This is a genomic window from Corynebacterium sp. HMSC059E07, assembly GCF_001814395.1.
GTDB lineage: Bacteria > Actinomycetota > Actinomycetes > Mycobacteriales > Mycobacteriaceae > Corynebacterium > Corynebacterium hesseae.
On the sequence record NZ_KV816328.1, the window covers coordinates 57,672 to 115,342 of the forward strand.

Consider the following 57,671-nt stretch of genomic DNA (forward strand, 5'->3'; position numbering starts at 1 on the left):
GCCCGGCGGTTGTGTCCGTGCGCGACGGCAAGGCCCAGCTCATGCTGCGCCGGGAGACGGTGGAGGACTTGCTGGCGTTGGACGTCGATTAGCGCGGCGTTGTCACAGCTCACCGTATTTTATTCACTATGACATGGCCGGTCGCGCCCAGTGCCGGCCATTTTGTATAGAAATAGACAGCTCGTTCTGTATAGTGATGGGCTAGCACGTAAGAATCAAACGCAACTTCAACAAAGGGACACCATGACGACGAACCGTAGCAAGAAGCCCGAAGGCGAGCCAGTAGGTATTGCGCTGCTTGGGTTTGGCACCGTAGGCGCCGAGGTTTTCCGCCTCGTGCAGGAGAATGCGGACGCTTTTGCGCACCGCATCGGCGGCCCGGTGGAGATCCGCGGCGTAGCCGTGCACAACAAGAACAAGCTTCGTCCGGGTGTGCCGAAGGAGCTGCTCACGGACGACGCCAAGGCGCTCGTCCTGCGCGATGATATCGACCTCGTCGTCGAGGTTATCGGCGGCATTGATTTCCCGCGCGAGCTCGTCCTCGCCGCCCTTAATGCCGGTAAATCCGTGGTCACCGCCAATAAGGCCCTCGTGGCCGCGCACGCGGATGAGCTGGCGGAGGCCGCTGAGCGAGCTGATGTCGACCTCTTCTTCGAGGCTGCGGTGGCCGCGGCCATCCCGGTCGTCGGCATGCTGCGCCGTTCCCTGGCCGGTGACAAGATCCAGCGCATCTCCGGAATCGTTAACGGAACCACCAACTTTATCTTGGACGCCATGGAGACCACCGGCGCCTCCTACGAGGACGCGCTGGCTGAGGCTACCCGTCTGGGCTACGCCGAAGCCGATCCCACCGCGGACGTAGAGGGCCACGACGCCGCCTCCAAGGCCGCCATCCTGGCATCCCTTGGCTTCTACACCCGCCTGACCTTCAACGACGTCTATTGCGAGGGCATTTCCAAGATCACCGCCGATGACATCAAGGCTGCCAACCAAGCTGGCTATTCCATCAAGCTGCTCGCTATTTGTGAGCGCTTGGTTGATGAAGAGACCGGCGCGGAATCCGTCAATGCCCGCGTGCACCCGACTCTGGTCCCGAAGGATCACCCGTTGGCGTCGGTCAGCCAGTCCTACAACGCCATCTTCGTCGAGGCGGAGGCCGCCGGTTCCCTGATGTTCTACGGCAACGGCGCCGGCGGCAACCCGACGGCTTCGGCTGTGCTGGGTGACGTCATCGGCGCCGCACGCAACATTGTCCACGGCGGCCAAGCGCCGGGGGAGAACACCTACGCCAACCTACCTATTGCGGAGTTCGGAGAAGTGGAAACTCGTTATCACGTCGACATGGAAGTTGAAGACCGCACCGGCGTGCTTTCTGCCATCTCCGGTGTCTTTGCCCGCCACGGGGTCTCCCTGCGTACCGTGCGCCAGGAGGACGGCGATGCCACCGCTCGCCTCATCGTGGTGACCCACGCGGCGAAGGAAGCGGTGCTCGAAGATATCGTCGCCGCCCTCGGCGAGCTCGATGAGGTCAAGGCCGTTCACTCCGTCATCCGCCTGGGTGTATAGGGACTCAGAGAGAACAATGAGTATCGATATCGAAGTAGGCACCAAGGTCACCGTCCAGGTTCCGGCATCCTCGGCCAACCTGGGCCCGGGCTACGACACCCTGGGTATTGCGCTGAGTCTCTACGACACCGTGGAGGTGGAAGTCACCTGCTCCGGCCTGGAGGTGGAGATCTTCGGCGAGGGCGCTGACGAGCTGCCGCGCGACGGCTCCCACCTCGTTGTCAAGGCCATCCGCTCAGCGCTGAAGGCTGCCGACGTAGAAGTCTCCGGCCTGCGCGTGGTGTGCACGAACAACATCCCGCAGTCCCGTGGCCTGGGCTCCTCGGCGTCTGCCGCGGTGGCCGGCGTGGCCGCGGGCAATGGCCTAGCGGGATTCCCGCTTTCGGAACAGCAGGTTGTGCAGCTGTCCTCGGCGTTCGAAGGGCATCCGGATAACGCAGCTGCCTCTGTGTTGGGCAACGCCGTGGTCTCTTGGACGACCGTGCCTGTCGACGGCCGCTCGCTGCCGGAGTACCGTGCCGCGACCTTGGACGTGCACCCGAGCATTAAGGCCACGGCCTTGGTACCGGACTTTCATGCGTCGACGCAAGCCGTGCGCCGCGTGCTGCCCTCGCACGTCACGCATGCCGATGCCGCCTTCAACGTCTCCCGCACTGCAGTAAACGTGGCGGCGCTGACCACCTACCCGGACCTGCTGTGGGAGGGTACCCGCGACCGCCTGCACCAGCCCTATCGCGCTGATGTCCTGCCGGTCACCGCGGAGTGGGTGAACCGCTTGCGCAACCGCGGCTACGCCGCCTATCTCTCCGGCGCTGGCCCCACCGTCATGGTCCTGCACACCGAGCCCATCGAGGAGGAGATCCTCGATGATGCCCGCGGGCAGAACCTGCGCGTGCTGGAGCTGGAGGTCGCCGGGCCGGTCTCCGTCGAGCGCGGTTAGCCTAGCTCGCTGCTCTCTTCCACGTCGATTCGGCACACGCCGTTTCCGGCTTTGGGTATGAGCTTCAGGCTCAGCCGCCCGCCGGAATCGGCAGCCGCTTGATCTAGGTATCCATCATGGATGGCGCAGACGAAGGGGGAGGGCTGAATTCCGGCCGTGACGAACGGGCAGGCGTGTAGTTGCACGGTGGTGCGGCCTTCCTCGGCGAATTGCTCCACCGAAGTTACCGGGTCAAAGCCCATATCGCGCATCGTCTGGTAGAGAGGTGCCAGCGCCTCAGCACCGTGGCTCGTGGCCGCAGCTTGAGCCCACGCGCGGCCGATCTCTCGTGCTTGCTCGGAAGAAAAGTCATTGAGCTGCTCTTTATCCGCCAGCGCTGTGACCAAGACGCTAATCAGCGTGACGTATTCCTCCGCCACCGAACGGTTGTCGGGTACACGTACTTGGAAGATCAGGGAGGGGCGCCCGCGCCCGTGCGCTGGGGCGGTAACTACCCGCACCGCGCCGGCGTTAACGAGCTCATCTAGGTGGCCGCGCGCGGTGTTAACGTGCATCCCCAGTTCCTGTGCAATCTCGGCGGCGCGTGCTCCTTGCGGGAATGTCTGCAGGGTTGAGAGTACCTCGCTCTGCTTGGGGGAGAGCTTCATCGTGTCGGGAAAAAGCTCAGTAGACGAGCGCGGGCTATGCGCAGATGACGTAGACATAAACGGCCTCTCCTTGGACAACGCTACGAGGATCTTACATCCGCTCGCAGCTCTTCCCCTATTTCAGTGCATAAAGCCTTAAAGCAGCGGAATCGAGGAACACAGGCACAACCTCACCGGGGGCCTTGCTGCGTGCCGGTTGGTCTAGAGTCACCCGTTGGCCATCGATCTCCACCAGGGTTGAGCTGCCTAAGTCAGCAAGAATTGTGGCGCTCAGCACCCCGGTGCTGTCGAAGTTCAGTGCGCTCTGGGGGAAGGCCGCCCAGTGGTCACCGCTGCGAGCAGGAGTGAACACCCCATCGCGGAGGCTACCCCGTAGCAGATTAACGCCTGATAGCTCTGCCATGAAATGAGTGGTGGGCTGCTCCAGTAGCTGATCCACGGGTCCTTGCGAGATGACCTCGCCGGCTTCCATTACAGCGATGTCGTCTGCCAGCGTGGTGAGGTCCACGCGGTTGTGGGTGACAATGATGGTGGTGCGGTCTGCCGCCGAGAGGCGCAACAGGTGGCGCCACCGGGCGGCTGATTCGACGTCCATGGCGGCAAAAGGCTCGTCCACGACCAGGACCTCCGGGCGCGCCGCAAGTGCGCGCAGGAGGGCAACCTGTGCGGCCTGTCCGCCGGAAAGCTCGGAAACATGGCCCAGCTCCTGCAATCCAGCTGCGTTCATCAACTCCTGGGTCCTTTGTGCATCCTTGGTCACCATGGTCAAAGCTTGTTCCACGGTGGCGGTGGGAGGCAGCCCGGGGTCTTGGGAGAGCATGACCACACGCTCGGCATTTGTCTGGGCTCCCTGTAAGCGCCCGCTAATGAAACGCATCAACGTGGTCTTTCCCGCGCCGTTGGGGCCAACCACCGCGGTCACGCGCCCGCCACGGAACGTCGTGGTGGTGTCGCCGACCGTGGCTAAGAGATCGCGGGGAGAGTCCTGCGGGGAGGTCATCGTGCGAAGCGCAGCCGTGTCCATCGGTTGCAAAGCGCGCACAGCTTGCTCGTGGCGGCGGCGCAGCAGCAGAGGCATTCCGGCCGCGGTGAGCGTGAGGATGGCTATCCCGATCAATACGGCCGACAGCGTATAGGCATTGTCCGCGCTGACCTCGCGCTCAAGGTAGATGCCGCTGGGCATGGTTTGGGTAGAACCGGGCAGGGATCCGGCGAAGGTGATCGTCGTTCCGAATTCACCCAGCGAACGGGCGAACGCCAGAGCACCGCCGGTGAACACGGCAGGGAGGATTGCGGGCAGGATGATGCGCCGAAGGATGGTTCGTGTGCTCAGGCCGATGCCCCGCGCGCTGGCCACGACTTCGGGGTCGAGCTGCCGCAGCGCAGAATCTACCGCCACCACCACGAAGGGCAGGGTGACGAATAAGTGAGCTGCCACAACACCGGGAAAGGCGAAAGACACGTGCAGCCCAGCCTGCTCCAAAACCGGACCAAGCAGTCCGCGGCGCCCGAGCAGCGCGGTGAGTGCCAACCCGCCCACCACGGGAGGCATGGCCAAAGGGAGATAGACCACCAGACGCACAAGGTGAGACACGCGGCGCAGCTGCTGGAGCCACAGAGTCAGACAGGTGCCCAGGATCGTGGATAGCAAGGTAGACAACGCCGCCGCGGAAAGGCTGACGCGGAGGAGGTCATGGGTCGCCGGAGCGCTCAGCGTGTCGGCGAGCTTCGGCCAGGGCACTCGCACCCCGAGGGCGAGCACTGGGGCAAGGATGTAGACCGCAGCAAGCACGCCGGCGGCGATGACCGGCCACGTTGTCCGCGGGCGCTGTTCGTGCAATATCACGCGTGACACTTAGTCCACCGGGCTAAAACCGAATTTTTCCCAGGTGCTGTCAAAATCCGAGTCGAGGAGGTTGAGGACATCCTGAGCTTCGTCGTGTCGGGGTGAATCAGTTACCACCGCGCCCATGATCTCGTTACGGAAGTCTTCCGCGTGGTCCAGCGGAATGGCCTCGACGTCCTCGCTAGCGGCGGCATCGGTGGAATAGACCCACCCGGCGTCCGCCTCACCGGAGGCGACCTTACCCAGGACGTCAGCTACCTGTCCCTCCAAGGAGGAAGCGTGCAGGTCCCAGTTGTTGGCCTCCATGATGCGCGTAGAGATGGCGCCGCAGGGCACGCTTGGGTCGCAGAGCACGAGGTGTGCTGAGGGATCCAGGTCGGCCGCGGAGCGCAGTCCCAAGGGATTGCCCTTCGGCACGACCATGACCATGACGTTGCTGGCTAGGGTCACGGGGGTGTCGACGGTGCCCTGAGCGGTCGCATCATCCATGGTCTCCCGGGAAGCCGTGAGGAGCAGATCTGCGGGAGCGCCTTCATTGATTTGCTGTACCAGGGCAGAAGAGCCGCCGTTGTTGAACGCCAGCGGGGTTTCAGACGCACTGGAGAGTTCGTCGTTGAGCACACGGGTGGAGGACGCGGCAAATACCTGCAACGGCTCGTCGGAGCTGGAGGAGCAGCCGCCGACAGTCAGCGCGGCGGCGAGAACAGAGACAGCAATTTTCAAGCGGCGCATGGTGAGTTACGTTACGGCATCTTTACGCGGTCCGCGTGAATTTAATATGGACTTCCTTTGGTTCCTTCTTGAGGTATTCACGGTCGAAGGATTCTTCGCGCTGGTCCACTTCTTTGAGCAGCGGAAGCGGGTCGTGTGGAGCAATGAGAATCATGGATTCGCCCACGTTGAGGGTGCCGAGTGCCCCATGGATAGCGCCGTGGCGCACTGCATGAGGGATTTCGGACGCGTTAAGGGTGGGAATGTCGCGGCCCTTGGAAGTGTCGACAAGCGGCAAGTTCATTGATGGATTCCTTTCGAGTTCTAGGGCGGCGGGCGTTGCTGCCCGTGCAACTAATTTACTACGATTATATCCGTGCAAATAGGAATGTCGGATATGTCTCTGCGTGATGTCTCCCTGGCTTCGCGCCGGCGCTGGCACACCCTTGCCTTTAGCCTCGTCGCGTTCTGGATCGCGGTCGGCGTGGGAATCACCGTGGCAAGTTTTGGGGGAGCACCCGTCGTGTGGTGGGACCTCATCCACCCATTCACCCTCGGCGCGCTGACCACCGCGATCCTCGTGTTCAGTACCCATTTCACGGAGGCGCTCACCCGCACTCCGGCGGTCGGCTTCCGAGGGGTGGGCGCGCGGGTAGGCCTGGTTCAGGTGGGGCTGGTTCTTCTCCTTGTTGATCGCGCGGGCTATGACTGGGGCGTGCTCTCGGATAGTGGCTCGGCACTGGTCATCGCTGCCGTTGCATGGCACCTGTGGGCGCTGTGGACCACGCTCCGGGGCTCTCTGTCTGGTTCTTTCGCCGTGACCGTTCCTTTTTATCTGGCGGCGGCCTGCTTCATGGTGTTCTCGGTGCTACTGGTCATTCTGGCTGCGCACGGGGTAGGGAATTACTCGCTGTTGGTGGCCGCGCACTCACGCGGGATGATGTGGGGCTTCGGCCTTCTTACCATCCTGGGCACGGTCATCACGCTGTTGCCCACGTTGACCCGAACCCCAATCTCAGCGGTTGCGCGGGTGCGGTGCAGCCGGGCTTTGACCGTGCATTGCGTGGGGCTGGGGGTGGCCATGCTTGCCGACGCCTCCGGGCTCACCCGCGCCGCCGGCATGGCGCAGCTGCTCACCGTGCTTGCTGCCGTACTCATCATCCAGCCAGTGCTGGCCGGTGCGCTTGGTGGTGAGAAGACCACGGCTAGTGTGTCCGCGTTGGCGGGGCTGGTATGGATGGTGGCGCTCTGCGCCGGTGACGCCGCGGCCACCATCGCAGGGGCCTACCCACGCGCGGTCACGCTACTGCTCATGCCGGCGTTTCTGGGCGCCGGCCTGCTGCAGCTGGTCACCGGGGTGCTCCATCACATGCTGCCCATCCTGGCCGGGGCGGCCCGTCCCGCGCACGGGCATATTGCCGGGTTCCTGCGAGTAGGGCTCATTAACGTGGGCGGTGTGCTCAGCCTCCTCGGCATTGCAGGTGTGTCTGTAGCCGGGCTTATCATGATGGGGCTTGGACTCATCGCCAATATTGTGGCCCTGGCATGGGCCGTCGCATCATCTCAAGGAGAAGTTCATGTCAAGCGTGCCCGTTAAGAAGGAGCATTCCGAAAAGAAGTGGGCGTCCTGGCTCATCATCATCGTCGCGCTCCTCGCTGTCATTGGGCTGGCTGTGTTCAACTCGACCACAGGCAAGCAGGACCCAGCTACGGTGGCATCCGCCGACGCCGTGACTGTTGACGTCTCCGTGGAGGGCATGGCTTTTGTCCCGTCCTCCATTGACGTGGCAGCGGGCAGTCACCTCGTAGTGAATTTCACCAACACCGGTGACCAGGTTCATGACCTCAAGATTGGGCGCGAGGAGACGGGCCGGGTGGAACCGGGCGAGACCGTGCAGCTCGACGCCGGAATCATCGAGGAGTCTGTGGAAGGCTATTGCACGATCGCCGGGCACAAGATGCAAGGTATGACGTTCATGGTCAACGTCGACGAGTCAGCATCCGGTGAGCATGATCATGCGGGGGCGTCGGAAAGCACCGGCTCCGCCGGCGCACCGGCGACGGTGCCCTCGGCTGCCGAGCGCATGGCAGCCCGCGAGAACTTTAAGGCTTTTGATGCCTCCCTTGCCCCCGCCGAAGGCGAGCTCCATGAGGAAACGTGGGTGATGGCTGAGGAAGAAGTCGAGGTTGCCCCAGGCGTGCGCCAAACCCGGTGGCTTTTCAACGGGCAAGCACCCGGGCCTACCTTGCGCGGCAAGGTAGGGGATAAGTTCCGCATCACCATCAAAAACGAGGGCTCGATGGGGCACTCGGTGGACTTTCACGCGGGTGAGGTCAACCCGGATGAGAACATGAAGTCGATCCAGCCGGGTGAATCGCTGACCTATGAATTCGTGGCACACAGGGCGGGTATCTGGATGTATCATTGCTCGACCATGCCGATGAGCTTGCACATTGCCAATGGCATGGCGGGAGCGGTCATCATTGATCCGCGTGGCGAGGATGCCCTGGCAGACGTTGATGCGGAGTATGTCATGACGGCGAACGAGGTCTTCCTAGCCTCTGCGGGTAAGGAAGCTGAGGGCGCTAACGCGCAGCGCGTCAGCGACGGCGACTATGACCTCACGGCCTTCAATTACTATCCCAACCAGTATGATGTTGCCCCGCTGCGCGCCAAGGTGGGCGATACCGTGCGCATCTGGGTGGTCAACCTCGGCCCGGATCTGCCATTGAGCTTCCACGTCGTGGGCGAGCAATTCGACACCGTGTACAAGGAAGGCGCCTACCTGATTAAGGGCGCGAAGGATTCCGGCTCCCAAGCGCTCGACCTTCTACCTGCCCAGGGCGGATTCGTGGAGATGACCTTCAACGAGCCGGGGACCTACTCCTTTGTCAACCACCTCATGACGAACGCGGAGAAAGGGCAGCACGGCCAGATTATCGTTGAGTAGCAAGGCGCTCGCGCCGTAGACGTAATTCGTCCAAGGTGTCGATATCGCGCACCGCGGGCGTTGCCTCGACCTCGGTGATGGTGCCCGCGAGCCTCAGTAAGTGCATGGCCGGCTTGTTGCGTGGATCTCCGAGCTCCTCCAGCGCGCGGGTGAGGGCCTTAGTACGCCACAGCGCACACAGCGGTTGTAGGCTCCCGTCGAGGGCAGCCACAGCGACATCCGCGCCCGAGCTACCCAGAGCCTTGTGGAGGGCAGGCAGTACTTGCGGGGAATCCGGGGCATCGGCGGCAAAGACTGCTGTGGTAGCCCTCGCGTCACCAGCCAGTGCGGCGTGGCCCGCGGCGATACCTGCAGCTGGCCCGCCGAAGAGGGGGCTTTCGCACACCTGGGGCATGCCCAAACGATAGGGCGAGACGACCGCTACCGGCGCGCCATAAGGAAGCTGGCGCAACAGTCGGTCGATGAGGCGTTCACCGGCGAGCCTTACGCTAGCCTTGTCCACGCCTCCCATGCGTTGGCCGCGCCCGCCGGCTAAAACAATGACACCTGGCACTTCGCTTAACCTTTCGTTCCGGGCAGCTCGCGGGACCAATCACCGGAGCGGCCCCCGGACTTCGCGGTGATGCCGCAGCGCCGGATATAGGCGGAGCGGTCAACGCCTTTGACCATGTCAATGAGCGCCAAGGCGGCGATGCTCACCGCGGTGAGCGCCTCCATTTCCACGCCGGTGCGGTCGGCGGTGCGCACTGTGGCTTCGATGAAGACGTGGTCTTCACGCAGCTCAATGTCCACCGCACAGCCATGCACCCCAATGGTGTGGGCCAGCGGAAGGAGATCTGGAACCTTCTTGGCAGCCGCGATGCCAGCCACACGCGCAACCGCAAGCACGTCCCCCTTAGGCACGGTTCCCTCCCGCAGCGCGGTGAGAACTTCTGGTGAGCACGCGACCTCGCCTTGGGCGGTAGCGGTGCGTACCGTGGGCTGCTTTTCGGTGACGTCCACCATATAGGCGGAGCCGGCGTCGTTGAGGTGAGTGAACTTCATGTCTAAACAGCGATCCTTTCCTAGCGTGGACCTAGCCTAGCTGACGAAGAGTGGGCCGATCCGGGTGTTCAGATGCGCGATCTTTGGTAGCAATGGAGGGGTGGGGGATGTGGAGGCGGATTGTGAAGCTAGTAAGGGTAGACGGTAAGTTGCTCGCCGGCGGCGACCGGACTCGTCAGCAGCGCAAAGCCGTGTGTGCCCGGAAGGGCGGCAACGTGGTGGCTGCGCATACGCGGACCCGGCGGTGGGCTTGCGGTAATGGAGTCCGTCATGGTGATGGAGCACGGCTGAATGAGCGGGTGGTGAGGTTCGGGGAAGTCCGCACCGGCGACGGCCGTGAGGCACGGCCGGTCCTTGACACCCGCGGGGCGGGGCAGTCCGCGCAGAGAGCGCAGCAGTTGGGTGAGGTAGAGGTGTGCGGAGACAAACGCCGCCACCGGGTTGCCCGGCAAACACACCACGGGGATACCGTCCCAGAGCGCATGGCCCTGAGGCGCGCCGGGCCGTTGGTTGACGTGGCCGAACCAGTAATCATCGCGTTCCACGGCATCCTCAATCACGGCGCGAACCACGTCGAAGGCGCCGGCCGAGACGCCGCCGGTGGTGACAATGAGATCGGAATCCGCAGCGGCCGCGTTGAAGCGCCGGTGCAGCTCAATGGGGGAATCTCCACAGACCGTGCGGGTGATCTCGCAGAGACCGGTGGAAGAAATGAGGGCTTCGAGCATGGGCCCATTCGAATCGGAAAGCTGGCCGTTGATCAGCTCCTCACCCGTGGCAATGATGGTTACTCGTGGGATGCGGTGAACCACGGCGCTGTCAACGCCGGAGGAGAGGCTGGCGGCGATAAGGGGGGCGTCGACAAGCGTGGCAGATCCAGCGAGTTGGTGGCCGGCGTCGATGTGGGAACCGCGTCGCCGGATATGGTTACGGTCGGGCAGGTGGTGCACCGTAACGGTTTCAGGCACAGGTCCGGGCCCTAGGGGAACATCGGTGTTTTCTACTGGTATGACCAGGCCATCAAAACCCTCCGGAACCTCCCCGCCAGTCATGATTCGCACCGCGGTCCCAGGCTGCGGGACCTGAGTGGGTGAGCCTGCTGGGACATCACCTATAACAGGCAGCGTGAATGGGGTGGTTAAGTCATCAGGTGACGCCGGAGCTGGGATGAGGAAGCCGTCCATCGCCGAATTATCCCGCGGCGGGAGGGGAAGACGGGCGAAGAGTGGCTCGGCCAGAACGCGGCCTTGTACAAGGGGAGCGCGCTCCGCAGGCAGGACGTGAACCAATGCGTGGAGGCGGTCGAAATACTCCTCGATGCTTAAGTCAGTCCCAGTGCTTGTCATTGCACCCAATCTAGCCGCCGATGGCGGACATCGGGCGATCGGGCTGGAGGAATCCTTCATCATCCACACCATGGCCCGGCAGCTTCTTCCACATTTCGCCCGCCCACGCGGCGGCGAGTTCCGCGTCGCTAGCGCCGCTGCGCAACAAGTCCCGCAAGGACGTCTCCGAGTTGCCGAACAAGCAATTACGCACAGCGCCGTCCGCAGTGAGTCGCGTGCGGTCGCAATTGCCGCAGAAAGGCCTTGTCACGGATGCGATGACGCCGATTCGACCTACCTGTATTAAGCCATCGCGCGCTTGCGCGGTCCACAGTGCGGCGGGGGCGGAGCCTCGGGGCTTCTGCACAGGTGTGAGCTCGAATTCTTCTCCCAAACGAGCCAAAATATCTGCCGCGGTGACCATCCGGGAGCGTTCCCATTCTTCGCGCGGGCCTAATGGCATCTGCTCGATGAAGCGCAGCTGCGCGCCTCGCTCGAGGCAGTAGCGCGCCAAGGGGACGATGTCCTCTTCATTTACTCCGGGCATAACCACGGCATTAACTTTGACCGTGCCCAGACGCCCTTCGCGGTGGGCGGCTGTGGTGGCTTCGATGGCGGCGAAGACATCGCCCAGCCTGTCGCGCCGGGTGAGGCGGGCATAAAGCTCAGGATCAATGGTGTCTAGGGAGATGTTGACGCGGTCCAGCCCCGCCTCAATGAGACCGTCCAGGCGGCGGGGGAGTCCCAAGCCATTGGTGGTCAGTGCGGTGGCGGGGGCCAACTTTTCGTCTGTGCGTAGCTGCGTCGTGGCGGCGATAATCTTCTCTAGCGACTTGCGCAGCAAAGGTTCGCCGCCGGTAAAGCGCACCTGGCGGATGCCCAAGTGGGTTACGGCAATCCTGATGAGGCGGATGGTCTCGTCGTCGCTGAGTGTCTGGGCAGTGGGCATCCACTCGAGGCCCTCGGCGGGCATGCAATACGTACAGCGGAGGTTGCAGCGATCGGTCAGCGAGACTCGAAGGTCGCGCGCTTGGCGTCCATAACGGTCGAGCAAGTCGCGGCGACCATCGCTTAATGCAGGCGGCAGGTCCGGAGGCGTTGCGTCGGCACCGCCGCGGGTGGAACCGCGCGGGGAGGGCGTAGGCAGAAAGACGCGATCAGACATTAACCACACTTTAGCCGGAGTAATAGCAGATCTATAGTCGCTCGGCCCCTTTATTGCGTGGCGCCCTCTTCGGTATCGAGGCGCTGCGCCTCGCCCGGGCCCTTCAGCCGGATGATGTTATAGGCACCCTCGGCAAGATGGGCACGGAGATCCTTCTTGTCGAATTTGCCCACCGAGGTCTTGTCGATGGACTTCACGAAGGTCCAGTACTCCGGCAGCATCCAGGAGGGCAGTTCGGAGCGCATCCCGTCACGCAGGCGCTCGGCGGTCTCAATCGTGGGGCTGATATCCGCGGCGAGCACGGTGACGGCCAGCGGGCGCTCGACCCACTGCTTGTCGGGGTAGCCAATGACGGCGCATTCGAGCACCACCGGGTTGGCCATGATGAGGTTTTCCAACTGGACGGAGTAGATCCACTCGCCGCCGGACCGGATGACATCGCGCGCGCGATCCTCCACGGTGAGGAAGCCATCCTCGTTGACGTATCCGACGTCACCAGTGCGCAGCCAGCCGTCGGCCGTGAACTTGGAGGCCGCATCTTCGACGTCCTTCCCACGGAATTCGTGGGCGGCGCCGCCGTCCTCTGAGGTGGGTGAGTGATAGTAGGAGCCGGTCACCAGGTTGCCGCGCACCTGGATCTCGCCGGCATTACGGTCCGTGGTGTTGACCACGTGGCCGTCATTGACCACCCGGTATTCCAGGGAGGAAGGAAAGCGCCCCTGGGAAATGCGGTAGGCCCACCGGGCCTCACCCGAAGCACCTGAGGGCGGGCGCGCCACGGTACCCACCGTGGTGGTTTCCGCCATGCCCCACACGTGAACCACGTCCACGCCATAGCGCTCCTCCCAGCTCTTGATGAGCTGCGGCGGGACGGGCGATCCGCCGGCGAATATCTCCGTCAGCGTCATGCGTTCCGGCGGGTTCTTGAGGTAGTGCACGAAGAGCTGAATCCAGATGGTGGGCACGCCATGCGCCACGCGCGGGGAGGTGGCGGCGATGATCTTGGCCAGGGTGGCGGGGGAGACGTCGGCGTCGGGAAGCACCAGCGGCGTGCCCGTCATCCACGCCGCAAAGGGAACGCCCCAGCTTAAAACGTGATAGATGGGGATGCAGCACAAGAAGGTCTCACCATGGGTCACGCACAGGGAGTCGGAAGAACGCAACTGCATCCCCTCCAAAAACAGGGCGCGGTGCGAGTAGAGCACACCTTTCGGCGCGCCGGTGGTGCCAGTGGAGTAGCACAGCGCGGCGGCAGTGTGCTCATCCAAAACCGGCCAGTTGTACACGGTGGAGCGCCCATCCAGTAGCTGCTCGTAGCTATACACGTCAACGTTGCCCGGCAGTGGGGTGCTGGGCTTGCCGACGCCCGTGAACACCACCGCGCGCACGCAGTCCACGCCTTCCAGAACCTGGGCAAGCTGGTCGGCGAGGCGGGAATCCGCGACGATGACGCGAACCTCGGCGTGGTTGATGATGTGCCGGATCTGATCATTCATGAGCTGCTTGTTGAGCGGCGTAAACACCGCTCCCTTGCAGGCCGTTCCGAAAAGCACCTCGAGGTGTTCGGCGCAATTCCACATCAGGGAGCCCACGCGTTCATCACCAGTGATGCCGAGCGTGTCATGCAGGGCGTGGGCGAAAGCGGCGGCGCGTGCACCGATATCGGCGAAGGTCGTCTCTTCGCGTTCGTTGCCGGGATTGGCGCTGTGCCACGTGACTACCTGGGTTTGGCCGTGGACGGAGGAACCGTACTCCAGGATGCGGGTGAGGGACAGCGGGATATCCTGCATAGTGGAGAGCATGCGCACTACTTTAGCCGTGTCAGTGTGAGCGCGGTGGATGGATGCGGTATAGTTGTTCGCGACTGGCGGGGAAAGCCTTCCTCGCACCTCCGAGCTCCCTCCACGGCGTGCACACCTGCGGTGAAAAACTCATGGCAGTCCAACGGTGCGCGCGGCAATGAGAGGGTAGAGATACGCTCGCAGTCGCCTTCTTAAAATATCTCCCCGCGATTGACCCGCGGCCGCTTCCTTGAGTTCTTTTCGGAGTGCAGCAAGGAGTTCTTCACGTTCTGCTCCGCAGGGCCGGAGAGGGGGGAGAGCCAAAGAAAACCACCGCCCACGGGGATCGCGGTCGCGTGAACTCGCTGGTGGCGGCGGACCATCTCAATTACACACTGGCTTCCAACGCCCACGTGGAGCGGCACCACGCACAGTGCGGGTGCGGCTGAACAGACGGCGCGCGTTGGTGAAGCGACGAAAGGATATCCGTGAGCGATACGGACAAGACCGCAGCACAGGATCTCGCGTCCCTGAAGCTGCCGGAATTGCGCAAGCTGGCTGCGGAGCGCGGACTTCGCGGCGTCTCCGGACTGCGCAAGGGGGATCTCATCACCGCACTGACCACCGGCCAGGTGCCGGCGCGCGGCGCGAAGGCCGCAGCCCAAGCGGAGACCAAGAAGGACGAACAGCCGCGCCGCGCTACCCGCAAGGCTTCTCGCCCTGCCGGCGCCGCAGACCAGGAGTCCGAGCAGCCGGAGCAGGATAAGAAGCGCAAGCAGGACCAGCCGAAGCAGCAGACTGATGAAGCTGCCAAATCTGACAAGGCTGATAAGTCCGAGCACAACGACGGTAACGACGAGCACCGCTACGAGTCCCGCTCCCAGGCTCGCCGCGCCCGCCGCAACCGCGCCCGCCGCCAGGAGCGCGAGGCCCGCGAAGAGGCCAAGGGCAACGGAAATAACAACGGTGCTGAGGACAATAATGGAAAGTCCGAGGACAACCAGTCCCGCGGTGGAAACAACTCCGATAACGGCGATCGCGGCAATGGCGGCAATGGCAATAATGGTGGCAATAACGGTGGCGGCCACAACAATAACCGCCGCGACAACCACCGCAACGACGATGACAACAATGGCGGCGGTCGCCGTAACCGCCGCAACCGCCGTAACCGCCGCGGGCGTGACCGCGATGGTGGCGGCAATGGTGGCAACGATCTGCAGATCCGCGAGGGCGATGAAGTACAGGTAGTCGGCGGCATCCTGGAGGTCGTGGACAACAACGTGGCCTTCCTGCGCACCACCGGCTACCGCGCGGCCAGCTCCGATGTCTTTGTTAACAACAACCTCGTGCGCCGCTTGGGCCTGCGCTCCGGCGACGCGCTGACCGGCAAGGTCAAGGTTTCTGGCCCGACCCACACCCACGGCAACGGCCGCAACCGCCGCAAGTACAACCAGCTGGTGGAGGTCGACACCGTCAACGGACTGGATCCGTCGACTGCGAAGGACCGCCCGGACTTCTCCAAGCTCACCCCGCTTTACCCGAACCAGCGCCTGCGCTTGGAGACGGACCCGAAGATCCTCACCACCCGCGTCATCGACCTCATCATGCCGATTGGTAAGGGCCAGCGCGCGCTGATCGTCTCCCCGCCGAAGGCCGGTAAGACGACGATCCTGCAAAACATCGCCAACGCCATCGCCACGAACAACCCGGAGTGCTACCTCATGGTGGTCCTCGTGGACGAGCGCCCCGAAGAGGTCACGGACATGCAGCGCAGCGTCAACGGTGAGGTCATCGCCTCCACCTTTGACCGCCCGCCGTCAGAGCACACCTCCGTGGCGGAGCTGGCCATCGAGCGCGCCAAGCGCCTGGTGGAGCAGGGCAAGGACGTCGTCGTCCTCCTCGATTCCATCACCCGCCTGGGCCGCGCCTACAACAACTCCTCCCCGGCGTCGGGCCGCATCCTGTCCGGTGGTGTGGACTCCAACGCCCTGTACCCGCCGAAGCGCTTCTTGGGTGCTGCCCGCAACATCGAAAATGGTGGTTCGCTGACCATCATCGCCACCGCGATGGTGGAAACCGGCTCCACCGGTGACACGGTCATCTTCGAGGAATTCAAGGGCACCGGCAACGCCGAGCTCAAGCTCGACCGCGCCATCTCCGAGCGCCGCATCTTCCCGGCCGTGGACGTCAACCCGTCCGGCACCCGCAAGGACGAACTCCTCCTGGTTCCGGAGGAGGCGCGCATCATGACCAAGCTGCGCCGCATCCTTTCCGGCCTGGATTCCTTTGCTGCCATCGATTTGCTGATCAAGCAGCTCAAGAAGACCCGCTCCAACGGCGAATTCCTCATGCAGGTGGCCTCGTCTGCGCCCATGGCGGCAGATATGGATGAGGAGGACTACAAATAATGTCGAACCAGGTTTCCCTCGTTGATGACATCGTCTCCGAGTACCAGGGCATCGAGATGCAGATGGCTGACCCGGACGTAGCCGGAGATCAGAAGCAGTTCCGCAAGCTGTCCAAGCGCTACGCTGAACTGCGCCCCATCGTTGCTGTCAACGATGAACTCGTCCAGGCCCGCCAAGACCTGGCCGACGCCAAAGAGATGGCCTATGAGGACCACGAGTTCCAGCCCGAGGTTGAGCGCCTCGAACCGCTCGTCGTGGAACTGGAGGAGAAGCTCGCGGATCTGCTCGCTCCGCGCGATGAGCAGGATTCCGAGGACATCATCATGGAGATCAAGGCCGGCGCCGGCGGCGAAGAGGCAGCACTTTTCGCTGGCGACCTAGCCCGCATGTACGAGCGTTTCGCCGACAAGGCCGGCTTCCAGTGGGAGGTCCTGGGCCTCAACGAGTCCGACCTCGGTGGCGTCAAAGACATGTCCATCTCCTTCAAATCCAAAACCCCGTCCCGTGATGGCGCGTGGAGCGTGTTCAAGTTTGAGGGCGGCGTGCACCGCGTGCAGCGCGTCCCGGTGACCGAGTCCCAGGGCCGCATCCAGACCTCCGCAGCCGGTGTGCTGGTCTACCCGGAGCCGGAAGAAGTCGAAGCAGTCAACATCGATGACAAGGACATCCGCGTCGACGTCTACCGTTCCTCCGGTAAGGGTGGCCAGGGTGTGAACACCACCGACTCCGCCGTGCGCATTACCCACCTGCCCACCGGCCTGGTGGTGACGTGTCAGAAGGAGCGCTCGCAGATTCAGAACAAGGCGCGTGCACTGCAGGTGCTGCAAGCCCGCCTGGATCAGATGGAGCGCGAGGCACGCGAGGCCGAGGCCGGCGAGCAGCGCGCATCCCAGGTGCGCACCATGGACCGCTCCGAGCGCATCCGCACCTATAACTGGCCGGAGAACCGCATTACCGATCACCGCATCGGCTACAAGGCAAATAACCTCGACTCCGTTCTCAACGGCGACATGCACGACCTCATCGAGGCCCTGCAGGCCCAGGAGCGCGCCGAGCGCCTCGAGGCCGAGGGCTAGAAGGCTAAGGCACGGTTATTAACGGTGACTTTTCACACCTATAGGGAGGCGCTTCGTGATGCCACGGAGCGCCTTCGCGCTGCCGGGGTGCCTTCACCCGAATGGGACGCGCGCCTGTTGGCCGCCCACCTCATCCACTGCGGGCACATGGACATCCCCCTCGACGAGCAACCGATCCCTGGGTTTGACGTGGCCTATGGAGCGTTGGTGGGGCGTCGTGAAGCGCGCGAACCACTCCAGCACATCTTGGGCGTGGCGTGGTTCGGTCCGCTCGAGCTTGAGGTCGGCCCGGGCGTGTTCATTCCACGCCCGGAAACGGAGGTGCTCGCCGACTGGGGAGTTAAATCTCTGAAGAGATCTAACTCGTCGGGGTCAAAGGAACTTAACTCGTACGGGACAAAGGAATTTAACTCGCAGTCTCCCCGCGTCGTGGACTTGTGCGCTGGGTCCGGTGCGCTCGCGCTCTACGTTGCGCACTACGTGCCACAGGCCGAGGTGTGGGCGGTGGAGCTTGCCGACGCCTCCCTGGCCTACACCCGCCGCAACGCCGCAACCGCAGTGCACGGCGGGGCGGGAACCGTACACGTGGTCCAAGGGGATGTCACCGAGGCGGACCTCTTGTCGGAGCTGCACGGCACCGTTGACCTCGTGCTGACGAATCCGCCATACGTACCGGAGACCCCGGACCTGGAACCGGAGGTCTACCAGGATCCTCACGAGGCAGTGTTCGGGGGAGTAGATGGCATGGAAACCATCAACGCGATGATCCCGACCATCGCTGCGCTGCTGCGCCCCGGTGGCCGCGTGGGCATCGAGCACGACGACGACACCTCCCAACAGGTGCAGGTAGCCCTGCGCGCGCATGGAGGATTTAGCCACATCGAGGTGCTCAAGGATCTCACTGGCACCGCCCGCTTTGTCACGGCACAGCGGGGAGTACAGTAGATTGGTCGAAGATTGGTCGACAAGCCGACAGGAACGGGATTAAAGGAGAGACCAATGCAGGGACAGATTTATAACTGTGCGGACGCCGCCGAGCGCGAAGAAGGAATGGCCTTTGCCGTCAAGGCGGCCAAGTCGGGGCGGCTCGTGGTCATGCCCACTGATACGCTCTACGGGCTGGGCTGCGATGCCTTTGATAACGATGCCGTGGCTAGCCTGCTGGCCACCAAGCACCGCGGCCCAGACATGCCGGTACCGGTGCTCGTGGGCTCCTGGGATACCGTCAAAGGTCTTGTCGCGTCGTTGGATGATACCGCCCAAACGCTGATCGAGGCCTTCTGGCCGGGCGGACTATCCATCGTCGTCCCGCAGGCGCCGTCGCTTCCGTGGAACTTGGGAGATACCCGCGGCACGGTGATGCTGCGCATGCCGCTGCACCCCATCGCCATCGAGCTTTTGCGTGAGGTCGGCCCCATGGCGGTGTCCTCCGCGAATATCTCCGGACAAACCCCACCCACCACGGCGATTGCCGCCAAGCAGCAGCTGGGTAAGGCCGTCACTGTCTATCTGGACGGGGGAGAGGCCGAGGTAGGCAAGCCATCCACCATTATCGATCTGTCTGGCTCCCGTCCCTATCTTTTGCGCGAAGGCGCATTGAGCGCTGAGCAGATCGGTGAGGTCATCGGAGCATCCGCAGAGTCCTTGCGCACCCGCCCGGGCGCCCAATCCTCTTAAGGAGACATCAGTGGCTGGAACCGGAGTGCCGCTGCGCGAGCTAGCGTTGGTGATCTTTGTCGCGGCGGCGTTTACCTACCTCACCACCGGACTGGTGCGCACCTTCTTAGTACGCAGCGGCCAGGTGGCGGAGATTCGTCTGCGCGATAGCCACTCTCAGCCAACGCCGCAGCTGGGCGGGGTGGCGATGTTCACGGGTTTTGCGGCCGCCGTCTATCTCGCGGGCCAGCTTCCAGCCTTGACTCGCGGCTTTATGCCCGTCACGCCTGAGATGAATGCTGTGCTGTGGTCAGCCGCAGCCATCGTCCTCGTGGGCGTGGTGGATGACTTGGTGGAGCTGAGCGCTCTGGTCAAGCTCATCGGTCAGCTCGTGGCCGCGGCCATCATGAGCGGATTGGGGCTGACGTGGACGCTTCTCTTCCTGCCTTTTGGTGATGGAACTACGGTCATCTTGGACCAGGTCCAGGGGACACTCTTGACTACGTTCTTTACGGTCCTGCTTATCAATGCCATCAACTTCGTCGACGGGCTCGACGGTTTGGCGGCCGGGCTGGGCATGATCGCCGGCGGCGCCATCTTGGTTTTCTCGCTGACAGTGCTGCACGACCAGGGCGGTGCGGTGTCCGCGTATCCGCCGGCGATTATCGCTGCCGCTCTTGTTGGCGTGTGTGCCGGGTTCCTCCCTCACAACTTTGAGCCCTCCCGCATCTTCATGGGGGATAGCGGTGCGATGCTGATTGGTTTGCTCCTTGCGGCTGCGTCGACTTCCGCCTCCGGCAAGATCAACATGTCTTTGTACGGCACCGTGGATATTGTGGCGTTGATGTCACCCGTCATCGTCGTGGTCGCCGCGGTCTTTATTCCAGTCCTGGACCTTGTCTGGGCTGTTATTCGCCGCGTATCGCAGGGGCGCTCACCTTTCGCTGCCGATAAGGCACACATTCACCACCGGCTGCTGTCGCTGGGGCATACACACCGCCGCACCGTGCTGGTGCTCTACCTGTGGGTCTCCGCGGTGGCTTTCGGTGCGGTTTCCTTCTCCATCGTTCCGGCCCCTGCGGCCGTGGCGTTGGCGGTTCTCGCGCTTGGCGTGGCCTTCGGCGTGACCCTGATTCCGCTGCGCCAGGGCAAGATTGGGCGTCGGCCGCGGGCTACCAGTGTGGTGCTGGAAACTGATCCTTCCTGAGGTAGGGTATGGGGCTGTGACTGATTCAACGACCTCCGAAGAGCTTTCGCCCTACGACGATCATCGTCGCCCCCTCAAGCGCGCCCTGCGTCTCGGGGTCATCGGCCTTATCGTCGTAACCATCGCGTCCCTGTCCATCTGGGGTGGCGTTCGCGGAGTGCCCGGAATTTGGGGAGTACTCGTTGGCGCGGCCATCGGCGGCGGCTTCGTGCTCTTTACCGCGGCCTCGGTGCTTGTTACCGCACGCACGACACCCTCGACGACGATGGCTGTGGTCCTAGGTGGCTGGTTGCTTAAGGTCGTCATCCTCATCATGGTGTTGTTGCTGATCAAGGACCTAGAGTTCTACGACACGATGGCCCTCTTCGTCACCGTCCTACTGGCGCTGGCGGTGACGTTGGGAACTGAGGTATGGGGTGTGGTCACCTCCAACGTGACCTACGTGTCTTAGCCTTTCTCGACCTTTTTCAGTGAGCCACTGCTCCCGGTGACCCCGGGAGGGTGGCTTTTTGTGTAGCGAAATGACGCCGCTTCGGGCGCTCATTACCCCCGTCAAGGTGGGAAAACGCGGGTGTGTGACCAAATACACTTAGTAGGGTTTTGGCAGAATGTGGGCGTTTTATGCGGCCGCACGGCGCTGGGCTGTGCCTTTAGGTTCACAACGCTGCCCCCACGTGCGAAAACTTGAGGGCGAACTGATAGCATTCTCTTCGGGTTACCGCGGGTTAGCGTCATGCTATCCCGAAAAAGTACGGTTTATCCTTGCCCTGTTTACGCTGATGTGCGACGGAGTCCGTGAGCAGGGCAAAGAGCTTGAGACGTCCATCGCACCACATAGCCTTCGACAAGCTGTGTGGCCCGAACACGGGAGAGAACGCTGAGCGTTACGACATTGGCCATGAAGGGTGAGTTTCACGCACCCGAACTGGATCCAGAATTTTTCCCGGGGCACGTAACCGAAGATGGTGGAGTCGTCGATCTTCTTTTCGCCGATTTCGCCAACGGTTGGTTCGCTTTGGATCGCATCATGCTGGTCCGCCTGTTTATGGCGGCTATCTTGGTGCTCCTTTTTGTTGTCGCCTTCAGGAACCCGAAGCTGGTTCCTAAAGGATTGCAGAACGTAGCGGAGCATGCGATTGACTTCGTACGAATTCACATCGCAGAAGACATCTTGGGCCGTAAGGAAGGACGTCGTTTCCTTCCGATCCTGGCCACGATCTTCTTCGGTGTTTTGTTCTGGAACGTAGCAACTATTGTTCCAGCCCTAAACATCTCTCCGAATGCTCGTATTGGTATGCCAATCGTGCTGGCAGTCGTTGCGTACATCGCCATGATTTACGCCGGCGCAAAGCGCTTTGGCTTCGGCAAGTTCGTCAAGTCCTCGGTGGTTATTCCTAACCTCCCGCCGTTGCTGCACGTGCTTGTTGTACCGATTGAGGCTTTCTCTACGTTTGTCATGCGTCCAGTCACGCTGGCTCTTCGTCTTATGGCGAACTTCCTGGCTGGCCACCTCATTTTGGTCCTGTTGTACTCGGCAACGAACTTCTTCTTCTTCCAGTTCAACGGTTGGACCGCACTGAGTGGCCTCACTCTGGTCGCAGCGGTTCTGTTCACGCTGTACGAAATTATCGTCATCTTCCTGCAGGCATACATTTTCGCCCTGCTGACGGCGGTATACATCGAACTGTCGCTGCATGCAGATTCGCACTAACAACAACGCGAACCTCGCGGTTAACTAAATACCCCAGAAATCACCACTTCCCCCGCGGAACAATTCGCGGGAAAACATTGAAAGGGAACGACTTTCATCATGAACGAAATCATTCTTGCTCAGGCTGCTGACGAGTCCACCCTCAAGGGCCTCGGCGCTATCGGCTACGGCATCGCAACCATCGGCCCGGGTCTGGGCATCGGTATCCTCGTCGGCAAGACCGTCGAGGGCATGGCTCGCCAGCCGGAGATGGCTGGCCAGCTGCGTACCACCATGTTCCTGGGTATCGCCTTCGTTGAGGCCCTCGCCCTGATTGGCCTCGTTGCAGGCTTCCTGTTCTAAAGAGCGCTTTACACAAAGTAAATCGAACTTTAAGAACGGAGCCCCATGAACAACGTCATTTACTACCTTGCAGCAGAGGGAAGTGAGCACCTGCCGCTGGAGAGCGGCAACTCTATCCTTCTGCCCAAGATGTACGACTTGGTCTGGTCTATCATTCCGTTCGCCATCATCCTGATTGTGTTCTGGAAGCTTGTTCTTCCGGCATACAACAAGATGCTGCAGGAGCGTGAAGACCGGATCGAAGGTGGCCTTAAGCGTGCGGAGGCTCAGCAGGCCGAAGCAAAGGCCGCTCTGGAAAAGTACAATGCTCAGCTCGCTGATGCTCGAGCAGAGGCTGCGGAGATCCGCGAGCAGGCGCGCGAGCGCGGCAAGCTGATCGAGGCAGAGGCTAAGGAAGCTGCAGAGGAAGAGTCTCGTCGCATCCTGACCGCCGGCGAGAAGCAGCTTGAAGCTTCCCGTGCACAGGTCGTGTCTGAGCTGCGTTCCGACATCGGACAGAACTCCATCAACCTGGCAGAGAAGCTGCTCGGCGGCGAACTTTCGGACGCCACCAAGCAGTCCTCCACGATTGATAACTTCCTGTCCGAGCTCGACACTGTGGCACCGGCCGGAAAGTAGGCAACGATGAAGGCAGCTAGCCGCGAAGCACTCGCTACCGTTGAGTCCAAGCTGGATGAGTTCCTCTCCGGCGACCGCTCGGTGGCGACTGCTACCCAGGCAGGCCAGGACCTCTTCGAGGTGGTCCGCGTCCTCGACGGTGACCGCGAACTGCGTGTCGCGCTGACCGACGACGCCGCTACCTCCGAGGAGCGCAAGTCCCTGGCCCAGACCCTTTTCGGCGGAAAGGTCACCCCGGTTGCACTCCAGGTGCTGCAGGAGGCCGCCGCCGCACAGTGGTCGACGCCGCGTGATATCGCCCGTGGCCTCATCATCCTCGGCCGCCGTGCACTGCTGCGTGGCGCTGAGTTTGAGGGCAAGCTGGGCCAGGTGGAAGACGAGCTCTTCTCCCTGTCGCGCGTGCTTGACCGCGAAGGCGAACTGACCCAGCTGCTTTCAGACCGTACTGCTACGTCCGATCGCAAGGTCGGGCTGCTGGCAAGCGTGCTCTACGGCAAGGTCACGATGGTTACTGAGGCGCTTGCGCTGCAGGCCATTGGCCGCCCGGAGCAGAACCCGATTGATGATCTCGCCGGTTTGGCGGACACCGCAGCCAAGCTGCAGGGCCGTACCATCGCGCGAGTGACCACCGCGGGTGAGCTGAACGATAGCCAGCGGGCAGCACTCGCTGAAAAGCTGGGCAAAATTTATGGTCGTGCGATGTCCATCCACTCTGAGGTTGACACCAGCCTCCTCGGTGGTATGACCATCCGCGTCGGCGACGAAGTCATCGATGGCTCGACGGCAGGCAAGATTGCTCGCCTTCGTGCGCAGATGGCATAAGCCGAAACGACAGAAACGATTAAGTAATTGCTGGAAGATACTACCGAGAGCAGGAAGAACATGGCGGAGCTGACGATCTCCTCCGACGAGATCCGTAGCGCGATTGCGAACTACACCTCGAGCTACTCCGCGGAGGCCTCCCGTGAGGAGGTCGGCGTGGTCATTTCGGCAGCTGACGGTATTGCGCAGGTTTCGGGCCTGCCGTCCGTCATGGCGAATGAGCTGCTCGAGTTCCCCGGCGGCGTGATTGGCGTCGCACAGAACCTTGACACCAACTCCATCGGTGTCGTGGTCTTGGGCAACTTCGAGTCGCTTAAAGAAGGCGATGAGGTCAAGAGGACCGGCGAGGTTCTCTCCATCCCTGTGGGCGAGGAATTCCTCGGCCGCGTAATTAACCCCCTGGGCCAGCCGATCGACGGCATGGGCCCGATCACCGCTGAAGAGGACCGCGTCCTCGAGCTGCAGGCACCGTCCGTGCTGCAGCGTCAGCCGGTGGAAGAGCCGATGCAGACCGGCATCAAGGCTATTGACGCGATGACCCCGATTGGTCGCGGTCAGCGTCAGTTGATCATTGGTGACCGTAAGACGGGTAAGACCGCTGTCTGTATCGACACCATCCTGAACCAGAAGGCTAACTGGGAATCTGGCGACAAGAACAAGCAGGTCCGCTGCATCTACGTCGCCATCGGCCAGAAGGGCTCCACCATTGCTGGTGTGCGCCACACCCTGGAGCAGCACGGCGCACTGGAGTACACCACCATCGTGGCGGCTCCGGCATCCGACGCCGCCGGCTTCAAGTGGCTGGCACCGTTCTCCGGTGCAGCTCTGGGTCAGCACTGGATGTACCAGGGCAATCACGTCCTGATCATTTACGATGATCTGACCAAGCAGGCTGAGGCCTACCGTGCGATTTCCCTTCTTCTGCGCCGTCCGCCGGGCCGCGAGGCTTACCCGGGCGACGTCTTCTACCTCCACTCCCGTCTGCTGGAGCGCGCTGCGAAGCTCTCCGACGACATGGGTGCAGGTTCCATGACCGCATTGCCGATCATTGAGACCAAGGCGAACGACGTCTCCGCCTTCATTCCGACCAACGTTATTTCTATTACCGACGGCCAGGTCTTCCTGGAGTCCGACCTGTTCAACCAGGGCGTCCGTCCGGCAATTAACGTCGGTGTGTCGGTCTCCCGTGTTGGTGGTGCCGCACAGACCAAGGGTATGAAGAAGGTCGCCGGTAACCTGCGTCTTGAGCTGGCTGCCTACCGCGATCTGCAGGCCTTCGCGGCCTTCGCATCCGACCTGGATCCGGCCTCCAAGGCTCAGCTGGAGCGCGGTGAGCGTCTCGTCGAGCTGCTCAAGCAGTCCGAGTCCTCCCCGCAGCCTGTCGAGTACCAGATGGTGTCCATCTTCCTCGCAGACCAGGGCATCTTCGACGTCGTTCCCGTCGAGGACGTACGCCGCTTCGAGAAGGAGCTGCACGATCACCTCAACTCTGCAACCCCGCAGGTGTTCGAGCAGATCCAGGGCGGCACCGCTCTGACCGACGAGTCCAAGGATGCACTTGTTGCAGCAGCTAAGGACTTCACTCCGTCCTTCCGCACGACCGAGGGCCACAACCTCGGCACCGAGGCGCCGGTTGACCCGCTCGCCGCGGATGACGTGAACAAGACCGAGCTCAACGTCTCCCGCAAGACGGCCAAATAGAGTTTCGCACGCTCTAAGAATTAACCGTCTAGAAAAAGAAGGGAGGAGCGAACACCATGGCTAATCTTCGTGAACTGCGTGACCGTATCCGGTCCGTCAATTCCACCAAGAAGATCACCAAGGCACAGGAGCTCATTGCTACCTCGCGCATTACCAAGGCTCAGGCCAGGGTAGAGGCGTCCCAGCCTTATGCACGTGAACTGTCCAACGTGCTCAACAAGCTGGCGGCGCACACGTCCCTGGATCACCCGATGCTCCGGGAACGCGAAGATGCAAAGGTGGCCGCCATTCTCGTGGTCTCTTCGGACCGCGGTATGTGCGGTGGCTACAACAACAACATCTTCAAGAAGGCGGCCGAGCTGGAAGCCCTGCTCAAGAGTGAGGGTTTCGAGACCGTCCGCTACGTGACCGGCAACAAGGGCGTTGGCTTCTACAAGTTCCGTGAGGCCGAGGTCGCAGGCAGCTGGACTGGATTCTCGCAGGATCCGACCTGGGAGAAGACGCACGACGTGCGTCGCCACATCATCGACGGCTTCGTTGCCGGTTCGAATGGCCAGGCCAAGACCCGCGAGGGTATTCACGTGGAGGGCGAGACCGTTCGCGGTTTCGACCAGGTCCACGTTGTGTACACCGAGTTCGAGTCCATGCTGACCCAGACCGCGCGTGTGCAGCAGCTGCTGCCGGTGGTACCGGTTATCGAGGAAGAGGACTACAACATGGGTGAGTCCGCGCTTTCCGACGCCGAGCCGAACAATCAGATCACTCCTGATTACGACTTCGAGCCGGATGCGGACACCCTCATGGACGCACTGCTTCCGCAGTACGTGTCCCGCCTCCTGTTTGCGATGTTCTTGGAGTCCTCGGCCTCCGAGTCCGCCGCACGCCGTACCGCAATGAAGTCTGCAACTGACAACGCAACCGAGCTGGTCAAGGACCTCTCGCGCGTGGCCAACCAGGCCCGTCAGGCGCAGATTACCCAAGAAATCACAGAGATCGTCGGTGGCGCTGGGGCGCTCGCCGAAAGCGCAGAAAGTGACTAGATTATGACTACAGCTCTGCAAGAGCAGAACACACAGTCGTCGGCTACCGCCGGCCGTGTGGTGCGTGTCATCGGTCCGGTCGTCGACGTGGAGTTTCCGCGTGGCGGGCTGCCGGCACTGTACAACGCACTGACCGTCGAGGTTTCCCTCGAGGCTGTTGCAAAGACCGTCACCCTTGAGGTCGCTCAGCACCTCGGTGACAACCTCGTCCGTGCCGTGTCCATGGCTCCGACCGACGGCCTCGTCCGCGGTGCCGCCGTGACCGACACCGGCAAGCCGATTTCCGTCCCGGTGGGCGATGTGGTCAAGGGCCACGTCTTCAACGCCCTCGGTGACTGCCTTGACCAGCCGGGTCTGGGCCGTGACGGTGAGCAGTGGGGCATCCACCGCGAGCCGCCGGCATTCGACCAGCTGGAAGGTAAGACCGAGATCCTGGAGACCGGTATTAAGGTCATCGACCTGCTGACCCCGTACGTGAAGGGCGGCAAGATCGGCCTCTTCGGTGGTGCAGGTGTGGGTAAGACCGTTCTTATCCAGGAGATGATTACTCGTATCGCACGCGAGTTCTCCGGTACCTCCGTCTTCGCCGGCGTCGGCGAGCGCACCCGTGAGGGCACCGACCTCTTCCTCGAGATGGAGGAGATGGGCGTTCTTCAAGACACCGCACTTGTCTTCGGCCAGATGGACGAGCCGCCAGGAGTCCGTATGCGCGTGGCTCTGTCCGGCCTGACCATGGCGGAGTACTTCCGCGATGTTCAGAACCAGGACGTGCTGCTGTTCATCGACAACATCTTCCGTTTCACCCAGGCCGGTTCTGAGGTGTCGACCCTGCTGGGCCGTATGCCTTCTGCCGTGGGTTACCAGCCGACCCTGGCTGATGAGATGGGTGTGCTGCAGGAGCGTATTACCTCCACCAAGGGTAAGTCCATTACCTCCCTGCAGGCCGTGTACGTGCCGGCCGATGACTACACCGACCCGGCTCCGGCGACCACCTTCGCCCACCTCGATGCCACCACCGAGTTGGACCGTGGTATTGCTTCGAAGGGTATTTACCCGGCAGTGAACCCGCTGACCTCTACCTCTCGTATTCTGGAGCCGTCCATCGTGGGCGAGCGCCACTACGAGGTGGCACAGCGTGTCATCGGTATTCTGCAGAAGAACAAGGAGCTCCAGGACATCATCGCCATCCTTGGTATGGACGAGCTGTCTGAGGAAGACAAGATCACCGTTCAGCGTGCTCGCCGCATCGAGCGCTTCCTGGGCCAGAACTTCTTCGTCGCAGAGAAGTTCACCGGCCTGCCGGGCTCCTACGTGCCGCTGGCCGATACCATCGATGCTTTCGAGCGCATCTGCAACGGCGAATTCGACCACTACCCGGAGCAGGCCTTCAACGGCCTGGGTGGCTTGGACGACGTCGAGGCTGCGTACAAGAAGCTGACCGAGAAGAAGTAGGGAGAGGCACATGGCTGACATCACCGCCGAATTGGTTTCCGTCGAGCGCCTGCTGTGGACCGGAAAGGCCACCATGGTGACGGCTGAAACCACCGAGGGTGAGATCGGCGTGCTTCCTGGCCATGAGCCCATGGTCGGTCAGTTGATCGACAATGGTGTAGTGACCATCCACCCGGCAGACGGCGAGCGTCGCGTCGCCGCTGTCCAGGGTGGCTTCCTCTCCGTGTCCGAGAACAAGATCACCGTCCTCGCCGATTGGGCCATCTGGGCTCGCGAGGTCGATGAGGCTCAGGCGCAGGAAGACCTGAAGTCTGAGCGCGAGCTGACGAGGTCCCGTGGCGATGCCGCATTGCGCGCCGTCCGCCGCCTCAACAGCTAACGGATGAGCGGAGAGGGAAACGACGGGCAGCAATGACCGCCCTTCCCACTCTCACCTAGGAACCCCACACCCTCGCTATGAGGGGGTGGGGTTCCTTCGTGATCTGCGCCAAAGGTCAAGCAAGGACTAGCATTGTTTCCTCCGCGAGCGGTAGAATCAACGCAACGTTTCTTACTCGCGGTGAAGGAAATCAACCCCATGAACTCTCAGGTGCTCCAAGGGCTATCTATTCTTTTAGGTCTGTGCGCACTGATTCTTCTGGTTGTCGTCATTCTGGCCGCAGTACGGTTTTTTACGGTGCGTTCCCGCGGAACGAGCATCCTTCTGCGCCGGCTTCCTTCGAAGGACTCCCATACGTGGCGCCACGGCCTCGTGCGTTATGACGGCGAGTACATGGAGTACTTCAAGCTTCGCTCCGTATTGCCGCGCGCCAACAAACGCTTTAATCGCCTCGACATCGAACTGGGCAGCACCCGCCCAATGGATGATGACGAGGCTTCTTTTATGCCCTCTGGTCACCAGATCATCCGGATTAGCATCGATGGGCGGGACTATGAGATTGCCTCTGATGCGCACGGAATCATGGCCTTGAATGCGTGGGTGGAATCGGCGCCGTCGAAGCGCCAACAGAAGTTGGATTATCGCCAGATGCGCCAGCGAGCTACCCGCTTACCAAAGAAGTAGCGCCCAACGATAGGGTAGAGGGCATGCGTGTTGTCATCGCCCAATGCTCCGTAGATTACGTAGGCCGCCTCGACGCCCACCTTCCCATGGCGGACCGTCTCATCCTCATCAAAGCCGATGGTTCGGTGTCCATCCATGCGGATGACCGTGCCTATAAGCCGCTGAACTGGATGACTCCGCCGTGCACCTTTGAGGAGTCGGCGATTGAGGATATCGACGGCGAGGACACAGGAGAGAAGCTGTGGCTGGTAGAAAACCCGAAAGGTGAGCAGCTGCGTATCACCATCGCCCAGATCCACCAGGAGATCGACATGGATCTGGGAGAAGACCCCGGCTTGGTCAAGGATGGCGTGGAAGCCCACTTGCAGGAGCTGTTGGCGGAACACATCGAAACGTTGGGGGAGAAGTATTCGCTGGTGCGCCGCGAGTACCCCACCGCGATTGGTCCGGTAGACATCATGGCCAAGAACTCTAAGAATGAATTCGTAGCGGTCGAGGTCAAGCGCCGCGGCGGAATTGATGGCGTCGAGCAGCTCACGCGCTACCTTGAGTTGCTCAACCGCGATGACTTGCTAGCACCGGTCCACGGTGTGTTCGCAGCGCAGGAAATCAAGCCCCAAGCGCGGACCTTGGCGGAAGACCGCGGTATCCGTTGCGTCGTCCTGGACTACCAAGAGCTGCGCGGCATCGAGTCCAATGAGCTGCGGTTGTTCTAGTGCCACGCCGCAACCGCAGAATTCGTGAGAAGCCACGGTCACTGCCGCGCGATGGAAGCTCGTTCCTCGGCTCCCAGACGGTACCCGGTCCGCGCTGGACCAATGGGGAGCCATTCCTCATGCGGCACGTCGGTAGTGCCGCCGCCCAGAAGTACTACGTGTGCCCGGGATGCAACCACAACATCCCTCCTGGGGTGGCGCACATTGTTGCGTGGCCGCGGGATACCGGTGGGCGCGCTGACGACCGTCGCCATTGGCACCGGCACTGCTGGGAGCGGCGGTAGGATAGCGGGCATGATTGTTGCCTTTTCCGTAGCCCCCTCCGTCGTGGGTGATGAACGCGCCGAGATGTCCGAGGCCGTCGCCGAAGCCGTGCGTGTGGTCCGGGCCTCCGGCCTGCCCAATGAGACCAATGCGATGTTTACCCTTGTCGAAGGTGAGTGGGATGAGGTCTTCGCGGTTATCAAGGAAGCCACCGATGCCGTGCGCGCGGTTTCGCCGCGCACCAGCCTGGTGATTAAAGCCGATATCCGCGAAGGCGTGACCGGGCAGATAACCCAAAAAGTAGATTCCGTTAATCGTTACCTGGAGGAGAATAAGTGACCGGACCGTACGTAGGAGGAGCCCTCGACCTCGGCGCCATCAAGCAGCAGGCGGAGGCGCGGGCGCAAGCTCAATCCGCAAATGCCGGAGCTGCTAACTCCGGCGGAGGAATTGCCCCTTTCTTCGAGGTCACCGAGCAGAACTTCGAGAATGACTTGGTGCGCCGCTCCGCCGAGGTGCCCGTCATCGCCCTGATCGGCTCGCCGCGCTCCCCAGCCTCCGAGCAGCTCAAGAAGGACTTCGAGGAGATGGCGGCTGCCGGTGGGCTGAAGTTCATCGTGGGCTATATCAACGCTGATGTCGTGCCCCAGGTGGCGCAGGTCTTCGGCGTGCAGAATCTGCCGACCACCGTTGCCATCGCAGCCGGCCAGCCCGTCACCAACTTCGAGGGCGGGCAGCCGCGCGAGAACCTGGAGCAGTGGGTAGCGGCGATCGTCGACAAGCTCGGCCCCCAGCTCAAGGGTTTGCCTGACCAAGATGTGGCGGGGGAGAGCCCAGAGGAAGAAGCAGCAGATCCGCGCCTGAGCCTGGCTGAGGACGCGCTCAACCGTGGCGATTTCGACGCTGCCATCGCTACCTACGAGGAGATTTTGGCCGCCGAGCCGGACAATGCCGAGATTAAACAGGCGCGCGACACCACTGTGCTGCTCAAGCGCTTGGACCCGGCTAACCGTAGCGAGGATCCCATCGTCGCTGCGGATGCTGCCCCAGAGGACGTGTCAAAGCAACTCGACGCCGCCGACGCGGAGGTCGTCGCCGGTGCCCCTGACCGAGCTTTCGAGCGCCTCATTGAGGCCATGAAGCGCACCGCTGGGGATGAGAAGGAACAGCTCAAGACCCGCCTCTTGGAGCTCTTTGGACTCTTTGATTCCGGTGACCCGCGCGTACTGGCCGCACGCACGAAGTTGGCCAGCGCGCTGTACTAAAGACGCGTATTACTAGCGCCTAGCTTGTGCCGGGCCCGAGAACGACCTTCCCGGACTATCGCGGGATGGACCCTCAGGATGGCTCAGTTGAGTCCTCTCCTGAGGGTTTTTGCGTTCAAGAAATTATGTGACCCAACTCATGTTAAATTCCTTCTAGTGTCATGTAGCACAATAATTGTTTGACTCTTTCAGGAGGACTCTCATGCGCAAGCTCCTCGGCGCCGTCGGCGCCGCCTCTCTTGCTCTTACCCTTGCCGCCTGCGGAAGCGATAGCTCCGATAGTGCCGGCAGCTCCAACTATGTTCGCGTGCTCGGTACCGAACCGCAGCAGGGGCTCATTCCCGCGATGACGAACGAGAACGGCGGCGGACGCATCGTCGACATGCTGTTTTCCGGGTTGGTGTACTACGACGCCGACGGCAACGTGCACAACGAAATGGCCGAGTCCATCGACAAGGAAGGGGAGAAGACCTACAAGGTCACGCTCAAGCCGGACCTGAAGTTCTCCGATGGCTCTGCTGTGACCGCGGTTACCTTCGTCGATACGTGGAACTACGCGGTGGCCAACGAGCAGCTCAATGAGAGCTTTTTCTCCTCCATCAAGGGCTACGGGGAAGGCGTCAAAGAAATGGAGGGCCTCAAGGTCATCGATGAACGCACCTTCACCATCGAACTCACCCAACCGGAGAGCGACTTTCCGAGCCGCTTAGGCTACAACGCTTACTTCCCAGTCCCCGCGGCCGCGCTGGAGGACCCACAGGGCTTTGGCGAATCCCCGGTGTCGAACGGCCCCTACAAGATCAAGGAATGGAACCACAACCAGAACCTGATCATCGAGCCGAACCCGGAGTACAAGGGCGACCGCGCAGCGCAGAACGACGGCATCGAATTCGCCTTCTACGCCGATTCCAGCGCGGCCTACATGGACCTGTTGGCGAATAACCTCGACGTGCTCGAAGCCATTCCTTCGTCTGCCTTCGGCAGCTATGAGCAGGACCTGGCCGGCCGTCAGGAGACCAAGCCGGCCGCTACCTATCTGGAGATGTCCATCCACATGGAGACCCCGCACTTTAGTGGGGAAGAAGGCACGCTGCGCCGCAAGGCAATCTCGATGGCTATCAACCGTGAGGAGATCGCGGAGACCATCTTCCATGGCACCCGCACACCGGCCCGCGAGTTCACGTCACCGGTGCTGAACGGATACAACGACAGCCTGCCCGGTTCGGAAAACCTGGACTATAACCCGGAGGAGGCGAAGAAGCTGTGGGCGGAGGCCGATAAGATGTACGGTGCTTTTGAAGGCTCGTTCCCGATCAACTACAACACCGATGGTGATAACAAGGACTGGGCCGATGCCGTGGCTAACAACATCAGCAACACGCTGGGAATCCAGGCCATGGGCAACCCTTACCCGGACTTCAAGTCCTTCCGCGATGCCTACCGCACCGAGCGGATGGATGGCGCCTACCGCACGGCGTGGTTCGCCGACTATCCCTCGATGGGTAACTTCCTTGGGCCAAACTTCACCACGGGTGTAGCTTCCAATGACTCGAAGTACTCCAACCCGGAGTTCGATGAACTGATTGTGAAGGCCAACGGCGCCGCAAATGAGGAGGAAGCCGCGAAGCTCTACAACCAGGCACAGGAGCTGCTGCTGCGTGACCTTCCTTCAATCCCGCTGTTCTACCCAAACGTGGTCGGCGGCTGGTCCGAGAACGTCCAGGACGTGACGTTCAACTGGAAGTCCCTGCCGGTGTACTACGCGGTGAAGAAGAACTAGGGATCTGGCCCTACAGGCACACCGAAATATGACTAAAGTGCGGAGGCATGACCTCCGTACTTTTCCTTTGCAATACCAACCGCGGTAAGTCTCAGATGGCGGCTGCCTTAGCTAAGAAGCATGCGCCCGATTGGGAAGTTCACTCCGCAGGCGTAAAGACCACTGAACAGCATCGTGCGCAGGGCGTGAACGCCGAGGCGCAGGCCTCTCTTGCAAAGGTTGGCGCCGACATGTCAGGAACGCCAACGTTGCTTGATGCCGGCCTCGCGTCTTCGGTGGATCACGTCATCATCGTTGGTGATGCCGACTATGACGGAGTGGCTGAGCGTTGGGAGATTGAGGACCCGTCCGTGCGTGGTCTAGAGGGAGGGGAGCGAATGGATGCGTTGCGCGATGACATTGATGCTCGCGTAAGAGCTTTCCTCGATACTCACGCACAAGACTGAAAACTGCAACTGCCCGAGTTGCCAAAACTAGCGGCTGGAATTCGATCTCAGCGGTGATCTTTGGCAGGTCGGGCAGTTGTGTTCTTAGAAACTAGCCGCGGAAGGCATACCACTGCACCGAGTTGGCCGGCAGGTGTAGCTGTACGTGGTTGTCTTCGGAGCGCACGCGGTGGGCAAGGTCGTTGCCAGCACCTTGGTAGACGGAGTCGTCTGTGTTGATGACTAGCTCCCACTCGCCATCGCGCGGTACCCAGAGGTCGTAGTTCGGCACCGAGCTGCCGGAGAAGTTGCACACTGCCAACACGGCGGAGCCGTCCTTGCCATAGCGGACGTAGCCGAGCATGTTGTTATTGGCGTCGTCAGCCTTCACCCACTGGAAGCCATCCTGCGTAAAGTCTTGTGTCCACAGGGCTGGCTGTTGCTTGTACACCGCGTTGAGGTCGCGCACCAGACGCTTGATGCCGTGGTGCCACTCGTTGCCCCAGCCCTCCAAGTTGGCCCAGTCTACGGAGTGGCCCTCTGCCCATTCGGTGGTCTGGCCAAACTCCTGTCCCATGAACATCAGCTGCTTGCCCGGGTGGGAGAACATGTAGCCGTACAGCGCGCGCAGGCCCGCGGCCTTGTTCCAGTCATCGCCCGGCATGCGCTCCCACAAGGAGCCCTTGCCGTGGACCACCTCGTCGTGGCTAAACGGGAGCACGTAGCGCTCCGAGTAGGCGTAGACCATAGAGAAGGTGAGCTCGCCGTGGTGGTAGCGGCGGTGAATCGGCTCGTGCTTGAAGTACTCCAGGGTGTCGTTCATCCAGCCCATGTTCCACTTCAGGCTAAAGCCTAGGCCGCCCTCATGCGTCGGGGCGGTCACACCTGGCCAGGAGGTGGATTCCTCTGCGATGGTCAGCACGCCCGGGTGGTTACGGTTCAGCGTGGCGTTGGTCTCCTGGAGGAATTGGACTGCCTCCAGGTTCTCGCGCCCGCCGTAGATATTGGGCAGCCATTCCTCGCGGGAGTAGTCCAGGTAGAGCATGGAAGCAACGGCGTCGACACGCAGGCCATCCACGTGGAACTCCTCGGCCCAGTACAGGGCGTTAGCCACGAGGAAGTTGCGAACCTCGTTGCGGCCGAAGTCGAAGACGTAGGTGCCCCAATCGGCCTGCTCACCGCGGCGCGGGTCCGGGTGCTCGTAGAGTGCCTGCCCGTCGAAGCGGCCCAGCGCCCATTCGTCCTTGGGGAAGTGCGCGGGCACCCAGTCGATGAAGACGCCGATGCCAGCGTTATGCAAGTCGTCGATAAGCGCGCGCAGCTCATCCGGGGAGCCCCAGCGCGCGGAGGGAGCGTAGTAGCCGGAGACCTGGTAACCCCAGGAACCGCCGAAGGGGTGCTCGGCCACGGGCAGCAGCTCCACGTGGGTAAAGCCGTGCTCAACCAGGTAAGGGATGAGCTCTTCACGCAAGCTGTTGTAGTTGGCGCCTACCTTCCAGGAGCCGACGTGGAGCTCGTAGACACTCATCGGGACGTCGAGGTCCCCGGTGCGCTTGCTCATCCACTCTTCATCGCTCCACTTGAAATTGGAGCGGGCCACCACGGAGGCGGTCTCCGGCGGGGCAATGGTGCGCTTGGCCAGGGGATCCGCCTTATCAATGCGCTGGGAGTTCTTGCCGTGGACCGCAAACTTATAGCGCTCGCCTTCGCCCACACCGGGGATGAAGACCTCCCAAATGCCCGTGGAGCCGAGGCTGCGCATGGGGTACTGGGTAGGGTTCCAGCCGCAGAAGTCACCGACCACGGCCACGCCCTCCGCGTTGGGCGCCCATACGGCAAATGCGGTTCCTTCGACCTCACCCAGGTCGGTGGTGTAGCTCTTGAGATTTGCACCCAGTACTTCCCAGAGGCGCTCGTGGCGGCCTTCCCCGATGAGGTGCTGATCCAATGTTCCCAAGGTGGGCAGGAAGTGATAGCCGTCCGCTACCTCGATGGCGGGCTGGCCCGGGTAGGTGATGCGCAGGCGGTAGTCTGCTTCCTCTACGAGCGGGGCCTCCCAGATATCATCCCCAACCGCGCGCATGGCGACGGTTTCAGTGGCGGTGACGAGCTCGACGGCTTCGGCACCGGGGCGACGAGTGCGGACGGTTCCGTCGTGCCAGCCATAAAAATCATGGGGCGCGTGGTGGCGGCAGTTGTTAAGGCGTTCGAGGTCTGAGGCCGGGATGTTCATACAGACCAAATTACCGAACAACACCCGCTCGCGGGGCAGAAAAGAAACCCCGCGCTACCCACGAAGGGGGTACGGGTTCAGCGCGGGGTTTCAGGGGCCTAAGAACCTAGGCGCGGTAGTCGTTCACCCGGCGCCAGGCAATGTGCTCCTGCAGGTCATGGTGGGCTGGCGGGAGGATGAAGATGTGGGCGACGTCACGTAGTGGCTCCAGGCGCACGAAGTTGCGGTCGGACCACTCGTAGGCTGCACCACTGATGGTGTCCTGCACCGTGAAGTGTTCACCCGGGTGGCGGCCCACGGCGGCCAGATCCACAAAGACCGTGGCCTCCTGAGCATTGCGCGGATCCAGGTTGACCACCACGAGCACCACGTTTCCGGTAGCGGGATCGGCCTTGGAGTAGGCGATGATGGCCTCGTTATCCGTGTTGTGGAAGCGCAGCGTGCGCAGCTGCTGGAGGGCCGGGTTTTCGCGGCGGATGAGGTTGAGCAGGCGGATATAGGATTCCAGGGAATCACCGGACTTGACGGCGGCCTGGAAGTCGCGCGGGCGCAGCTCGTACTTCTCCGAGTCGAGATATTCCTCGCTGCCCGGCTTGACGGCCTGGTGCTCGTAGAGCTCGAAGCCCGAGTACACGCCCCACAGCGGGGAGAGAGTCGCAGCCAGCGTAGCGCGAATGGCGAACATGGCGCGCCCACCGGTCTGCAGGGATTCGTGGAGAATATCCGGGGTATTGACAAAGAGGTTGGGGCGGCAGATATCGGCCTGCTCCACGTGCATCTGCGCGAATTCGGTGAGCTCGTGCTTGGAGGTCTGCCACGTGAAGTAGGTATAGGACTGCGTAAATCCAGCCTTGGCCAGGCCGAACAGGCGCGGGGCGCGGGTGAAGGCCTCGGCGAGGAAGATGACCTCCGGGTGGGTGACGTGCACCTTGGAAATCAGCCAATTCCAGAAGTTAGCCGGTTTGGTGTGCGGGTTGTCCACGCGGAACGTATGCACGCCGGCCTCGATCCAGATCATGACGATGCGATAGATTTCCGCGTAGATGGCGTCCGGGTCGTTATCGAAGTTCAGAGGATAGATGTCCTGGTACTTCTTCGGCGGGTTCTCCGCGTAGGCAATGGTGCCATCGGCCAGGACGGTGAAAAATTCCGGGTTGGTCTTAGCCCACGGGTGGTCCGGGGAGGCCTGCAGAGCCAGGTCCAGGGCCACCTCCAGGCCCAAGTCAGCGGCCTTCTTGACCAGCTCCTTGAAGTCCTCCATGGTGCCCAGGTCCGGGTGCGTGGTGGAGTGATCTTGGATGGCCCACGGCGAGCCCACATCATCGGGCTCAGCCACCACCGAATTGTTGCGGCCCTTGCGGTGCACCTTGCCAATGGGGTGGATGGGTGGGAAGTAAACGGTATCGAAACCCATGGCTGCCACTCGCTCGAGTGCCTGTGCCGTGGTCTTAAATGTGCCGTGCACGGGGTTGCCCTCGTCATCCCAGCCACCGGTGGAGCGTGGGAAGAGCTCGTACCAGGAGCTGTAGAGGGCCTCGCGGCGTTCCACGAGGACCTCGTGAATGTCACCCTCCACCAGCAGGTGCCGCAGGGGGTGGTGGTGGAGGACGTCCGCGACCTCGTCGGATAGCGCGGTGCGCACGCGCTTGTCGACGTCCCCCGTTTCATCCTTCAGCTCCTTCGCCGCCTTAAAGAGCAGATCCGCCTTGTCGCTCGGGCACTGGATTGCCGCCTCCTCGAAGAGCTCGGCACCGTGCAAGAGATCGTTGCTGAGCTCCTGCGTGGATTGACCGGCCTCCATCTTCTTGACCACCGCGTTGCGCCAGGTGGACATCGGATCCGACCAGGCATCGACGCGGAAGAACCAGCGGCCGGCGGTGGCCGGGCTAAACACGCCGTGGACCCGATCCGGATTCTCCGGATCCACCGTCATGGTTACGGCAGAAGTGGACGGGGAGTCAGTGTTCCACACCGACAGCGTCGCGGCGACGGCATCGTGGCCCTCACGCCACACCAAGGCGGTGACAGGGACAACCTCTCCGACTACAGCTTTCGAGGCTGCGTTATGGGAGAGGGAGGGGCGGACATCGTCGATACCAAGGCGTTGAGTCATGCCCATAGAATAATGCAGCTGTGGCAGTTTCACCGGGGAAGGCTGTGTCAGTTTCACCGGGGGCGGAAGGTTTCGGCCACAATGGTGCGTGTGAACACTCCAGAGCAACAAAGCCAGCAAGACCCTGAACTGATGGACACCGACGAGGATTGGTTGATTGACTTCCGCGGCGTCGAATTGCGACGGGGCGGACGCACGCTGGTGGGGCCCATCGACTGGCAGGTGGAGCTCGACGAGCGCTGGGTTATTATCGGCCCCAACGGTGCGGGCAAGACCTCGCTGGTCCGGATAGCTGCCGCCGAAGAGTTTCCGTCCGCGGGCGTGGCCTACCTGATGGGGGAGCGGCTGGGCAAGACAGATATGCGCGATCTGCGCGCAGCCATCGGCATTTCCTCCGCCGCCGTCCAGCACCGCATCCCGGACAATGAGCGCGTGGATGATCTCGTGGTCTCCGCCGGCTATGCCGTGCTTGGACGCTGGCGCGAGGATTACCAAGACATGGATTTCTCCCGAGCAGATGACATCCTGGCTCAAGTTGGCGCATCCCACTTGGCCAAGCGCACCTGGGGCACCCTTTCCGAAGGCGAGAAGAAGCGCGTCATCCTCGCCCGCGCGCTCATGGCCAACCCGGAGCTGCTCATCCTGGATGAGCCCTCCGCCGGCATGGACTTGGGTGGACGCGAGGACCTGGTGGGCTACCTCGGGGACCTAGCGCTCGATGCGGATGCCCCGGCGATTGTCATGATCACCCACCACGTGGAGGAAATACCTTACGGGTTTACGCATGCGATGCTCTTGGATGAGGGTAAGGTCGTGGCCAAAGGACTCATTAATTCTGTCCTGACGTCGGAAAACCTCTCCAAGGCCTTCCACCAGCCCATCCAGGTGGATCGCATTGGGGAGCGGTACTTCGCCCGGCGCACCCGCTAATCTCTAGTTCACCCCAAGAATTCTGCTCCTTCGCGGGCACGGAAAGTTGCATGAGCCAGTCCATCCACGACAGCCTTGACGCCATCGACCCTGGCGAAACCACCGGCTTCAATGGGGCACGCTTGGCCGCTACCGTCCTCCTGTTGCGCGATACCGCAGAGGGTCTGCGCGTGTGGATCCAGGAACGCGTGCGCACCATGCGCAATTACCCCGGCCACGTCGTGTTTCCCGGCGGCGGGGTAGACCCGCGTGACTTCCCACCCCGCACCTGGGACTCCGGCGAACTGTGGGCAGGCCGCTCAGTGGTGTCCATGGCACGCCGCATGGGTGTCACCAAGTACAAGGCCCACGCCCTTGTCTTCGCCGCGGCCCGGGAACTTTTCGAAGAGGCCGGCACGCTGCTGGCCATCCGCGAAGACGGCCTAGTCTCCGATGCCTCGCGCTATCACCGCGAGCGCGAGCTACTGGAATCCCACGAGATTTCTTTTACCGAATTCCTGGAACACAACGGCATGCGTGTCGACGCCGACATGTTCCTTCCCTGGTCCCGCTGGGCAGGCGAGGACAATAACCACTGGTTCGACACCTTCTTTTTCATCGGTGTGCTTCCCGAGGGCCAAGAACCGGATGGCGAAACAGGGGAGGCCGATGACGCCGGTTGGTTCGACCCACAACTGGTACTCGACGGCTGGCGCGCCGGGCTGGTACGCCTAGCCATCCCCACCTGGGCGCAGCTCAAGCGCCTCACGTCCTATTCCAGCGTCAAGGAAGTCTTGGACGATGCCTCCTTCTCCGATCTGCGCCCCATCATCGGGGATCCCCGGGACGATGAACGCTACCGCGAGTACTTCACCACATTCCCCGTCAACCGCATTTAGAAAAGCACACCATGAGCTACACGCTGGACGAAGTCGCCTTCCTGCGCGAGAATGCAGCCGCCATCGACGCCGCCGCGGCGGACCTGGAGGGAACAAAGAAGGCACACCTGAGGGACGTCGCCAAGCTGCAGGCCCAGTTCGGTGATTATGGGCGCGCCGTAGCTGAGCTCATCCAAGCACGCAGTTCCGGAAAGCTGCCGCAGGATTGGCTCATGGACCACGACTCTGCACAACAGGCCACGCCACCTGCGGTGGCGGCTTACCGCGCACAATTCCTCCAGGAGCGCAACGTGGACCTCGTCCACGACCTCACGTGTTCCATCGGCACCGAGGGGCAGGCTTATCGTCCCGGCGCTTATGTGGGCAGCGACCTTGACGCCTCGCGCGTAGCCATGGCGCGGCACAACATTGAGCACCCCGTCTTTCGCGCAGATGCTCTGACCACCACGACCACCGCCCAGGTCTGCATCGCCGATCCCGCCCGGCGCCAAGGCGGCAACCGCATCACCCGGCTTGACCAACTGCTACCACCACCGGCAGACCTGCTAGCTACCCACGGTGAGATGGCCATCAAATGCGCGCCGGGAATCGACCACTCCGAATGGGAGGGGCTGGCCTGCGTGGTCAGCCTCGACGGCGGGGTGAAGGAGACCTGCCTGTACACCCCGGGGCTGGGAACGGGGAAGAGGGCAGTGGTCCTCACCACCACGCCCGAAGGAATACACACGGACGTCATTGATGACGGCATCGCAGAGCACGAGCTTCCCGACGCCGGCCCCATCGGCCGCTTCCTCATCGACCCCGACGGCGCCATCGTGCGCGCCGGGCTGGTGCGCCACTACGCCGCGCGGGAAGGCCTGCACCAACTGGACCCGCGCATTGCCTACCTCACCGGTGACCGCCTGCCTCACGGCACGTCCGGATTTGAATTCATCGAGATGGTCCCCATGAAAAAGCTCAAGGCGGCCATGGTTGCCCATGATGTTGGCTCGCTGGAAATCCTGGTACGCGGGCAAGATGTCAACCCGGATCAGTTGCGCAAGAAGCTCAAGCTGAAGGGTTCAACGGCCAAGACCCTCGTGGTCACGCGCATCGGGGCGAAGGGAGTCGCGGTGTTGTGTGGACCGCGAGTAGTATCGTCCGAAGGTAATTACGCACCCTAATAGTTTCAAAATTTACGGAAGGGGAAGTGCCCACATGCCAGTCATTGTGGCTCTGGTCAAGCACGTACCGGATACGTGGTCAACGAAGACCCTCGAGGCGGACCACACCTTGGACCGCACCTCGGTGGATAACGTCATCGACGAGGTCAACGAGTACTCCGTCGAACAGGCCCTGCGCCTGCGCGACGATAACGCTGATGCCGGCTATGAGGTCGTGGCGCTTACCATGGGCCCGGCCGCTGCCGATGAGGCCCTGCGCAAGGCCCTGGCCATGGGCGCGGATCACGCCGTGCACGTGACGGACGACGCCCTCGCTGGCGCCGACGCCCTGGCTACCGCCTGGGCCCTCAACGCAGCCATCAACAAGGTGGCCGAGAAGTTCGGCGAGGTCCAGGTCATCACCTTGGGCAATAATTCCTCGGATGCCTCCACCGGTCTTATCGCAGGACTCTTGGCCGAGTACCGCCAGCTGCCCGCGCTTACTGAGCTCAAGGCAGCCTCCCTGGCTGGGGCCACCGCCACCGGCACCCGCGAGGACGCCCACGGCCACTGGGAGCTTAGCGCTAACCTTCCGGCCATCCTGTCCTTTACCGACAAGGCTGACAAGCCGCGCTTCCCCAACTTCAAGGGCCTGATGGCCGCCAAGAAGGCTGAGGTCACCACGCTCGCCGTGGCGGACCTGGGCATCGACGGCGTGCCGTCCACCACCACGGTTACCGCCTCCGCGCAGCGCCCGGCCCGCACCGCCGGTGAGGTCATCACCGATCCTGATCCGGCCGTGGCTGCCGCCAAGGTCGCGGACTTCCTGGCCGCCAAGAATCTCATCGAGGGTTAAAGGAGAAAAGATATGTCTCACGTTTATGTCCTGGTTGAGCACGAAGCAGAGCAGCTCAGCCCCGTTACCGGCGAGCTCATCACCGCCGCCCGCGCACTTGGTACCGTCTCCGCCGTGGTCGTGGCCAAGGACGCCGCCACCGCCGCCTCCTTCGACGCCGAGTTGGGCAACCTCGGTGCAGCCCAGGTAGTTCAGGCCACCGCCGCGGACTATGAGCAGCGCATCGTTACCCCGGAGGTCGACGCCCTCCACGCCCTGGCCGCCAACAACCCGGCGCCCATCGTGCTGGCCGCCACCCCGACCAACAACGAGATCGCCGGCCGCCTCGCCGCCCGCCTGGGCTCGGGCGCCCTGGTCAACGTCGACGGCATCAACGCTGACGGCACCGCGCACCACACCATCTTCGGCGGCTCCTACGAGACCTCCTCCACGGCCACCGGCTCTGTGGTCTACACCCTGCGCCCTGGCTCCGTGGCTGCTGAACCCCAGCCGGTCACCGCGGCACCCGCTCCCTTCGAACTGCCCGCCGCCACCGCGAAGGACGTCATCGTCACCACCTTCACCCCGGCGGAGAAGACCGCCCGCCCGGAGCTGACCTCCGCGAAGGTCGTCGTCGCCGGCGGCCGCGGCGTGGGCGACAAATTCGCCGACGTGGTGGAGCCGCTTGCCGACGTCCTCGGTGGCGCCGTCGGCGCCACCCGCGACGCCGTGGATGAGGGTTTCTACGACCCGGCCCACCAGGTGGGCCAGACCGGCGTGACCGTCTCCCCGAAGCTCTACATCGGCCTGGGTATTTCCGGTGCAATCCAGCACACCTCCGGCATGCAGACCTCGGAGACCATCGTTGTGGTCAACCAAGACCAGGACGAGCCGTTCTTCCAGATCGCCGACCTCGGCGTGGTGGGCGACCTCCACGAGATCGCCCCGGCGCTGGTCTCCGAGCTTGAGTCCCGCAAGGGGGCCGGCAACTAATGCCTCGCTACCTCGATTACGCAGCTACCCAACCCATGCGCCAGTGTGCCATCGACGCCTGGGTCGACGCCGCCGGGTCCCTGAACCCCGGCTCTGCCTATGGCTCCGGGCGCAAGGCGCGCTCCGTGTTGGATGACGCCCGCGAGACCGTCGCCGAGCTGCTGGGCTGCGAACCCATCGAGGTAGTTTTCACCTCCTCCGGCACGGAGGCCGACAACATCGCAATCCAGGGTCTCTTCCGTGCTGCGCAAAGCGCAGCACCGGAGGCGGAGAAGCACATCATCTCGACCCCCATCGAGCACCCCGCCGTCCTCGAGACCGTGGACAAGCTGCGCGCTGAGCATGGCGCTACCGTTGACCTGCTTCCGGTTGATTCCACCGGCCACGTCAGCGACCTCGCAGCCCTGGATACCCCGGCCGCGGTGGCCACCTGCATGTGGGCCAACAACGAGACCGGCGCCATCCAGCCGGTTGGGGACATTATCCAGCGCGCCGCCGCGCAGAACACCCCTGTGCACATCGACGCCGTGCAGGTCACCGGTAAGCTGCCCATCAATTTTCATGAGCTGGGTGCCACCACATTGGCGGCCAGCGCCCACAAGTTCGGCGGGCCGCGCGGGATTGGCCTGCTGCTCGCGCGCCGCACCCCGGCGCCTCAACCCATCGCCTTCGGTGGCGGCCAGGAGCGCGGCATCCGCCCCGGAACCGTGGACGTGGCCAGCGCGAGCGCACTCGCCGCGGCCCTGCGTGAATCTGTCGCGGACATGGAGCAGGAGACCGCTCGCCTGAGCGCACTCCGCGACAAGCTCAAGGCCGGCATTGAGGACAGTATCGACAACGTCATCATCAACTCCGTCGAGCCCACCTTGGCTTCCCACCTGCACGTGTCCTTCCCTGGCACGGATGGGGACAGCCTCATCATGCTGCTGGATGCCGCCGGTATCGAAGCCTCCGCCGGCTCCGCCTGCCACGCGGGTGTTAACCGCATGTCCCACGTGCTCGAGGCCATGGGCATCGACGAGGAACACGGACGCGGCTCCCTGCGCTTTAGCCTGGGACGCCTCACCACCGAAGAGGACATTGACGTGGTCCTGGCAGAGCTTCCGGAGATCATTCGTCGCGCTCGTTCGGTTTAGCGCAAGTATTCAATCAAGATCACAGCTATTCGGGCATATTCACAGGGAGACTACAGCGCTTTCGCCACGGCGTGGGTCTATGTTTAATCCGTGAATAACTTCATCCAGTCTGTGCTAGGCCTACCGCTGACGGACCCCGTGAACGGTGGGATCTACATTGCTATCTTGGTCATCAGTGCGCTGCTCATTGCGTGGCGCCTGCGCAAACGCGATGTCGTGTCCTTCCTTCTCGCCGCAGTCATTGCCACCGTGGCATTCTTCGTGCTCAAGCACTGGGACGTCCCGTTCTACCTCTTTGTTGCCGGGCTTGTCCCCATTGCAGCGCTCATCTCCCTCATTCACCATGCGGGCCGACGAGTCCTCATGGCCGTGATTGCGGCATTCTCGGCACTTGCGGTAGCCGGTCTGGCCAATATGGAGTACCAGTCCTATCCGGACATCGCCTCGCTCGATCCCACGCCGGTGGCCCAAGAGATGGACTACAGCCAATTCAAGGCCATGAAATCCTCGGATTCCGCTGTGATTGTGCACGTGGATCTTCCGGGTGCCATCTCAGGGTTCAGCGCGCGCCAGGCCATTGCCTACATCCCGCCGGCCTATTGGAGCAAAAAGGATATAAACCTTCCCGTTCTAGTCCTGCTCCACGGCAACCCGGGTGGTCCGGAGCAGTGGTTCGGCTCCGGCGAGGCGGCCGAAACCGCCGATGCCTTCCAACGCGCCAATGGGGGACTAAGCCCCATCGTCGTGGCGGTCGATGCCACCGGCAGTGAGACCGCCAACCCCATCTGCGCGGACACCTCCGTGGCCAAGGTCATGACCTACCTAACGACCGACGTGCCGACAGGAATCAAGACCGCTTTCCGTGTCGACGAGAATCAACAACATTGGACCGTCGCTGGTTTGTCATACGGAGGGACGTGTTCACTACAGATCCTCACCAATCATCCCGAAGCCTATGGCCAGGCAGTGGACATCTCCGGCGAGGCCGAACCCACTATTGGAAACCACGCCGCCACCGTGTCCAAGTTCTATGGTGGCGATGAAGCCGCCTACCAAGCCGCTAATCCTGCACACCTGCTGGCGACGAAAAAGTACCCCGATCACCAGGCCATCTTCATCGCCGGTAACCGGGATACTGCTGCGGTGAAAGCGCTCGGCCAACTGAACGACGCCGCACGAGGCGCCGGCATGGCCACCTACTACACTTCCCGCCCGGGCGGCCATTCCTTCGAGGTGTGGCGTCCCGCCCTGCGCGAAGTATTTGCCTGGGTTGCCCGCCGGGGCGGGCTGGCAGACCTCACCGATTCTTTCGATGGAGTACAAGATGCAGATCTTCAGCGCTAACAACCTCCGACACCTCGCGCGGCGCATTCCGGTGACGTGGGTGTTGATCCTTCTGATGTGGGTATTGGTCATCGTGACCTACGCGGTTCCAGGGCTGGCGGGCATTACGCAAACCATCGGCCTGACCGGCCGTACTTTCGGCGCAGTTGTGGCACTCACCCTCATGGCCCTAGCTTTCGTTCTTCCTTCGGAATACCGGTTGGGCTCCGTGCGGACACTTGCCGTTGGTATTGCCGCGCAGCTTATCTCCGTTCCCGTGGCCTATGTGGCCGCCCACGGGATCGAAGAAATCGGCCTCAACCGCTGGGGTGATGATCTTCTGAGCTCCACTGATTTATCACCCATCGGTTTCATAGTGGGCACAGCCGGCTTCGCTTCTGCGTGGATGCCGCGCCTCTGGCAGCGCCGCGTACGCCTCAGCATCCTCGCCCTGACGCTCACCATGGCCCTGTATGGCGGTACTTTGAGCGATGCCCTCGGCGTGAGCGCCTCGGTGCTGTCCATCGCGGCCGGTATCGCATGGAGTGTCTTTGTGCCCCGCACGAGCGCGCAGCGCCCAGCCGCTTTCCATCGTGCCTCGGTGCCCGAGCGCCGAGTTCTCACCGCGCTCATCGTGGGAGTGGTAGCCATCGGCCCAGCCTTCGTGGCGCTCGACCCACTGGCGGAAGGGCCCTTCAGCCCAGTCACCCGGCTGATGTGGTCCTTCAACTCTGCTGCTTATCACGCCACTGAGATCTGCCAGGCTGACCCCACAAGCCAGGCCTGCCAAGCTGCCCTTGATTTCGCCCGCGTCCACGGCGTGGGTCCGGCCATCGCCAGCGTCATGCCGCTCATCATCCAACTCGTACTGTGCTTCGGCCTCATCCGCGGACGCCGTCTTGCGTGGTTGCTATCCGTCCTTACCCAGGTACTCGTCATCGCTGTGCTTCTAGCTCAGCTGTGGGACTTTAGCCAAGAAGGCCTTGTGCTCTACGGCGTGAATCTCGCCGCTGTGGTCCTGCCCTGGGCCACCTGCTTCGTCGTGCTCATCTGGAACCGCCGCGTGTTCCACATCCACGAAAGTGTGCGCGCGCTGGGCCGAGCCGCAGGAAAGATCGCAGCTGCCTTTGTCATCACGGCCGCTCTTTGGGGCGTTGGCGCACTACTTTTCAAGGACGGCTTCGTCGAGACAGCCACTGCCGGATCGATCCTGGCCGAACTCCCTCTGCGCTATGTCCCGCCAGTCGTGGCTACGCTACTTCCGCTCAAGCTCGCGCCGACCACCTGGTTGACGTGGGCTTTCTACGAGTGGGTCGGCACTCTGTTCTGGATGTACACCTCCTGGGTGGTCTATCGCATGTTCGCTACTCCTGCGAACCCCGAGGCCGCTGAGGTTCGTGACCACGCTCGCGCCATCCTGGAGCAGGGCAGTGGTGACCACCTCTCCGCTATGACCCTGTGGAAGGGGAACCGCTACTTCTTTAACGACAGCAACTACGTGGCCTACCGCGTCCACAACGGCATTGCACTCAGCCTCGGCGAGCCGGCGGGCAATGACCCGCAGGCCACCGCAGCGGCCTTCGAAGAATTCGCCCGCGAACAAGGCTGGCGCCCGGCCTGGTACTCGGTACGGGAAAGCTTTACCCGTCCCGGCTTCCGCCGCCTCGAAGTAGCTGAGGAGGCCGTCCTGGACACCTCTAACACGGAGTTCAAAGGCAAGAAATTCCAGAACATTCGCACCGCCCGCAACAAGGCCGGCAAAGAGGGCGTCACCACGCTGTGGACGGAGTGGAAGGACCTCGATCTTGCCACCCGCAACAAAATTGCCGAGCTCTCCGAAGAATGGGTCTCTGACAAAGCTCTCCCAGAGATGGGCTTTACTTTGGGCGGTGTTAACGAGCTGCGGGAGGAAGGCACCAAGCTACTGCTCGCGCTGGGGGAGGACGGCACGCTGCACGGCGTGACATCTTGGCTCCCTGTTCGTGAGAACGGAAGCGTGGTGGGCTACACCCTCGACGTCATGCGCCGCGCCGACCACGGCTTCAAGGGGGCAATCGAGCTACTCATCTCTGAGGCTATGATCATCGCCGCCGGCGAAGGCTGCGCCTGGATTTCGCTCTCCGGCGCGCCCCTGTCAGGTACACCAGAGGAACCCGGGCTTCTCGACGCCCTCCTCACCCGCCTCGGCGAAGAAATGGAACCCCTCTACGGCTTCCGCAGCTTGGCTGCCTCCAAACGCAAGTTCCAGCCGGAAGAGCACAAGTGGTACCTGGCCTACAACGATGAGCTGGCACTGCCCGCCATTGGACTCGCCGTCGTTCACGCCTATGTGCCCGACATGCGCGCAGCCGACGCCGCCCGAGCTGTGAAGACCTGGCTGGCTGAGCGTAAACAAGCCAAAGCGGAGTAAAGCGCAACGGAACCCAGCAAAGCAGATCCACGCTAAGACCAGTGTGTTGACAGAACCTCGTGCACACCTTCGGGCACAATGTTCTCATGTCGAAGTTCTCTGAGGTCCTAGACCAGCTGCGTGAAAACCAACCGAAGGCAAAGTACGGCATTGCCTTTGAGAAGCTGATGGTCAACTATTTCAAGACCGACCCGACCTTAAAGAACCAGTTCGATGAGGTCTGCCGCTGGACGGATTGGCGCTACAACGGCGGCAAGGCTGACACCGGCATCGACTTGGTGGCCCGCCGCGTGGATGACGGCACGTGGACCGCCATCCAGTGCAAGTTCTATGACTCTAAGGCGCGCATTCAGAAGTCCCACCTGGATTCCTTCTTCGAAGCCTCTGGTCATTCCTTCCAAACGGAAGAAGGCCGCCAGCACTTCGGCAGCCGCCTGATTATTTCCACCACGGACCACTGGTCCTCCCATGCGGAGGACGCCCTGTCCAACCAGATCATTCCAACCAGCCGCATTGGCATCTCCGCCATCGCGGAATCACCCATCAACTGGGACGTGGCCTTCCCTGGCTCGGAAGTGCGCGATAAAACCATCCAGATCAACCTCTCCCAGCGCGAGACCTTTGAACCCCGCCCACACCAGCAGGCGGCCATCGACAAAGCCATCGAAGGATTCAAGACCCATGACCGCGGCAAGCTCATCATGGCCTGCGGCACCGGAAAAACCTTCACCGCCCTGCGCCTGGCGGAACGCGTCGCTGAGGACAACGGCGGCAAGGCCCGGATTCTCTTCCTCGTGCCGTCCATCTCCTTGCTCTCCCAAACCTTGAAGGAGTGGACCGCCCAGGGCCGCCTCGACATGCGCGCCTTCGCGGTGTGCTCCGACAGCAAGGTCTCCAAGAAGGCCGAGGACATCGCCGTCTATGACCTTGAGGTCCCAGTTTCCACCGAAGGCAAGGACATCACCACGCGCTTTGAATCCGGCAAGCGCGCCAAGGGCCTCAATATCGTCTTCTCCACCTACCAGTCCATCCAGGCAGTACAAGATGCCCAGCAGGTAGGCCTCGATGATTTCGACCTCGTCATCTGCGATGAAGCCCACCGCACCACCGGCATCACCTTGGCCGGTGAGGACGCCAGCAACTTTGTCCGCGTCCACGATGCCGACTACATCAAGGCAGCCAAGCGCCTCTACATGACAGCCACCCCGCGCCTTTATGACGAAGCCGTCAAGGGCAAGGCCGAAGAGCACTCCGCGGAGCTGGCCTCTATGGATGATGAAGCCATCTACGGACCAGAGTTCTTCCGCCTCGGCTTTGGCGAAGCCGTGGACAAGGGGCTGCTTACTGACTACAAGGTGCTTGTCATGACCGTGGATGAATCCGTGGCCGCCCAAGCCATGGCCCACAGTGAGAACAACCAGGTCAACCTTTCACTCGCCTCCGCCATGATTGGTGCCTGGAACGGCTTGGCCAAGCGCTCCGGTGAATTGCAGGGCAAGAAGGGCGGCTTTGAGGAAGACGCCCAGCCCATGCAGCGCGCCGTGGCCTTTGCCAAGGACATCAAGACCTCCCAGCTCATTGCGGAGACCTACCCCTCACTCATCGGCACCCACCAAGAACTGCTCAAAGAAAAGGCAGTGCTTAACGACGTCTCCCTCACCAACGTCGATCTCCACGTCGCCGCCCAGCACGTCGACGGCGGCATGAATGCCATGGAGCGCGGCACCAAGCTTTCGTGGCTGGAGGCTCCTTCAGGGGGGGGGCAACAGTCGCGCATGCTCACCAATGCGCGCTGTCTTTCTGAGGGTGTAGACGTCCCGGCGCTGGACGCCGTTATCTTCTTCAACCCCCGCAACTCCATGGTGGACGTGGTCCAGTCCGTTGGCCGCGTCATGCGCAAGTCGGAGGGCAAGGACTACGGCTACATCATTCTGCCCGTGGCCGTGGCCAGCAATGTCTCTCCAGCAGAAGCTCTCAACGACAACCAGCGCTTCAAAGTGGTCTGGCAGATCCTCAACGCTCTGCGCGCCCACGATGACCGCTTTAACGCGAAGATTAATTCGATTGCTCTGAATGGCGACCCCAACGAGCTCCCGATCATCCCAATTCCGGTGAATCCGATTCCTGACGATCCAAACGATGTCAAGAAGGAAGAAGACCCTCGGGAGAAGCTCAATAGCAGCGACGCGAATACCGGTGGCGGCGATATTGACGAAGCAGAGCGACGCAGGGATCTCGCTAAACAGATGGCACTGTTTCCGCTGGAACAGTGGCAAGAAGCGATCTACACCAAGCTGGTGGACAAGGTCGGCACCCGCACCTACTGGGAAGACTGGGCTGATGATGTTGCCACCATCGCAGAAAACCAAATCACCCGCATCAAGGCGCTTCTCGACGGCGCCGATGGCTCCCTCCGCACCGAATTCGACAGCTTCGTTGAAGGCCTGCGCAATAACCTCAACGACGGCATCAGCGAAGAAGATGCCATCTCGATGCTCTCGCAGCACCTGATTACGGCACCGGTCTTCAACGCACTCTTTGAGAATCATGACTTCATCACCCACAACCCCGTGGCTCAGGTCATGGAGAAGATGGTCAAGGCCTTGTCCAAGGCAAACCTCGATACTGAGACCGAGTCCCTGGAGAAGTTCTACGAGTCCGTCCGCGTCCGTGCTTCTGAGGTGAATTCCGCTTCCGGCAAGCAGCAGGTCATCAAGGAGCTTTACGAGCGTTTCTTCCGCAAGGCCTTCAAGAAGCAATCTGAGGCCCTCGGCATTGTCTACACCCCAGTCGAAATCGTCGACTTCATCCTGCGTGCCGCCGATGACGTGTCCAAGAAGCACTTTGGCAAGGGATTGACCGATGAGGGCGTGTGCATCCTCGACCCCTTCGCTGGCACCTCGACCTTAACGGTCCGCCTGCTGCAGTCCGGCCTCATTAAGCCGGAGGACCTCGCCCGCAAGTACGCCAACGAGCTCTTCGCCACCGAGATCATGCTGCTGGCCTACTACGTTTCAGCGGTGAATATTGAGACCACCTACAACGCCCTGCGCGAAGAGGCAGCCCTGCGCAATGGCGAACCCGCACCCGAGTACGTGCCCTTCACCAACATAGCCCTGGCCGATACATTCCAGATCCACGAGGAAGGTGACATCCCAGACCTCAATATCTTCCGCGAGAACAATGAGACCATCGAGCGCCAGAAGCAAGCGCCCATCAACGTTGTGATTGGTAACCCGCCGTATTCGGCAGGGCAGAAGTCCGCGAACGACCTCAATGCAAACCTGAAGTACCCGAGCCTAGATAAGCGCATTGCGGAAACGTACGCCGCAAAGTCCACCGCGACCAATAAGAACTCGCTGTACGACTCCTACCTAAGAGCTTTCCGCTGGGCCACTGACCGCATTGGCGACCAGGGCGTCGTTGCGTTCGTCTCTAACGGCGGATGGATCGACGGCAACACCGGCGACGGAGTGCGCCTGTCGATGGCGGAAGACTTCACCGACCTCTATGTGTTCAACCTTCGTGGCAATATGCGTAACTCCAATTGGCGAGCAGAGGGAGGTCAGATCTTTGGGGCCGGTTCACAGACGACGATCGCAATCTTTATCGGAGTAAAGGACCCGAACAAGACGCGCTTTGATTTGCACTATGTACAGACCCCCGATTGTGCTACCCGTGATGAGAAACTTGAGATCGTTGAAAACTCAACCGTGGAACGCATGGAATGGCAACAAATTTCGCCGAACAGGGAAGGCGACTGGCTTAATCAGCGGTCGGAAGAGTTCGAGAAATGGCCAGTTGTTGGCGAAAAGAATGGTGCCGCGGTAAAGGTTTTCGAAGTATATTCTCGCGGCCTGTCAACTGCTCGTGACGCTTGGGCCTATGCGCAGACCGACGGCCAATTGCTCTCTAAGCTGGGGATCTTGACTGGTACATACACTGAAGCAACAACTTCGCTTCAAAAATGGTTAGTTGACCAAGGGATCACTAAACCCAAGGAACAGGATGTAACGGCTTTCCTGCGAGTGCATCCACAATACGCAGATATAACAAAGGTGTCTTGGAATCGCACGCTAAAAAATTTAGCTGCAAAAGGCGCTGAGATTCTCGTTCAGCCTGATCGTATTTACGGTTCGCTCTACCGCCCGTTTATGAAACAGCGAGGGTATTTTGAGCAGTCGCTGAACGACATGACGTACCAGCTCCCGTCGATGTTCCCGACCCCAGTGCACCGAAACATCGGGTTCTATCAAGTTGGAAATGGTTCAGCTGTTCCTTTCTCTGTGATCGCAACGAACTTGCTGCCTGATCTACATGTGACTGGTGCAGGGTCGGGCGGCCAATTCTTCCCCCGCTTCACCTGGGCCGCCGTCGAAGCCGACGACGGTGGGCTGTTCGGTGAGGGGACCGCGGTCAAGCAGGGAGAAGCCAGCATCTACGGTTCGATTGGTGAAGTCGTCGACGGCTACGTGCGCGTGGACAACATCACTGATGAGATAAAGGCTCTCTACCGTGATGCGTTGGGTGCGGACATCACGGGCGATGACATCTTCCACTTTGTCTACGGCAAGCTGCATGACCCTGTCTATCGCACGAAGTACGCGGCTGACTTGAAGAAGATGCTCCCGCATATTGAGACGCCGAGCTTGCGTGCGGAGTTCGACACGTTCGCGGCTGCTGGCCAAGAGCTGATGGACCTTCACGTCGACTATGAGACCGTGGAGCCGTGGACACTGGACATTCAAGTCAAGGGCGATGAGACCGACCGTGAGACGTGGCGCGTGCTCAAGATGAAGTGGGCCAAGCGCAAGGATCCGGAGACGGGAAAGAACGGCAATGACGTGACGAAGCTGATCTACAACAAGCGCGTGACCATCGCCGGTATCCCGGAAGAAGCGGATGAGTACATGCTGGGCTCGCGCTCGGCAGTCGCGTGGCTGATTGACCGATACCAGGTCAAGAAAGACAAGGCTTCGGGCATCGTCAATGACCCGAACGATTGGGCCGACGAGGTAGGCAATCCGCGCTACATCGTGGACCTGATCGGGAAAGTCGTGCGCGTGGCCATGGAGACGGTACGGATTGTGGATGGATTGAATTCCAAGTAGTCGGGAGCCAAATTTGTCCGCCAGATGTATGGTAATAAGGAGTCAAGTGGTGTTTGTAAAGCGAGTAGGCTCTTTGCCTATGCCACACTGATGGGGGGACGCACACGAGACTTCTCGTGTATCTGTTGGTGCACGCACAGTCTGGTGGATAATAGAAAGTGAAGGGTAGAAACATGCACCAGGACAAGGGCGAAAGGAGCTGGATATGGCGCGCGTCAACGATGTAGCTCGTTACATTCTGGAAAACGTTGATTCTGGTGTAAGCACTATGAAGCTCCAGAAGCTCGTTTACTACGCCCAAGCATGGAGTCTCGTGTGGGATGAAAAGCCCTTGTTCAATTCCCGCATAGAGGCATGGGCTAACGGTCCTGTTTGCCGTGACCTTTATAAGTGCCACCGCGGAGAATTCACCGCGAGCACTGACATGTTTCCCGGTGACTCTACTCAGTTAAATGCAGATGAGAAAGACACCATTGATGCAGTCTTAGCTGCTTATGGTCACTTGAACGGTCAGCAGCTGAGCGATTTGTCTCATAATGAACGTCCGTGGCGCGAGGCGCGCGTGGGCGTTGCAGATGGCGCTCCCTCCACGAACGAAGTCAGCCTAGAGGTCATGCAAGACTTTTACAGTGCCATGCAATCTGCGGCTAGCGCATAACGATGGGAAGCGGAAAGCGTAAGAAAAAGAAGCTTGCGCGCCAAAGGAATAACGCTGGTGGAAAATACGTGCCGCCTCTGGTTGCCACGGCTGATGATAAAAAGGTTCCGGTGAGCGCAACACTAGATGCCTCATATAAGAACGAATTAGTTCGTTGGACGGCTAGGGAGATAGACGAAGTTCCCGGTGCTGGTGACGGGCGCCGGTGGGATTTGAGTGCCAACGAGACAGTGGAACTACTAAAGTTCCTTGATGATCTAACTAAGAAGACTTGGGCGGAGTGTGAAAACGAAGGATCCAAGGGGCACCGACGCAACCATGATCACGCAATAAACGAATTGAGTAAAGCTGCGCAGAATCGACTACGACAGCTGGACCAAAATGAAGAACGAGTCTTCCGTTTTAGATTGAGTGGTGCCTGCCGGTTGTGGGGGTTCCGCTCAGGAAGCCTGTTTCGTGTGCTTTGGTACGACCCGGAGCACAAGGTTTATCCGGTCAAAAAGCGACACACATAACTGGAGCGGCTCCAGTCTTCCGATTGCTGACAACTTTGTTGAAGCTCTTAGTCCTGATGACCGGACCTTTCGTAGGGGCGTCGCCAAGCATTGCCCGTTCCTTCGCTGCACCGGTTTATCGGGACGGCGTTGGTGGCGGTGTTAAAACTGTGGCAAACGAGTTTAAAGTTTTGCGTGTTGCATCTGTTACTCATGTTGTTAAAGCGGTAGTGTGGCGCGCATGAGCCATGCACGTCGCCTTGTTACCGCCGCCGTTACCGCAGTAGCGGCCGTGGCACTGTCCGTATCCACCGCCGTTGCCATCCCGTCCTACGCGCCTTCCGGTGTGGACGTCTCCGGCAATAACCACGCGTCCCTTCGCGGAATCGATTGGGACGCTGTGAAGTCTGATGGCCAGTCCTATGCCTTTGTGAAGGCCACTGAAGGCGTTGGGTTTGTTAACAACCACTTCGTACGCGATGCCAATGCCGCCGCAGCGGCTGGTCTGAAGGTCGGCGCTTACCACTACGCGCGCCCGGCTGGTGATGCCAAGCAGCAGGCAGCGAGCTTCGCCTCCCAGATTGCGCTGGTGCCGACGCAAACCTTGCCGCCGGTGCTGGACATTGAGGTCGATGAGGGCCTGAGCGCAGCTCAGCTGGAGGAGTGGATCGACACCTTCATGACTGAGGTGAAAACCCTAACCGGCCGCACGCCGATGCTGTACACCTACAAGTACTTCTGGATGGGCCAGATGGGCAATTCCACACGCTTCTCCGAGTACCCGCTGTGGCTGGCCGCCTACCAGGACACCGCGCCGGACCCAGTCGGAGGCTGGGACAAGTTGGCCTTCTGGCAGCGCTCCGGCAGCGGCCGCGTTGCCGGTATCGAAACCGATGTTGACATGAACCTCTTTAACGGTACTGAGGCACAGCTGCAGTCCTTCTCCGGTGGCAATTACATCGACTTCGGCGGCATCTTGGATGACATGGTCATCCCGGGTATTGACCTAGGCGACGACGCCGGCGTGCTGATCGCTGGAATCCTGGCTCTGGCAGCGGGTGCTGTGGCCGTGCCGGCCGTCGCCGATGCCGCCAAGAACGCGGGGCTCGATGTCGATGCGACCGGTCTTATCAAGCAAGCGGAAAAGCTGCTTAACGACGGCGTTATTAGCGCCGATGACCTCAAAGACATGTCCAACAATGACGCTAGCGTTGGTGACTTGGCCATCTTCTTGGACAATGCGCAGCACCTGCAGGATGTTGATGCCGATAATGTCAGCCAGCAGGACGTGGAGAACGCCGACCGCGCCGCGCGCAGTGCGGGTCACGCCGCAGGCGTTGCGGTGCCGAATCTCGACTCCAAGCAAGTGGCGGATCTGCTCAATAGTCTGCGTTAATCGCTACGCGGTGATGGGGCGTCGTGGCGCGGATTAGCCCCCTTAAAGAAGCGGCGGGTCCAGGACTCGTCGCGGAAGTGCGCGGGCACCGCACCGGACAGCAGTGGTTTAGCAAGCGCGGCGGCTTGCGGGGAGCCGTCGCCAGGCAGCTCGGTGTCTGAGCCGATGAGGATGATGTTGCCGTAGCGCCGGCCTTTGAGCATGGGAGGGTCGGCAATAACGGCGACGTGTGCAAAGACTTCTGCCATTCCGGCGAGTTCTGCCTTCGCCCCTTGCAGGTCGGAGTGGTCACCGCAGTTGGCAACGTAAAGCCCGCCCGGAGTGAGCGTGGCGTGGGCGTGCTGGAAGAACTCTTGGGTGGTGAGAGGCTCCGGCGTGACGGCGCCGGCGAAGACGTCGCGGATGATGACGTCGAAGCGATTCGGAGGGAAGCCTTCCGTCACCGCGCGTGCCTCACCGGCGCGGATTTTCACGCGGGGAGCGGCAGGGATATCGACTAGCTCACGGATGAGCTCGGCCAGTTTCGCGTCGAGCTCCACCACCGTGTTGTGGGAATCCGGCCACAGGTCTGCGAAGTAGCGGGGGAGAGAACAGCCACCGCCGCCCAGGTGGAGCAGGCGCTTGCCAGGCGCTAGGTTTTCTACCGCTGCAGCAATCCAACGCATGTACTCGAATTCGAGGGTGCGTGGCTCTTCGGGGATGAGGTGTGAGGAGGGTACGCCGTTGATGTTGAAGATGAAGGCGCCATCGCGGAACGGGTCGGCTTCGACGACAAGCTCCCCCGTGGAAATCTCGTAGGTGCCCGCGATTGAATCGGTCTTGTTGCGCTTTCTTCCCATAATGCCTTTTAGCTTAGGGAATAGAGCGTGAGTTCAGTGTGTTGGGGTATGGGGTACACCGCGACTAGCCTAAGTGGACGAAAGAAGGAAGAAGGGGAAAGCATGCGAGTATTGGTAGCCATGTCCGGCGGCGTCGATTCCTCGGTCGCAGCCGCACGCGCGGTGGAGGCGGGCCACGAGGTCATTGGTGTGCACCTGGCCCTGCACAAGGATGCGCAGCAGACTCGTGAGAAGGCGCGCGGCTGCTGCTCCTTGGAGGATTCCGCCGATGCCCGCCGTATTTGTGACAAGCTCGGCATTCCTTTCTACGTGTGGGACTTCTCCGAGGAGTTCAAGGAAGCCGTTATTGGTGACTTCGTTGACTCCTACGCCCGCGGCGAGACCCCGAACCCCTGCTTGCGGTGCAACGAGAAGATCAAGTTCGCAGCTCTCCTGCGCAAGGGCATGGCACTCGGCTTTGATGCGGTGGCCACGGGCCACTACGCCACTATCGATGACGACGGCTACATGCGCCGCTCCCTGGATGAGAATAAGGACCAGTCCTATGTGCTGGGCGTTATTACCAAGGAAGAGCTGGACCACTGCTTTTTCCCGATTGGTGATACCCCGAAGCCGCAAATCCGCGAGGAGGCCAAGCGCCATGGTTTCTCCACGGCGGCGAAGCCGGATTCTTATGACATCTGCTTCATCCCGGACGGCAATACCCAGGCCTTCCTGGGTCGTTCCATCGGCCTGCGTCCAGGCATGATCGTGGACACCGAGGGCAATGAGCTCAAGGAACACGATGGCGCGTGGAACTATACCATCGGCCAGCGCAAGGGCTTGGACATCAAGACGCCGACTGCCGACGGCTCCCCGCGCTACGTCACCGACATCGACGCGGCCACCGGCACCGTCACCGTCGGGTCGCGCGCAGACCTGGCCGTGACCCGTATCGAGGCCGACCGCCTGAAGTACCTGCACCCCGCGATGGAAGGTGACTTCGACTGCGAGGTGCAGGTGCGCGCCCACGGTTCCGTCGTTCCCTGCCACGCTCACGTGGACCGCGAAGCCGACCGCATGACGCTGGAACTGAAGGAGCCGCTCTCCGGCGTGGCTCGTGGCCAGGCTGCCGTGCTTTACCTACCGAGCCCGGACGAGCTAGGCGATATTGTCCTGGGCTCCGGCACCATCTGCGGAACCGAGTAGCTTTAGCGAAGCACGCAGTCAGCGATGAGTCGATCGAGTGCCCGAATATCGACTTTGGGCCCGATGTTGATTTTGAAGTGGCCAGCTCGTGTCCAGAGCTCCAGTTCAGCATTTACGTCTAGGAGCTTCCCTGCATTCTCCGTCGACCACATATTAATGGAGGAGTAAGGGAGAGAATAGATTTCGACTTTCTTTCCAGTGAGACCTTGAGAATCTCGGATAATCAATCGGTGGCTAGTGAAGACCGCTGCGTCTCGGACAGTTTTAAATGCGCAGATGGGCTTTTCGTTGGCTGCGAGAACTGACGAAATATCGCTCGGAATCTCGCAAGGAGAATAGAAGGTCCAGCCAGAAAACTGTTCAAGTGCCACGGGAGTATCCTTTACTATCTGCGACTTAGTGGTTTGTGAATTGCATTATAGATGTCGCAGTAGTCTTTGATTCGGTATTAGAAGAAAAACATTCGGGAA

General features: G+C 61.5%; 52 protein-coding genes (1 of these 52 only partly in view). 39 read left to right on the forward strand and 13 right to left on the reverse strand.

The genetic code is table 11. The features are described 5' to 3' along the window. From lysA to thrB, 3 genes are all read left to right on the forward strand, one after another. Nucleotides 1-92, forward strand: the 3' portion of a protein-coding gene (lysA, locus tag HMPREF2967_RS08645; protein ID WP_070686059.1) for a diaminopimelate decarboxylase. It extends 1,246 nt beyond the left edge of the window; only the last 92 of its 1,338 coding nucleotides appear in the window; its start codon lies off the left edge, out of view; the stop codon is at nt 90-92. A gap of 151 nt (nt 93-243) precedes the next feature. Next, nucleotides 244-1,566, forward strand: coding sequence for a homoserine dehydrogenase (locus tag HMPREF2967_RS08650; protein ID WP_070686062.1), 1,323 nt, complete (start codon nt 244-246; stop codon nt 1,564-1,566). 16 nt (nt 1,567-1,582) lie between these two features. Next, the gene (gene thrB / locus HMPREF2967_RS08655; protein ID WP_070686063.1) at nt 1,583-2,506 is read left to right on the forward strand and encodes a homoserine kinase; all 924 of its coding nucleotides are present in this window, start codon (nt 1,583-1,585) and stop codon (nt 2,504-2,506) included. Here thrB and HMPREF2967_RS08660 read toward each other — a convergent pair. Genes HMPREF2967_RS08660 through HMPREF2967_RS08675 form a run of 4 tightly spaced genes read right to left on the reverse strand, consistent with a single transcriptional unit; the run spans nt 2,503 to nt 6,014 of the window. After that, nucleotides 2,503-3,210: a helix-turn-helix transcriptional regulator gene (locus tag HMPREF2967_RS08660; protein WP_070563220.1), complete on the reverse strand. Its 708-nt coding sequence runs from the start codon at nt 3,208-3,210 to the stop codon at nt 2,503-2,505. The two genes, thrB and HMPREF2967_RS08660, sit on opposite strands and share 4 nt — an antisense overlap. A gap of 58 nt (nt 3,211-3,268) precedes the next feature. After that, a complete protein-coding gene (locus HMPREF2967_RS08665; protein WP_232770800.1) occupies nt 3,269-4,999 on the reverse strand; it encodes an ATP-binding cassette domain-containing protein in 1,731 nt (576 codons plus the stop codon). 9 nt (nt 5,000-5,008) lie between these two features. Continuing rightward, a complete protein-coding gene (gene modA, locus HMPREF2967_RS08670) occupies nt 5,009-5,731 on the reverse strand; it encodes a molybdate ABC transporter substrate-binding protein (RefSeq protein ID WP_046648918.1) in 723 nt (240 codons plus the stop codon). A gap of 22 nt (nt 5,732-5,753) precedes the next feature. Beyond that, the gene (locus tag HMPREF2967_RS08675; RefSeq protein ID WP_046648919.1) at nt 5,754-6,014 is read right to left on the reverse strand and encodes a DUF2249 domain-containing protein; all 261 of its coding nucleotides are present in this window, start codon (nt 6,012-6,014) and stop codon (nt 5,754-5,756) included. A 93-nt stretch (nt 6,015-6,107) separates the two neighbouring features. On the opposite strand from HMPREF2967_RS08675, the gene HMPREF2967_RS08680 reads away from it, so the two are divergent. Further along, nucleotides 6,108-7,307, forward strand: coding sequence for a beta-carotene 15,15'-monooxygenase (locus tag HMPREF2967_RS08680; RefSeq protein ID WP_070686067.1), 1,200 nt, complete (start codon nt 6,108-6,110; stop codon nt 7,305-7,307). Continuing rightward, complete coding sequence (locus tag HMPREF2967_RS08685; protein WP_070686069.1) at nt 7,288-8,661, forward strand: multicopper oxidase domain-containing protein; 1,374 nt, start codon at nt 7,288-7,290, stop codon at nt 8,659-8,661. The genes HMPREF2967_RS08680 and HMPREF2967_RS08685 overlap by 20 nt, the downstream gene beginning before the upstream one ends. On the opposite strand, the gene HMPREF2967_RS08690 is transcribed toward HMPREF2967_RS08685, so the two are convergent. The 5 genes from HMPREF2967_RS08690 to HMPREF2967_RS08710 all read right to left on the reverse strand — a co-directional run bounded on the left by HMPREF2967_RS08690 (nt 8,648) and on the right by HMPREF2967_RS08710 (nt 13,997). Next, a complete protein-coding gene (locus HMPREF2967_RS08690) occupies nt 8,648-9,214 on the reverse strand; it encodes a molybdenum cofactor guanylyltransferase (RefSeq protein WP_070686071.1) in 567 nt (188 codons plus the stop codon). The two genes, HMPREF2967_RS08685 and HMPREF2967_RS08690, sit on opposite strands and share 14 nt — an antisense overlap. A 5-nt stretch (nt 9,215-9,219) precedes the next feature. Then, on the reverse strand, nt 9,220-9,705 hold the full coding sequence (moaC, locus tag HMPREF2967_RS08695; RefSeq protein WP_070531177.1) for a cyclic pyranopterin monophosphate synthase MoaC: 486 nt from the start codon (nt 9,703-9,705) through the stop codon (nt 9,220-9,222). A gap of 128 nt (nt 9,706-9,833) precedes the next feature. Further along, the gene (locus tag HMPREF2967_RS08700; RefSeq protein WP_070686073.1) at nt 9,834-11,051 is read right to left on the reverse strand and encodes a molybdopterin molybdotransferase MoeA; all 1,218 of its coding nucleotides are present in this window, start codon (nt 11,049-11,051) and stop codon (nt 9,834-9,836) included. A gap of 10 nt (nt 11,052-11,061) precedes the next feature. After that, a complete protein-coding gene (gene moaA, locus HMPREF2967_RS08705; protein ID WP_070686075.1) occupies nt 11,062-12,195 on the reverse strand; it encodes a GTP 3',8-cyclase MoaA in 1,134 nt (377 codons plus the stop codon). A gap of 50 nt (nt 12,196-12,245) precedes the next feature. After that, a complete protein-coding gene (locus HMPREF2967_RS08710) occupies nt 12,246-13,997 on the reverse strand; it encodes a long-chain fatty-acid--CoA ligase (protein WP_070686077.1) in 1,752 nt (583 codons plus the stop codon). A 467-nt stretch (nt 13,998-14,464) separates the two neighbouring features. Between HMPREF2967_RS08710 and rho the strand changes: the two genes are divergently transcribed. From rho to HMPREF2967_RS08810, 21 genes are all read left to right on the forward strand, one after another. Then, nucleotides 14,465-16,384: a transcription termination factor Rho gene (gene rho / locus HMPREF2967_RS08715; protein WP_070686079.1), complete on the forward strand. Its 1,920-nt coding sequence runs from the start codon at nt 14,465-14,467 to the stop codon at nt 16,382-16,384. Continuing rightward, complete coding sequence (gene prfA, locus HMPREF2967_RS08720) at nt 16,384-17,460, forward strand: peptide chain release factor 1 (RefSeq protein WP_046648926.1); 1,077 nt, start codon at nt 16,384-16,386, stop codon at nt 17,458-17,460. The genes rho and prfA overlap by 1 nt, the downstream gene beginning before the upstream one ends. 24 nt (nt 17,461-17,484) lie before the next feature. Beyond that, entirely contained in the window at nt 17,485-18,405 is a 921-nt protein-coding gene (prmC, locus tag HMPREF2967_RS08725; protein WP_070686080.1) for a peptide chain release factor N(5)-glutamine methyltransferase, read from the forward strand. Nucleotides 18,406-18,459: 54 nt separating this feature from the next. Beyond that, nucleotides 18,460-19,137, forward strand: coding sequence for an L-threonylcarbamoyladenylate synthase (locus HMPREF2967_RS08730; RefSeq protein WP_070686081.1), 678 nt, complete (start codon nt 18,460-18,462; stop codon nt 19,135-19,137). A gap of 10 nt (nt 19,138-19,147) precedes the next feature. Beyond that, the gene (locus tag HMPREF2967_RS08735) at nt 19,148-20,323 is read left to right on the forward strand and encodes an MraY family glycosyltransferase (RefSeq protein ID WP_070525174.1); all 1,176 of its coding nucleotides are present in this window, start codon (nt 19,148-19,150) and stop codon (nt 20,321-20,323) included. Between the two features lie 16 nt (nt 20,324-20,339). Next, a complete protein-coding gene (locus HMPREF2967_RS08740; protein WP_070686082.1) occupies nt 20,340-20,774 on the forward strand; it encodes a Cg1360 family ATP-synthase-associated protein in 435 nt (144 codons plus the stop codon). 447 nt (nt 20,775-21,221) lie between these two features. Continuing rightward, entirely contained in the window at nt 21,222-22,034 is an 813-nt protein-coding gene (atpB, locus tag HMPREF2967_RS08745) for a F0F1 ATP synthase subunit A (protein ID WP_070525178.1), read from the forward strand. A 99-nt stretch (nt 22,035-22,133) separates the two neighbouring features. Further along, complete coding sequence (locus tag HMPREF2967_RS08750) at nt 22,134-22,376, forward strand: ATP synthase F0 subunit C (RefSeq protein WP_010187073.1); 243 nt, start codon at nt 22,134-22,136, stop codon at nt 22,374-22,376. A gap of 45 nt (nt 22,377-22,421) precedes the next feature. After that, the gene (locus HMPREF2967_RS08755) at nt 22,422-22,994 is read left to right on the forward strand and encodes a F0F1 ATP synthase subunit B (RefSeq protein ID WP_046648931.1); all 573 of its coding nucleotides are present in this window, start codon (nt 22,422-22,424) and stop codon (nt 22,992-22,994) included. Nucleotides 22,995-23,000: 6 nt separating this feature from the next. Next, nucleotides 23,001-23,816, forward strand: a complete 816-nt coding sequence (locus tag HMPREF2967_RS08760; protein ID WP_070563259.1) for a F0F1 ATP synthase subunit delta — start codon at nt 23,001-23,003, stop codon at nt 23,814-23,816. Between the two features lie 60 nt (nt 23,817-23,876). Further along, entirely contained in the window at nt 23,877-25,517 is a 1,641-nt protein-coding gene (atpA, locus tag HMPREF2967_RS08765) for a F0F1 ATP synthase subunit alpha (RefSeq protein WP_070525183.1), read from the forward strand. Nucleotides 25,518-25,573: 56 nt separating this feature from the next. Further along, on the forward strand, nt 25,574-26,557 hold the full coding sequence (locus HMPREF2967_RS08770; protein WP_070531166.1) for a F0F1 ATP synthase subunit gamma: 984 nt from the start codon (nt 25,574-25,576) through the stop codon (nt 26,555-26,557). A gap of 3 nt (nt 26,558-26,560) precedes the next feature. Then, on the forward strand, nt 26,561-28,009 hold the full coding sequence (gene atpD, locus HMPREF2967_RS08775; protein WP_070528745.1) for a F0F1 ATP synthase subunit beta: 1,449 nt from the start codon (nt 26,561-26,563) through the stop codon (nt 28,007-28,009). Nucleotides 28,010-28,019: 10 nt separating this feature from the next. Next, entirely contained in the window at nt 28,020-28,388 is a 369-nt protein-coding gene (locus tag HMPREF2967_RS08780) for a F0F1 ATP synthase subunit epsilon (RefSeq protein ID WP_070686084.1), read from the forward strand. A gap of 198 nt (nt 28,389-28,586) precedes the next feature. Beyond that, the gene (locus HMPREF2967_RS08785) at nt 28,587-29,072 is read left to right on the forward strand and encodes a DUF2550 domain-containing protein (RefSeq protein WP_070531163.1); all 486 of its coding nucleotides are present in this window, start codon (nt 28,587-28,589) and stop codon (nt 29,070-29,072) included. 23 nt (nt 29,073-29,095) lie between these two features. Next, a complete protein-coding gene (gene nucS / locus HMPREF2967_RS08790) occupies nt 29,096-29,788 on the forward strand; it encodes an endonuclease NucS (protein WP_010187052.1) in 693 nt (230 codons plus the stop codon). Beyond that, nucleotides 29,788-30,072, forward strand: a complete 285-nt coding sequence (locus tag HMPREF2967_RS13455; RefSeq protein ID WP_083312608.1) for a hypothetical protein — start codon at nt 29,788-29,790, stop codon at nt 30,070-30,072. Before nucS ends, HMPREF2967_RS13455 begins: the two co-directional genes overlap by 1 nt. Nucleotides 30,073-30,082: 10 nt before the next feature. Beyond that, the gene (locus HMPREF2967_RS08795; RefSeq protein ID WP_070525199.1) at nt 30,083-30,391 is read left to right on the forward strand and encodes a thiamine-binding protein; all 309 of its coding nucleotides are present in this window, start codon (nt 30,083-30,085) and stop codon (nt 30,389-30,391) included. Further along, nucleotides 30,388-31,317 (forward strand): tetratricopeptide repeat protein, encoded by a 930-nt coding sequence (locus HMPREF2967_RS08800; protein WP_070686091.1) that lies wholly within the window; start codon nt 30,388-30,390, stop codon nt 31,315-31,317. The genes HMPREF2967_RS08795 and HMPREF2967_RS08800 overlap by 4 nt, the downstream gene beginning before the upstream one ends. A 202-nt stretch (nt 31,318-31,519) precedes the next feature. Then, nucleotides 31,520-33,097: a peptide ABC transporter substrate-binding protein gene (locus tag HMPREF2967_RS08805; protein ID WP_070686093.1), complete on the forward strand. Its 1,578-nt coding sequence runs from the start codon at nt 31,520-31,522 to the stop codon at nt 33,095-33,097. A 47-nt stretch (nt 33,098-33,144) separates the two neighbouring features. Further along, entirely contained in the window at nt 33,145-33,543 is a 399-nt protein-coding gene (locus HMPREF2967_RS08810) for an arsenate reductase/protein-tyrosine-phosphatase family protein (protein WP_070531156.1), read from the forward strand. Between the two features lie 91 nt (nt 33,544-33,634). Here the strand turns inward: HMPREF2967_RS08810 and glgB are convergent, their stop codons facing one another. Then, a complete protein-coding gene (gene glgB / locus HMPREF2967_RS08815; protein WP_070686094.1) occupies nt 33,635-35,755 on the reverse strand; it encodes a 1,4-alpha-glucan branching protein GlgB in 2,121 nt (706 codons plus the stop codon). A 106-nt stretch (nt 35,756-35,861) separates the two neighbouring features. Continuing rightward, the gene (locus HMPREF2967_RS08820; protein ID WP_070686098.1) at nt 35,862-37,868 is read right to left on the reverse strand and encodes a maltotransferase domain-containing protein; all 2,007 of its coding nucleotides are present in this window, start codon (nt 37,866-37,868) and stop codon (nt 35,862-35,864) included. Nucleotides 37,869-38,000: 132 nt separating this feature from the next. On the opposite strand from HMPREF2967_RS08820, the gene HMPREF2967_RS08825 reads away from it, so the two are divergent. The 12 genes from HMPREF2967_RS08825 to HMPREF2967_RS08875 all read left to right on the forward strand — a co-directional run bounded on the left by HMPREF2967_RS08825 (nt 38,001) and on the right by HMPREF2967_RS08875 (nt 55,174). Beyond that, nucleotides 38,001-38,798 carry an ABC transporter ATP-binding protein gene (locus HMPREF2967_RS08825; RefSeq protein ID WP_369816032.1) on the forward strand — a complete coding sequence of 266 codons (798 nt, stop codon included), beginning with the start codon at nt 38,001-38,003 and terminating at the stop codon, nt 38,796-38,798. A 50-nt stretch (nt 38,799-38,848) separates the two neighbouring features. Further along, nucleotides 38,849-39,676: an NUDIX hydrolase gene (locus HMPREF2967_RS08830; protein WP_070531149.1), complete on the forward strand. Its 828-nt coding sequence runs from the start codon at nt 38,849-38,851 to the stop codon at nt 39,674-39,676. Nucleotides 39,677-39,687: 11 nt separating this feature from the next. Beyond that, entirely contained in the window at nt 39,688-40,839 is a 1,152-nt protein-coding gene (locus HMPREF2967_RS08835; RefSeq protein WP_070531148.1) for a THUMP-like domain-containing protein, read from the forward strand. 34 nt (nt 40,840-40,873) lie between these two features. After that, entirely contained in the window at nt 40,874-41,674 is an 801-nt protein-coding gene (locus HMPREF2967_RS08840; protein ID WP_070531147.1) for an electron transfer flavoprotein subunit beta/FixA family protein, read from the forward strand. Nucleotides 41,675-41,686: 12 nt separating this feature from the next. Further along, nucleotides 41,687-42,646, forward strand: coding sequence for an electron transfer flavoprotein subunit alpha/FixB family protein (locus tag HMPREF2967_RS08845; RefSeq protein WP_070531146.1), 960 nt, complete (start codon nt 41,687-41,689; stop codon nt 42,644-42,646). After that, a complete protein-coding gene (locus HMPREF2967_RS08850) occupies nt 42,646-43,782 on the forward strand; it encodes a cysteine desulfurase family protein (protein ID WP_070531145.1) in 1,137 nt (378 codons plus the stop codon). Before HMPREF2967_RS08845 ends, HMPREF2967_RS08850 begins: the two co-directional genes overlap by 1 nt. A gap of 90 nt (nt 43,783-43,872) precedes the next feature. Beyond that, a complete protein-coding gene (locus HMPREF2967_RS08855) occupies nt 43,873-45,126 on the forward strand; it encodes an alpha/beta hydrolase (protein WP_070531144.1) in 1,254 nt (417 codons plus the stop codon). Continuing rightward, nucleotides 45,107-47,515 carry a bifunctional lysylphosphatidylglycerol flippase/synthetase MprF gene (locus HMPREF2967_RS08860; RefSeq protein WP_070686102.1) on the forward strand — a complete coding sequence of 803 codons (2,409 nt, stop codon included), beginning with the start codon at nt 45,107-45,109 and terminating at the stop codon, nt 47,513-47,515. The genes HMPREF2967_RS08855 and HMPREF2967_RS08860 overlap by 20 nt, the downstream gene beginning before the upstream one ends. 86 nt (nt 47,516-47,601) lie before the next feature. Next, complete coding sequence (locus HMPREF2967_RS08865) at nt 47,602-52,626, forward strand: DEAD/DEAH box helicase (protein WP_070686110.1); 5,025 nt, start codon at nt 47,602-47,604, stop codon at nt 52,624-52,626. Nucleotides 52,627-52,831: 205 nt separating this feature from the next. Then, entirely contained in the window at nt 52,832-53,284 is a 453-nt protein-coding gene (locus HMPREF2967_RS08870; protein WP_070531141.1) for a Panacea domain-containing protein, read from the forward strand. A gap of 2 nt (nt 53,285-53,286) precedes the next feature. After that, complete coding sequence (locus tag HMPREF2967_RS13140; RefSeq protein WP_144269113.1) at nt 53,287-53,799, forward strand: hypothetical protein; 513 nt, start codon at nt 53,287-53,289, stop codon at nt 53,797-53,799. Nucleotides 53,800-54,019: 220 nt separating this feature from the next. Beyond that, nucleotides 54,020-55,174, forward strand: a complete 1,155-nt coding sequence (locus tag HMPREF2967_RS08875; protein WP_070531264.1) for a glycoside hydrolase family 25 protein — start codon at nt 54,020-54,022, stop codon at nt 55,172-55,174. Here HMPREF2967_RS08875 and HMPREF2967_RS08880 read toward each other — a convergent pair. Continuing rightward, nucleotides 55,171-56,013, reverse strand: coding sequence for a spermidine synthase (locus HMPREF2967_RS08880; protein WP_070531139.1), 843 nt, complete (start codon nt 56,011-56,013; stop codon nt 55,171-55,173). The two genes, HMPREF2967_RS08875 and HMPREF2967_RS08880, sit on opposite strands and share 4 nt — an antisense overlap. 102 nt (nt 56,014-56,115) lie before the next feature. Here HMPREF2967_RS08880 and mnmA point away from each other — a divergent pair, with 102 nt between their 5' ends. Continuing rightward, the gene (gene mnmA, locus HMPREF2967_RS08885) at nt 56,116-57,201 is read left to right on the forward strand and encodes a tRNA 2-thiouridine(34) synthase MnmA (protein WP_070565066.1); all 1,086 of its coding nucleotides are present in this window, start codon (nt 56,116-56,118) and stop codon (nt 57,199-57,201) included. Nucleotides 57,202-57,203: 2 nt separating this feature from the next. On the opposite strand, the gene HMPREF2967_RS08890 is transcribed toward mnmA, so the two are convergent. Then, nucleotides 57,204-57,572: a PH domain-containing protein gene (locus tag HMPREF2967_RS08890; protein WP_070565063.1), complete on the reverse strand. Its 369-nt coding sequence runs from the start codon at nt 57,570-57,572 to the stop codon at nt 57,204-57,206. Nucleotides 57,573-57,671 lie beyond the last annotated feature (99 nt).

Bases quoted from the DNA above. Each gene is read 5' to 3' on its own strand.
- HMPREF2967_RS08845 (WP_070531146.1), top strand. From the start codon at position 41,687: ATGTCTCACGTTTATGTCCTGGTTGAGCACGAAGCAGAGCAGCTCAGC.
- prfA (WP_046648926.1), top strand. From the start codon at position 16,384: ATGTCGAACCAGGTTTCCCTCGTTGATGACATCGTCTCCGAGTACCAG.
- HMPREF2967_RS08750 (WP_010187073.1), top strand. From the start codon at position 22,134: ATGAACGAAATCATTCTTGCTCAGGCTGCTGACGAGTCCACCCTCAAG.
- HMPREF2967_RS08730 (WP_070686081.1), top strand. From the start codon at position 18,460: ATGCAGGGACAGATTTATAACTGTGCGGACGCCGCCGAGCGCGAAGAA.
- thrB (WP_070686063.1), top strand. From the start codon at position 1,583: ATGAGTATCGATATCGAAGTAGGCACCAAGGTCACCGTCCAGGTTCCG.
- HMPREF2967_RS08840 (WP_070531147.1), top strand. From the start codon at position 40,874: ATGCCAGTCATTGTGGCTCTGGTCAAGCACGTACCGGATACGTGGTCA.
- HMPREF2967_RS08650 (WP_070686062.1), top strand. From the start codon at position 244: ATGACGACGAACCGTAGCAAGAAGCCCGAAGGCGAGCCAGTAGGTATT.
- HMPREF2967_RS08700 (WP_070686073.1), bottom strand. From the start codon at position 11,051: ATGACAAGCACTGGGACTGACTTAAGCATCGAGGAGTATTTCGACCGC.
- HMPREF2967_RS08675 (WP_046648919.1), bottom strand. From the start codon at position 6,014: ATGAACTTGCCGCTTGTCGACACTTCCAAGGGCCGCGACATTCCCACC.
- modA (WP_046648918.1), bottom strand. From the start codon at position 5,731: ATGCGCCGCTTGAAAATTGCTGTCTCTGTTCTCGCCGCCGCGCTGACT.
- HMPREF2967_RS08865 (WP_070686110.1), top strand. From the start codon at position 47,602: ATGTCGAAGTTCTCTGAGGTCCTAGACCAGCTGCGTGAAAACCAACCG.
- atpB (WP_070525178.1), top strand. From the start codon at position 21,222: ATGAAGGGTGAGTTTCACGCACCCGAACTGGATCCAGAATTTTTCCCG.
- HMPREF2967_RS08760 (WP_070563259.1), top strand. From the start codon at position 23,001: ATGAAGGCAGCTAGCCGCGAAGCACTCGCTACCGTTGAGTCCAAGCTG.
- HMPREF2967_RS13140 (WP_144269113.1), top strand. From the start codon at position 53,287: ATGGGAAGCGGAAAGCGTAAGAAAAAGAAGCTTGCGCGCCAAAGGAAT.
- mnmA (WP_070565066.1), top strand. From the start codon at position 56,116: ATGCGAGTATTGGTAGCCATGTCCGGCGGCGTCGATTCCTCGGTCGCA.
- nucS (WP_010187052.1), top strand. From the start codon at position 29,096: ATGCGTGTTGTCATCGCCCAATGCTCCGTAGATTACGTAGGCCGCCTC.
- HMPREF2967_RS08870 (WP_070531141.1), top strand. From the start codon at position 52,832: ATGGCGCGCGTCAACGATGTAGCTCGTTACATTCTGGAAAACGTTGAT.
- HMPREF2967_RS08810 (WP_070531156.1), top strand. From the start codon at position 33,145: ATGACCTCCGTACTTTTCCTTTGCAATACCAACCGCGGTAAGTCTCAG.
- moaA (WP_070686075.1), bottom strand. From the start codon at position 12,195: ATGTCTGATCGCGTCTTTCTGCCTACGCCCTCCCCGCGCGGTTCCACC.
- HMPREF2967_RS08835 (WP_070531148.1), top strand. From the start codon at position 39,688: ATGAGCTACACGCTGGACGAAGTCGCCTTCCTGCGCGAGAATGCAGCC.
- glgB (WP_070686094.1), bottom strand. From the start codon at position 35,755: ATGAACATCCCGGCCTCAGACCTCGAACGCCTTAACAACTGCCGCCAC.
- HMPREF2967_RS08875 (WP_070531264.1), top strand. From the start codon at position 54,020: ATGAGCCATGCACGTCGCCTTGTTACCGCCGCCGTTACCGCAGTAGCG.
- moaC (WP_070531177.1), bottom strand. From the start codon at position 9,705: ATGAAGTTCACTCACCTCAACGACGCCGGCTCCGCCTATATGGTGGAC.
- HMPREF2967_RS08805 (WP_070686093.1), top strand. From the start codon at position 31,520: ATGCGCAAGCTCCTCGGCGCCGTCGGCGCCGCCTCTCTTGCTCTTACC.
- HMPREF2967_RS08820 (WP_070686098.1), bottom strand. From the start codon at position 37,868: ATGACTCAACGCCTTGGTATCGACGATGTCCGCCCCTCCCTCTCCCAT.
- HMPREF2967_RS08770 (WP_070531166.1), top strand. From the start codon at position 25,574: ATGGCTAATCTTCGTGAACTGCGTGACCGTATCCGGTCCGTCAATTCC.
- HMPREF2967_RS08880 (WP_070531139.1), bottom strand. From the start codon at position 56,013: ATGGGAAGAAAGCGCAACAAGACCGATTCAATCGCGGGCACCTACGAG.
- HMPREF2967_RS08830 (WP_070531149.1), top strand. From the start codon at position 38,849: ATGAGCCAGTCCATCCACGACAGCCTTGACGCCATCGACCCTGGCGAA.
- HMPREF2967_RS08780 (WP_070686084.1), top strand. From the start codon at position 28,020: ATGGCTGACATCACCGCCGAATTGGTTTCCGTCGAGCGCCTGCTGTGG.
- HMPREF2967_RS08860 (WP_070686102.1), top strand. From the start codon at position 45,107: ATGCAGATCTTCAGCGCTAACAACCTCCGACACCTCGCGCGGCGCATT.
- HMPREF2967_RS08755 (WP_046648931.1), top strand. From the start codon at position 22,422: ATGAACAACGTCATTTACTACCTTGCAGCAGAGGGAAGTGAGCACCTG.
- HMPREF2967_RS08685 (WP_070686069.1), top strand. From the start codon at position 7,288: ATGTCAAGCGTGCCCGTTAAGAAGGAGCATTCCGAAAAGAAGTGGGCG.
- HMPREF2967_RS08825 (WP_369816032.1), top strand. From the start codon at position 38,001: ATGGACACCGACGAGGATTGGTTGATTGACTTCCGCGGCGTCGAATTG.
- HMPREF2967_RS08850 (WP_070531145.1), top strand. From the start codon at position 42,646: ATGCCTCGCTACCTCGATTACGCAGCTACCCAACCCATGCGCCAGTGT.
- HMPREF2967_RS08785 (WP_070531163.1), top strand. From the start codon at position 28,587: ATGAACTCTCAGGTGCTCCAAGGGCTATCTATTCTTTTAGGTCTGTGC.
- HMPREF2967_RS08710 (WP_070686077.1), bottom strand. From the start codon at position 13,997: ATGCTCTCCACTATGCAGGATATCCCGCTGTCCCTCACCCGCATCCTG.
- atpD (WP_070528745.1), top strand. From the start codon at position 26,561: ATGACTACAGCTCTGCAAGAGCAGAACACACAGTCGTCGGCTACCGCC.
- HMPREF2967_RS08660 (WP_070563220.1), bottom strand. From the start codon at position 3,210: ATGTCTACGTCATCTGCGCATAGCCCGCGCTCGTCTACTGAGCTTTTT.
- HMPREF2967_RS08680 (WP_070686067.1), top strand. From the start codon at position 6,108: ATGTCTCTGCGTGATGTCTCCCTGGCTTCGCGCCGGCGCTGGCACACC.
- atpA (WP_070525183.1), top strand. From the start codon at position 23,877: ATGGCGGAGCTGACGATCTCCTCCGACGAGATCCGTAGCGCGATTGCG.
- HMPREF2967_RS08795 (WP_070525199.1), top strand. From the start codon at position 30,083: ATGATTGTTGCCTTTTCCGTAGCCCCCTCCGTCGTGGGTGATGAACGC.